The sequence below is a fragment of the Lysobacter sp. yr284 genome (assembly GCF_900107375.1).
Classification (GTDB): domain Bacteria; phylum Pseudomonadota; class Gammaproteobacteria; order Xanthomonadales; family Xanthomonadaceae; genus Lysobacter.
This window is the reverse complement of the sequence record NZ_FNPT01000002.1, coordinates 349297-406303: the sequence shown is the minus strand read 5'-3', so window position 1 is coordinate 406303 and position 57007 is coordinate 349297. Positions and strand designations below refer to the sequence as shown.

Annotated in this window: 50 protein-coding genes (2 of these 50 running past the window's edge); 11 read left to right on the top strand and 39 right to left on the bottom strand. The window is 71.2% G+C overall.

Annotated elements, in window-relative coordinates:
- From BLV01_RS06905 to ispG, 3 genes are all read right to left on the bottom strand, one after another.
- Positions 1 to 1337, bottom strand: the 5' portion of a protein-coding gene (locus BLV01_RS06905; RefSeq protein WP_091795790.1) for a S8 family serine peptidase. 1195 nt of this gene lie to the left of the window's left edge; the window shows 1337 of its 2532 coding nt (coding positions 1-1337); its start codon is at positions 1335 to 1337; the stop codon falls past the left edge of the window.
- 374 nt (positions 1338 to 1711) lie between these two features.
- Positions 1712 to 2473 carry a phosphatase PAP2 family protein gene (locus BLV01_RS06900; protein WP_091795787.1) on the bottom strand — a complete coding sequence of 254 codons (762 nt, stop codon included), beginning with the start codon at positions 2471 to 2473 and terminating at the stop codon, positions 1712 to 1714.
- On the bottom strand, positions 2470 to 3747 hold the full coding sequence (gene ispG, locus BLV01_RS06895) for a flavodoxin-dependent (E)-4-hydroxy-3-methylbut-2-enyl-diphosphate synthase (RefSeq protein WP_091795784.1): 1278 nt from the start codon (positions 3745 to 3747) through the stop codon (positions 2470 to 2472). Before ispG ends, BLV01_RS06900 begins: the two co-directional genes overlap by 4 nt.
- Positions 3748 to 4135: 388 nt before the next feature.
- Between ispG and xseA the strand changes: the two genes are divergently transcribed.
- The 4 genes from xseA (at position 4136) to BLV01_RS06875 (ending at position 10948) form a co-directional block, all read left to right on the top strand.
- A complete protein-coding gene (gene xseA, locus BLV01_RS06890; protein ID WP_091795781.1) occupies positions 4136 to 5479 on the top strand; it encodes an exodeoxyribonuclease VII large subunit in 1344 nt (447 codons plus the stop codon).
- Between the two features lie 234 nt (positions 5480 to 5713).
- Entirely contained in the window at positions 5714 to 7360 is a 1647-nt protein-coding gene (locus BLV01_RS06885; RefSeq protein ID WP_091795779.1) for an acetolactate synthase large subunit, read from the top strand.
- Between the two features lie 27 nt (positions 7361 to 7387).
- Entirely contained in the window at positions 7388 to 8866 is a 1479-nt protein-coding gene (locus BLV01_RS06880; RefSeq protein WP_091795776.1) for an aldehyde dehydrogenase family protein, read from the top strand.
- Between the two features lie 231 nt (positions 8867 to 9097).
- Entirely contained in the window at positions 9098 to 10948 is a 1851-nt protein-coding gene (locus BLV01_RS06875) for a vWA domain-containing protein (RefSeq protein WP_254782533.1), read from the top strand.
- A gap of 204 nt (positions 10949 to 11152) precedes the next feature.
- Here BLV01_RS06875 and BLV01_RS06870 read toward each other — a convergent pair whose 3' ends face one another.
- Positions 11153 to 14062, bottom strand: coding sequence for an EAL domain-containing protein (locus BLV01_RS06870; protein WP_091795773.1), 2910 nt, complete (start codon positions 14060 to 14062; stop codon positions 11153 to 11155).
- A gap of 230 nt (positions 14063 to 14292) precedes the next feature.
- Here BLV01_RS06870 and BLV01_RS06865 point away from each other — a divergent pair, with 230 nt between their 5' ends.
- From BLV01_RS06865 to BLV01_RS06845, 5 genes are all read left to right on the top strand, one after another.
- Positions 14293 to 14847: an RNA polymerase sigma factor gene (locus BLV01_RS06865; protein WP_091795771.1), complete on the top strand. Its 555-nt coding sequence runs from the start codon at positions 14293 to 14295 to the stop codon at positions 14845 to 14847.
- On the top strand, positions 14844 to 16232 hold the full coding sequence (locus BLV01_RS06860) for a hypothetical protein (RefSeq protein WP_091795768.1): 1389 nt from the start codon (positions 14844 to 14846) through the stop codon (positions 16230 to 16232). The genes BLV01_RS06865 and BLV01_RS06860 overlap by 4 nt, the downstream gene beginning before the upstream one ends.
- A gap of 46 nt (positions 16233 to 16278) precedes the next feature.
- Positions 16279 to 16887: an IMPACT family protein gene (locus tag BLV01_RS06855; RefSeq protein ID WP_091795765.1), complete on the top strand. Its 609-nt coding sequence runs from the start codon at positions 16279 to 16281 to the stop codon at positions 16885 to 16887.
- 7 nt (positions 16888 to 16894) lie between these two features.
- On the top strand, positions 16895 to 18691 hold the full coding sequence (locus BLV01_RS06850; RefSeq protein WP_091795763.1) for an ABC transporter transmembrane domain-containing protein: 1797 nt from the start codon (positions 16895 to 16897) through the stop codon (positions 18689 to 18691).
- Between the two features lie 62 nt (positions 18692 to 18753).
- A complete protein-coding gene (locus BLV01_RS06845; protein ID WP_091795760.1) occupies positions 18754 to 19329 on the top strand; it encodes a hypothetical protein in 576 nt (191 codons plus the stop codon).
- A gap of 128 nt (positions 19330 to 19457) precedes the next feature.
- Here BLV01_RS06845 and BLV01_RS06840 read toward each other — a convergent pair whose 3' ends face one another.
- From BLV01_RS06840 to BLV01_RS06775, 15 genes are all read right to left on the bottom strand, one after another.
- Positions 19458 to 20651: a S1 family peptidase gene (locus BLV01_RS06840; protein ID WP_091795758.1), complete on the bottom strand. Its 1194-nt coding sequence runs from the start codon at positions 20649 to 20651 to the stop codon at positions 19458 to 19460.
- Positions 20652 to 21251: 600 nt separating this feature from the next.
- Complete coding sequence (locus BLV01_RS26170; protein WP_175485803.1) at positions 21252 to 21428, bottom strand: hypothetical protein; 177 nt, start codon at positions 21426 to 21428, stop codon at positions 21252 to 21254.
- A gap of 248 nt (positions 21429 to 21676) precedes the next feature.
- Positions 21677 to 22048 carry a hypothetical protein gene (locus BLV01_RS06835; RefSeq protein WP_091795755.1) on the bottom strand — a complete coding sequence of 124 codons (372 nt, stop codon included), beginning with the start codon at positions 22046 to 22048 and terminating at the stop codon, positions 21677 to 21679.
- A gap of 7 nt (positions 22049 to 22055) precedes the next feature.
- Positions 22056 to 22538, bottom strand: a complete 483-nt coding sequence (locus BLV01_RS06830; protein ID WP_256375583.1) for a YfbM family protein — start codon at positions 22536 to 22538, stop codon at positions 22056 to 22058.
- A 130-nt stretch (positions 22539 to 22668) separates the two neighbouring features.
- On the bottom strand, positions 22669 to 23208 hold the full coding sequence (locus tag BLV01_RS06825) for a L,D-transpeptidase family protein (RefSeq protein ID WP_254782532.1): 540 nt from the start codon (positions 23206 to 23208) through the stop codon (positions 22669 to 22671).
- Positions 23205 to 24851: an acyl-CoA dehydrogenase family protein gene (locus BLV01_RS06820; RefSeq protein ID WP_091795749.1), complete on the bottom strand. Its 1647-nt coding sequence runs from the start codon at positions 24849 to 24851 to the stop codon at positions 23205 to 23207. The genes BLV01_RS06825 and BLV01_RS06820 overlap by 4 nt, the downstream gene beginning before the upstream one ends.
- A 257-nt stretch (positions 24852 to 25108) precedes the next feature.
- Complete coding sequence (locus BLV01_RS06815; protein WP_057947005.1) at positions 25109 to 25315, bottom strand: cold-shock protein; 207 nt, start codon at positions 25313 to 25315, stop codon at positions 25109 to 25111.
- A 187-nt stretch (positions 25316 to 25502) separates the two neighbouring features.
- Positions 25503 to 26261 (bottom strand): S-methyl-5'-thioinosine phosphorylase, encoded by a 759-nt coding sequence (locus BLV01_RS06810; RefSeq protein WP_091795746.1) that lies wholly within the window; start codon positions 26259 to 26261, stop codon positions 25503 to 25505.
- Between the two features lie 89 nt (positions 26262 to 26350).
- Positions 26351 to 26902 carry a hypoxanthine-guanine phosphoribosyltransferase gene (locus BLV01_RS06805; RefSeq protein ID WP_091795743.1) on the bottom strand — a complete coding sequence of 184 codons (552 nt, stop codon included), beginning with the start codon at positions 26900 to 26902 and terminating at the stop codon, positions 26351 to 26353.
- Entirely contained in the window at positions 26902 to 27897 is a 996-nt protein-coding gene (gene nagZ / locus BLV01_RS06800; protein WP_091795740.1) for a beta-N-acetylhexosaminidase, read from the bottom strand. The genes BLV01_RS06805 and nagZ overlap by 1 nt, the downstream gene beginning before the upstream one ends.
- Before the next feature lie 307 nt (positions 27898 to 28204).
- Entirely contained in the window at positions 28205 to 28717 is a 513-nt protein-coding gene (locus BLV01_RS06795) for a CYTH domain-containing protein (RefSeq protein WP_091795736.1), read from the bottom strand.
- A gap of 94 nt (positions 28718 to 28811) precedes the next feature.
- On the bottom strand, positions 28812 to 29108 hold the full coding sequence (locus BLV01_RS06790; protein ID WP_091795733.1) for a hypothetical protein: 297 nt from the start codon (positions 29106 to 29108) through the stop codon (positions 28812 to 28814).
- Between the two features lie 12 nt (positions 29109 to 29120).
- Positions 29121 to 30500, bottom strand: coding sequence for a 23S rRNA (uracil(1939)-C(5))-methyltransferase RlmD (gene rlmD, locus BLV01_RS06785; protein WP_091795729.1), 1380 nt, complete (start codon positions 30498 to 30500; stop codon positions 29121 to 29123).
- A gap of 137 nt (positions 30501 to 30637) precedes the next feature.
- Complete coding sequence (locus BLV01_RS06780) at positions 30638 to 31273, bottom strand: DUF1318 domain-containing protein (protein ID WP_091795924.1); 636 nt, start codon at positions 31271 to 31273, stop codon at positions 30638 to 30640.
- Between the two features lie 155 nt (positions 31274 to 31428).
- The gene (locus BLV01_RS06775; protein WP_139178535.1) at positions 31429 to 33477 is read right to left on the bottom strand and encodes a translocation/assembly module TamB domain-containing protein; all 2049 of its coding nucleotides are present in this window, start codon (positions 33475 to 33477) and stop codon (positions 31429 to 31431) included.
- A gap of 45 nt (positions 33478 to 33522) precedes the next feature.
- Between BLV01_RS06775 and BLV01_RS06770 the strand changes: the two genes are divergently transcribed.
- Positions 33523 to 34248 carry an Hpt domain-containing response regulator gene (locus BLV01_RS06770; RefSeq protein ID WP_254782531.1) on the top strand — a complete coding sequence of 242 codons (726 nt, stop codon included), beginning with the start codon at positions 33523 to 33525 and terminating at the stop codon, positions 34246 to 34248.
- A gap of 112 nt (positions 34249 to 34360) precedes the next feature.
- On the opposite strand, the gene recO is transcribed toward BLV01_RS06770, so the two are convergent.
- From recO to rpoE, 9 genes are all read right to left on the bottom strand, one after another.
- A complete protein-coding gene (gene recO, locus BLV01_RS06765; protein ID WP_091795720.1) occupies positions 34361 to 35110 on the bottom strand; it encodes a DNA repair protein RecO in 750 nt (249 codons plus the stop codon).
- Between the two features lie 146 nt (positions 35111 to 35256).
- Entirely contained in the window at positions 35257 to 36150 is an 894-nt protein-coding gene (gene era, locus BLV01_RS06760) for a GTPase Era (RefSeq protein ID WP_091795716.1), read from the bottom strand.
- A 334-nt stretch (positions 36151 to 36484) separates the two neighbouring features.
- Complete coding sequence (rnc, locus tag BLV01_RS06755) at positions 36485 to 37147, bottom strand: ribonuclease III (RefSeq protein ID WP_091795713.1); 663 nt, start codon at positions 37145 to 37147, stop codon at positions 36485 to 36487.
- Positions 37140 to 37517 carry a DUF4845 domain-containing protein gene (locus tag BLV01_RS06750; protein ID WP_091795710.1) on the bottom strand — a complete coding sequence of 126 codons (378 nt, stop codon included), beginning with the start codon at positions 37515 to 37517 and terminating at the stop codon, positions 37140 to 37142. The genes rnc and BLV01_RS06750 overlap by 8 nt, the downstream gene beginning before the upstream one ends.
- Before the next feature lie 113 nt (positions 37518 to 37630).
- On the bottom strand, positions 37631 to 38416 hold the full coding sequence (gene lepB, locus BLV01_RS06745) for a signal peptidase I (RefSeq protein WP_091795708.1): 786 nt from the start codon (positions 38414 to 38416) through the stop codon (positions 37631 to 37633).
- 175 nt (positions 38417 to 38591) lie between these two features.
- Positions 38592 to 40385 carry a translation elongation factor 4 gene (gene lepA, locus BLV01_RS06740; protein WP_091795705.1) on the bottom strand — a complete coding sequence of 598 codons (1794 nt, stop codon included), beginning with the start codon at positions 40383 to 40385 and terminating at the stop codon, positions 38592 to 38594.
- A gap of 280 nt (positions 40386 to 40665) precedes the next feature.
- Positions 40666 to 42237, bottom strand: coding sequence for a Do family serine endopeptidase (locus tag BLV01_RS06735; protein ID WP_091795921.1), 1572 nt, complete (start codon positions 42235 to 42237; stop codon positions 40666 to 40668).
- 199 nt (positions 42238 to 42436) lie between these two features.
- Complete coding sequence (locus BLV01_RS06730; RefSeq protein WP_091795702.1) at positions 42437 to 43423, bottom strand: sigma-E factor negative regulatory protein; 987 nt, start codon at positions 43421 to 43423, stop codon at positions 42437 to 42439.
- The gene (gene rpoE, locus BLV01_RS06725; RefSeq protein WP_091795699.1) at positions 43423 to 44043 is read right to left on the bottom strand and encodes an RNA polymerase sigma factor RpoE; all 621 of its coding nucleotides are present in this window, start codon (positions 44041 to 44043) and stop codon (positions 43423 to 43425) included. The genes BLV01_RS06730 and rpoE overlap by 1 nt, the downstream gene beginning before the upstream one ends.
- A 268-nt stretch (positions 44044 to 44311) precedes the next feature.
- On the opposite strand from rpoE, the gene BLV01_RS06720 reads away from it, so the two are divergent.
- Positions 44312 to 46381 carry a 3-hydroxyacyl-CoA dehydrogenase NAD-binding domain-containing protein gene (locus BLV01_RS06720; RefSeq protein WP_091795696.1) on the top strand — a complete coding sequence of 690 codons (2070 nt, stop codon included), beginning with the start codon at positions 44312 to 44314 and terminating at the stop codon, positions 46379 to 46381.
- Between the two features lie 657 nt (positions 46382 to 47038).
- Here BLV01_RS06720 and BLV01_RS06715 read toward each other — a convergent pair.
- The 11 genes from BLV01_RS06715 to BLV01_RS06665 form a co-directional block, all read right to left on the bottom strand.
- Positions 47039 to 47398 carry a PilZ domain-containing protein gene (locus tag BLV01_RS06715; protein ID WP_091795692.1) on the bottom strand — a complete coding sequence of 120 codons (360 nt, stop codon included), beginning with the start codon at positions 47396 to 47398 and terminating at the stop codon, positions 47039 to 47041.
- A complete protein-coding gene (locus tag BLV01_RS06710) occupies positions 47395 to 48366 on the bottom strand; it encodes a DNA polymerase III subunit delta' (protein ID WP_091795689.1) in 972 nt (323 codons plus the stop codon). Before BLV01_RS06710 ends, BLV01_RS06715 begins: the two co-directional genes overlap by 4 nt.
- On the bottom strand, positions 48363 to 49013 hold the full coding sequence (tmk, locus tag BLV01_RS06705; RefSeq protein WP_091795686.1) for a dTMP kinase: 651 nt from the start codon (positions 49011 to 49013) through the stop codon (positions 48363 to 48365). Before tmk ends, BLV01_RS06710 begins: the two co-directional genes overlap by 4 nt.
- Complete coding sequence (mltG, locus tag BLV01_RS06700) at positions 49010 to 50161, bottom strand: endolytic transglycosylase MltG (protein WP_254782530.1); 1152 nt, start codon at positions 50159 to 50161, stop codon at positions 49010 to 49012. Before mltG ends, tmk begins: the two co-directional genes overlap by 4 nt.
- A gap of 66 nt (positions 50162 to 50227) precedes the next feature.
- Positions 50228 to 51061, bottom strand: coding sequence for an aminodeoxychorismate lyase (gene pabC, locus BLV01_RS06695; protein ID WP_091795683.1), 834 nt, complete (start codon positions 51059 to 51061; stop codon positions 50228 to 50230).
- 119 nt (positions 51062 to 51180) lie between these two features.
- Entirely contained in the window at positions 51181 to 52434 is a 1254-nt protein-coding gene (fabF, locus tag BLV01_RS06690) for a beta-ketoacyl-ACP synthase II (protein WP_091795680.1), read from the bottom strand.
- A gap of 317 nt (positions 52435 to 52751) precedes the next feature.
- Entirely contained in the window at positions 52752 to 52991 is a 240-nt protein-coding gene (gene acpP / locus BLV01_RS06685) for an acyl carrier protein (protein WP_031373652.1), read from the bottom strand.
- Between the two features lie 130 nt (positions 52992 to 53121).
- Entirely contained in the window at positions 53122 to 53868 is a 747-nt protein-coding gene (gene fabG / locus BLV01_RS06680) for a 3-oxoacyl-ACP reductase FabG (protein WP_091795677.1), read from the bottom strand.
- A gap of 160 nt (positions 53869 to 54028) precedes the next feature.
- A complete protein-coding gene (fabD, locus tag BLV01_RS06675; RefSeq protein ID WP_091795674.1) occupies positions 54029 to 54970 on the bottom strand; it encodes an ACP S-malonyltransferase in 942 nt (313 codons plus the stop codon).
- Positions 54971 to 55320: 350 nt separating this feature from the next.
- On the bottom strand, positions 55321 to 56124 hold the full coding sequence (locus BLV01_RS06670) for a BUD32 family EKC/KEOPS complex subunit (RefSeq protein WP_091795670.1): 804 nt from the start codon (positions 56122 to 56124) through the stop codon (positions 55321 to 55323).
- A 90-nt stretch (positions 56125 to 56214) separates the two neighbouring features.
- Positions 56215 to 57007: the 3' portion of a beta-ketoacyl-ACP synthase III gene (locus tag BLV01_RS06665; protein WP_091795667.1), read on the bottom strand. It continues 188 nt past the right edge of the window; only the last 793 of its 981 coding nucleotides appear in the window; the start codon falls outside the window, past its right edge; it ends in the stop codon at positions 56215 to 56217.

Sequence of the window (57007 nt, the reverse complement as noted above, 5' to 3'; positions counted from 1 at the left end):
TGCACCGCCTGCAGGTCCGGCGGCACCGCGCCGGGGCCGGTGATCTGCATCAGCGTGGCGAAGGTGCCGCGCCCGTGCGTGCTCGCCGCGGTGGTCGAGACCCACGGCTGCAGATGGCCGCTGCTGCTCGGGTCCGGGCCGCTGTTGCCGGCCGAGGCGGCGATGAAGATGCCGGCGTCGGAAGCGTTGAGGAAGGCCAGCGATACCGCCTCGCCCCAGGGATTGTCGCCGCCGCCGATGGAGTAGTTGATCACGTCCACGCCGTCGACGATGGCCTGGTCGATCGCCGCCAGCGCGGCGGAATCCGGGCACCAGCCCTGGCCGGCGGCGTCGGTGTAGCAGATGTCGTAGGCGACGATGTTGGCGTGCGGGGCGACGCCGGAGATGCGGATGTCGCGGCCCTTGTAGTTGGCGGTCCAGGCGTTGCCGGCCGAGGTCGAGGCGGTGTGGCTGCCGTGGCCGTTGGTGTCGCCGAAGCCGGGTTCCTCGCGGATGCCGGGCTGGCCGCACATGTTGGCCGGCTCGCCGCAGACGAAGTCCCAGCCGCCGATCAGCTTGTCGTTGCAGCGGCCTTCGTCGACGCCGCCGGCCGCGCAGGTGCCCAGGTAATGGCCGGCGCCGTTCGGATTGACGTGGCGGTAGCCGCTGTCGTCGACCGCGGCGAACGCCGGGCTGCCGAAGTTGATGCCGGTGTCGAGGATGCCGACCACCACGCCTTCGCCGCGCCACTTGGTCGGCTTGGCGTTCCACAGCGCCGGCGCGCCGATCAGCTGCGGGCCGACGTCGGTGTCGAGCGGATGGTCGCGGCTGGCCTGCACCAGCGCCACGCCGGGCAGCTTGGCCACGCGCGCGGCCTCGCTCGCGCTCATCTGCACGACCGCGCCGTTGACCGCATGGCGCAGGCGCCGTTCGACCTTGAGCGTGCGTCCGAGCGCGGCGGCGATGCTGCGTTCGTGGTTGCGCTGGGCGTTGTCGAGATAGCCCAGGTACTTGCCGGCCTGGGCGCCGCGCAGGTCGATGCGCGCGCTGCCGCCGCCGGCGATGCGCGCGGCGGCGCTGTTGGCGTTCTGCGCGCCGGCCACGCGCTGCGGCGCCGCCAGCCCGGCGACTTCGCCGTTGTAGGTGCTCAGCGGCGCTTCCTGGTACAGCACGACATAGCGCTGGCCGGCGGGATCGGCCGCGGCCGCGCGTTGCGGCGCGGGCGCGCCGCCGACCGAAGCGTCGGCGCGCGCGGCGGGCCGGTTCAGGCCGCCGACGGCGGCGGCCGCGGCGAGCGCGGTCAGCCCGCTCAGTCCGAGGGCGATGGCGATGGTCAGCCGGTTCTTTGCGTTGGGCATCGGGTGGTCCTCCACGTATCGTTCGCGAAGAAGCCGCAGCCCGCCTGTCCCCTGTCAACAGGCAGGTCGCGGTTCCGGGGGCGGGTCGGGAGGGATCGCCGTGATCGAGCGTCGTCCGTGAACCGGCGCGTCGTGCGGACGCACCGGCCGATCGCTCCTGCCACCGTGCCGCGCGCGGCGTCGCCGCGCGGAACCGAGCCTTCCTACCCACGCCCAACACTGCGCGAGCCGGCAGAATTTGGGCGTGACCCCGCGCACAAAACGCATTCGGTTACATGTTCGCCGCCGGCGTGTTGCGGCGCTGCAACTTCACTTGGCTAAACCAGTCGTCGCGTCGCGGATGCGGGCGCCCGCGCGCGGGCGAACCGCCGCGCTCAGCCTTCGCGCGCTTGCCACGGCCGCCGCAGGCCGCCGCGATAGACCAGCAGGTACACCGCCACGGTCCAGGCCGTGGCCACCGCCCAGCCGGCGAGGATGTCGGAGGGGAAATGCACGCCCAGGTACAGGCGCGAGAAGCCGACCAGGACGGTGAACGGCACCATCAAGCCGATCGCCGCCCAACGCCAGCGCGTGGGCCAGCACAACAGGATCAGCACCGCCGCCAGCGTCATCGAGCCCATCGCGTGGCCGCTGGGAAAACTGTAGTTGTGCTCCGGCGCGATCGACTCCCACAGCGACGGCCGCTCGCGCGCGAAGAACTGCTTGGCGGCGATGTTGAGCAGGCCCGAGCCGCCGAGCGCGATCGCCGCATAGCTGGCCTCGCGGAAACGCCGCAGCGCGGTCAGCGCGATCACCAGCACGATGTCGAACGGCACCACGCCCCACTGGTAGCCGAGCTTGGCGATCACGCTGAAGAACAGGTCCAGGCTCTGCCGCGACAGCCCGTGCGCGTACTCCAGCACCGGCACGTCGAAGACGATGGCTTCCTGGCGGTGGATCTCCTCGGCCAGTTCGGCGAAGGCCCACAGCGGCAGCAGCAGGCCGGCGAACACCAGCAGCAGGGTCCAGCCGTGGCGGCGCAGCAGCGCGGCGCCGAAGCGGGCCTCCTGCTCGAGCGCGCTGTCGCCGGGGCCGCGGCGGCGCGCGGCGCGCTGCTCGTCGGAGCGCGGCGGCGCGACGCGCGGGTCCTCGCTCACGCCGCTCCGCCGGCCGCCGGCGCGCCGTAGCGGCGCTCGACATAGCCGTCGATCAGGGCGACGAATTCGCGGGCGATGTTCTCCCCGCGCAGGGTCACGGTCTTCTCGCCGTCCTCGAACACCGGCGCCGACGGCGCCTCGCCGGTGCCCGGCAGCGAGATGCCGATGTTGGCGTGGCGCGATTCGCCGGGGCCGTTGACCACGCAGCCCATCACCGCCAGGGTCAGGTTCTCGGCGCCGGGATGGGTGATCTTCCACTCCGGCATCTTGGCGCGCACGTGTTCCTGCACGGTCTGCGCCAGTTCCTGGAAGAAGGTGCTGGTGGTGCGGCCGCAGCCCGGGCACGCGGTGACCATCGGGGTGAACGCGCGCAGGCCCATGGTCTGCAGCAGTTCCTGGGCGACGATGACTTCGTTGTTGCGCGACTGGCCCGGCTCCGGCGTCAGCGAGATGCGGATGGTGTCGCCGATGCCTTCCTGCAGCAGCACGCCGAGCGCGGCGCTGGAGGCGACGATGCCCTTGCTGCCGATGCCGGCCTCGGTCAGGCCCAGGTGCAGCGCGTAGTCGCCGCGCGTGGCCAGTTCGCGATACACCGCGATCAGTTCCTGCACGCCGCTGACCTTGGCGCTGAGCACGATGCGCTCGGCCGGCAGGCCCAGCTCGACCGCGCGCGCGGCCGAGTCCAGGGCCGAACGGATCAGCGCCTCGCGCAACACCCGGCCGGCGTCCCAGGGATCGGCGCGGGTGGCGTTCTCGTCCATCAGCCGCGCGGCCAGGGCCTGGTCGAGCGAGCCCCAGTTGGCGCCGATGCGCACCGGCTTGGCGTACTTGATCGCGAACTCGATCAAGGTCGCGAACTGGCTGTCCTTCTTCTTGCCGAAGCCGACGTTGCCGGGGTTGATGCGGTACTTGCCCAGGGCTTCGGCGCAGGCCGGCTCGGCGGCGAGCAGTTGATGGCCGTTGTAGTGGAAGTCGCCGATGATCGGCACGTCGATGCCCATCATCGCCAGCTTGTCGACGATCCGCGGCACCGCCGCGGCGGCCTCGACGGTGTTGACGGTGACGCGCACCAGTTCGGAACCGGCGCGCCACAGTTCGGCGACCTGCTTGGTGGTGGACGCGACGTCGGCGGTGTCGGTGTTGGTCATCGACTGCACCACCACCGGCGCGCCGCCGCCGACCTGGACGCCGCCGATCCTGACCTCGCGGGTCAGGCGGCGCGGCAGGGGACCGAAATCGGGGGTGGCGCAGGGCAGGACGGCATCGGAATTCATGGGGCGCATTGTAGCGCCGGGGCGGTGGGCGCAGGTGCGGCGGGGGTGAAGCGCGGCTGAGGCCGCAGCGCGGTCGGGCCACGCAGGCTCGGGCGGCGGGCAGTCGGGCCGGAAGCCCCGCCCGCAACAGCGCGCGCCCCTCCAGGACGTCATCCCCGCGAAGGCGGGGATCCAGGGCTTCACCCAGGCATGGCGCTGAAGTCTCTGGATCCCCGCCTTCGCGGGGATGACGGTCAGGCAGGAACGCAGGCGTTCTTATGGGCGGGCCTTCAGGCCCGACGCCTTCCGATCCGACTCGGCAAAGCCCGCCCCGGAAGCCTGCGACTGGACCGGTTAACATCGGTGCAACTGTTTCGCTCCGGGCGGCTGGCGCCGCTATCGTTCGCTCATGCCCCCCAGTTCCCCCGACGAAGTCCTCACCCCCAGCCAGCTCAACACCCTGGCCCGCAACCTGCTCGAGGACACCTTCCCGCTGATCTGGGTCGAGGGCGAGCTGGGCAACCTGTCGCGGCCGTCCTCGGGGCATCTGTACATGACCCTCAAGGACGCGCGCGCCCAGGTCCGCTGCGCGATGTTCAAGCCCAAGAGCAGCTGGCTGAAGTTCGTCCCGCGCGAGGGTCTGCGCGTGCTCGCGCGCGGCCGGCTGACCCTGTACGAAGCGCGCGGCGACTACCAGCTGGTGCTCGACCACATGGAAGAGGCCGGCGAAGGCGCGCTGCGCCGCGCGTTCGAGGAACTCAAGGCGCGGCTCGCCGCCGAAGGCCTGTTCGACCGCGAGCGCAAGCGCGAACTGCCGCGCTTCCCCGCGCGCATCGCGGTGATCACCTCGCCGAGCGGCGCGGCGGTGCGCGACGTGCTCAGCGTGCTCGGCCGGCGCTTCCCGCTGGCCCAGGCCGAGGTGTTGCCGGTGCCGGTGCAGGGCGACGGCGCAGCCGAGAAGATCGTGGCGATGCTGCAGCGCGCGCAGGCCGCGCAGCGCTACGATGTGATCGTGCTGGCGCGCGGCGGCGGTTCGCTGGAAGACCTGTGGGCGTTCAACGACGAACGCCTGGCGCGCGCGATCGCCGCGTCCGCGGTGCCGGTGGTTTCCGCCATCGGCCACGAAACCGACTTCACCCTGGCCGACTTCGCCGCCGACGTGCGCGCGCCCACGCCCTCGGTCGCGGCCGAACTGCTGGTGCCGCAGCGCGAGGACCTGCTGCACCGCCTGCGCGTGCTGGACGCGCGCCTGGGCAACCTGCACGGCCAGCGCCTGCGCCAGGCCATGCAGCGCACCGACCGCGCCGGCTTGCGCTTGAACGCGCTGCGTCCGCAAGCCCGGCTGGCCGCGCTGCGCGGCCGCCAGCAGGACGCGCTGCGCCGGCTCGAGCAGGCCTGGCGCCTGCGCCTGGAACGCGAGACCGCGCGCCTGCGCCATCACGACGCGGTGCTGCGCGCGCACCATCCGCAACGGCGCATCGCCCGCCTGCGCGAGCGCCTGGCCGCGCTGGCGCCGCGCCCGCGCGCGGCCGTGGCCCGGCGCCTGCACGGCGATGCGCTGCGCCTGCGCGGGCTGGCGCGTTCGCTGGAAGCGTGCAGCCCGCTGGCGACGGTGGCGCGCGGCTACGCCATCGTCCAGCACGACGACGGCCGGGTGGTGCGCAGCGTGCTCGACGCCGCGCCGGGCGACCGGCTGACCGCGCGGGTGCAGGACGGGCAGATCCGGGTCCGGGTCGAGCCGCGCGAGGATTGATCCCGCCGTGAGCGGCTGTTGTGGGAGGGCCTTCAGGCCCGACGCTTTTGTTTCAGTCCGCGGCGATTTGCAACAAAAGCGTCGGGCCTGAAGGCCCTCCCACAAGAGCGCGCCAGCGCTTTTCCGGATCGGGCCACAGCGCCCGCCGGCCCGCACCGTTCCACCACCGTCGCCCCTCGCTCACGCCGTTTGCGCGATCCTTGCGGTCCTGCGTTTCCGTCCCCGGAGTTCCGCATGACCAAGGCGTCCGACCTCTTCGTCGCCGCGCTAGAAGCCGAAGGCGTGCAGTACGTGTTCGGCATTCCCGGCGAAGAGAACCTCGACCTGCTCGAATCGCTGCGCACCTCGACGATCGAGCTCGTCCTGACCCGCCACGAACAAGCCGCCGGCTTCATGGCGGCCACGTACGGCCGCCTGACCGGCAAGGCCGGCGTCTGTCTTTCCACGCTCGGCCCCGGCGCGACCAACCTGATTACCGCCGCGGCCTATGCCCAGCTCGGCGCCATGCCGATGCTGATGATCACCGGGCAGAAGCCGATCAAGACCAGCAAGCAGGGTCATTTCCAGATCGTCGACGTGGTCGACACGATGCGCCCGCTGACCAAGTACACCCGCCAGATCGTCGCCGCCGACAGCATCCCGGCGCGCGTGCGCGAAGCCTTCCGCCGCGCCGAGGAAGAACGGCCCGGCGCGACCCACCTGGAGCTGCCGCAGGACATCGCCGGCGACCCGACCCAGGCGCGGCTGATCCCGGCCTCGTTCTCGCGCCGCCCGGTCGCCGAGGACAAGGCCATCGAGCGCGCCGCGCAGGCCATCGCCCAGGCCCGCCACCCGCTGCTGATGGTCGGCGCCGGCGCCAACCGCAAGACCACGTCCAAGACCCTGGAACAGTTCGTCGCCAAGCTCGGCATCCCCTACTTCACCACCCAGATGGGCAAGGGCGTGCTCGACGAGGAAGGGCCGCTGTGGCTGGGCAACGCGGCGCTGTCGGACCACGACTTCGTCCACCGCGCCATCGACGCGGCCGACTGCATCGTCAACATCGGCCACGACGTGATCGAGAAGCCGCCGTTCTTCATGCGCGAAGGCCGGCGCACGGTGATCCACGTCAACTACGCCGCGGCCGAGGTCGATGCGGTGTATTTCCCGCAGATCGAGGTCATCGGCGACATCGCCCATTCGGTGTGGCGCCTGAGCGAGGCGCTGCAGCCGCAGGCGCACTGGGACTTCGGTTACTTCGACCGGGTCCGCGCGGCGCTGCTGGAGCAACTGCGCGAGCGCACCGCCGACGACCGCTTCCCGATGGCGCCGCAGCGGCTGGTCGCCGACGTGCGCCGCGAGCTGACGCCTCGCGACGTGGTCTGCCTCGACAACGGCCTGTACAAGCTGTGGTTCGCGCGCAGCTACCGCTGCCGCGAGCCCAACACCCTGCTGCTCGACAACGCCCTGGCGACGATGGGCGCGGGCCTGCCCTCGGCCATCGGCGCGCGCATCGTCTGCCCGGACCGCAAGGTCGTCGCGGTATGCGGCGACGGCGGCTTCATGATGAATTCGCAGGAGCTCGAAACCGCGGTGCGGCTGGGCCTGGACCTGGTGGTGCTGGTGCTGCGCGACGACGCCTACGGCATGATCAAGTGGAAGCAGGCGCACGAGCGCTACCCGAGTTTCGGCATGGACCTGGGCAATCCCGATTTCGTCGAGTACGCGCGCAGCTACGGCGCGCGCGGCCATCGCCCGGCCAGCGCCGACGAGTTCGCGCCGCTGCTGCGGCGCGCGCTGGACGCGCCCGGCGTCGACCTGATCGAGGTGCCCATCGATTACAGCGACGACGACGTCATCCTCAACCAAGACATTCCCCAGCGCGCCGCCGCCGTGGTCTGAGCGCGGCGCACTCACCGGAGCATTCTCATGGCCAAGTCCGAAAAGAAAAGCAAAGCCGCCAGGCCCGCCAAGGGCCTCAAGAACAGCTACCCCTACTACCTCGCCGGCCGCGCGGTCGCCGCCAACACCGAACTGGAAGTGCTGGACAAGTACAGCGGCAAGCGCGCCACCCGCGTGGCGATGGCCGACGCGGCCGCGGTGCGCAAGGCCATCGTCGCCGCGCACAAGGCGCGCGAGGCGATGGCGCAGTTCGCCCCGGACCGTCGCCGCGACGTGCTCGAACACTGCGTGCGCCGCTTCGGCGAGCGCTTCGAGGAACTGGCGCTGGCGCTGTGCATCGAGGCCGGCAAGCCGATCCGCGACGCGCGCGGCGAAGTCACCCGCCTGATCGACACCTTCCGCATCGCCGCGACCGAGGCCACGCGCGATCCGGGCACTTTGCTGGAGTTGCAGATTTCCCAGCGCACCCGCGGCTACCGCGGCATGGTCAAGCGCGTGCCGATCGGGCCGTGCAGCTTCATCACCCCGTTCAATTTCCCGCTGAACCTGGTCGCGCACAAGGTCGCCCCGGCGATCGCCGCGGGCTGCCCGTTCGTGCTCAAGCCGGCGATCAAGACCCCGGTCGGCGCGCTGATCATCGCCGAGATCCTGGCCGAGACCGACCTGCCCGAAGGCGCGTTCTCGGTGCTGTGCTGTTCCAACGAAGACGCCTCGCTGCTGGTCGAGGACGAGCGGATCAAGCTGCTGAGCTTCACCGGCGGGCTGATCGGCTGGGACCTCAAGGCCCGCGCCGGCAAGAAGAAAGTGACCCTGGAACTGGGCGGCAACGCCGCCTGCATCGTCGACGCCGAGCCCGGCGCGAGCCTGGACCACGTGGTCGAACGGTTGGTGTTCGGCGCCTATTACCAGAGCGGCCAGAGCTGCATCAGCGTGCAGCGCATCTACGCCCACGCCGACATCTACGACAAGCTGCGCAAGAAGCTCAAGGCCGCGGTCGGCGCGCTGCGCATGGGCGATCCGCGCGACGAGGCCACCTTCATCGGCCCGGTCGTGGACGAACCCGCCGCGCAGCGCATCCAGGCCTGGATCGACGCCGCGCTCAAGGGCGGCGCCAAGCGCATCGCCGGCGGCGCGCGCCAGGGCACGATGATCCCGGCGACCTTGCTGGAGAACGTTCCGCGCGACGCCGAGCTGTACCGCAAGGAGGCGTTCGGGCCGGTCGCTTTCATCGAGCCCTTCGACGATTTCGACGCGGTGCTCGACCGAGTCAACGACAGCGACTTCGGCCTGCAGGCCGGCGTGTTCACCGGCCGCCTCGACCATGCCATGCGCGCCTGGGACCGGCTCGACGTCGGCGGCGTGATCGTCGGCGACGTGCCGAGCTTCCGCGTCGACAACATGCCCTACGGCGGGGTCAAGGATTCCGGCCAGGGCCGCGAGGGCGTGCGTTACGCGATCGAGGACATGAGCGAGCAGCGGTTGCTGGTGATACGCGATCCGGTTTGAGGCCGCGGCCTGCGTCCAGGCCTGACGCGACGCGCTCGCGGCGCGGCTTGCGCCGCAAGCGCGGCGGCGACGAAGCGACTGTAGGAGCGGCGCAAGCCGCGACCGCGCCACCCCGGCCGCGACGCAAACGCCCCGCCCCCCGCAAGACCTCGCCACCCGCGAAAATCGTTTAACCCCACCCGCCGACCCCGCCCGTTCGCCTTCCCAGGTCCACACACCAGGGAAGCCACCATGTCCACCGTCGCCCGTCCGCAGTCGCCGCGCCTCGCCCTCCATTGCCTCAGCGCGGCGCTGCTCGCCGCCCTCGCCCTCGCCGGTTGCCAGTCCACCGGCAGCCCGGCCGAAAAGCAGGCCGAGGGCGCGCCCGCCTCGGCGCCGGTCGACGCCGCCGCCAACGTCCAGTCGCCGGCGATGCCGGCGGCGGTCGCGCCGGCCCTCGCGGAGCAATACGCACCGCCGTCGGCGACGGCCAAGCCGATGGCCGACGCGCTGGAACGCGTCCAGGTCACCGGCTCGCGGGTCGCGCCGGCGCCGATGCGCCGCTCCGACGCGCGCGCCAAGCTCGCCGCCGTGCCGCAAGGCCTCGTCGCGCCCGCCCCCGCCCCGCCGCCGCCCCCTGCGTTCTACCAGCAGGCGGCCAATACCGAGAAATACGCCGCGCGCGAGGACAACCCGGTCCAGCGCGCCAGCGAGCAGCCGCTGTCCACCTTCTCCATCGACGTCGACACTGGCAGCTACGCCAATGTGCGGCGCATGCTCAACGACGGCATCCGCCCGCCGGCCGACGCGGTGCGCGCGGAGGAGTTCATCAACTACTTCGATTACGGCCACCCGGCGCCGACCTCGCGCGCGGTGCCGTTCAAGGTCTCCACCGAACTGGCGCCGGCGCCGTGGAACGCGCAGCGGCAACTGCTGATGATCGGCATCAAGGGCTATGAGGTGCCCAAGCAGAACCTGCCGCCGGCCAACCTGGTGTTCCTGATCGACACCTCCGGCTCGATGAATTCGCCCGACAAGCTGCCGCTGCTCAAGAGCGCGTTCTCGATGCTGGCCCGGCAGCTGCGGCCGCAAGACCGCATCTCCATCGTGGTCTACGCCGGCTCCGCCGGGCTGGTGCTGCCGCCGACCGCGGGCGACCGCCAGCAGGAGATCCTCGACGCGCTCGAACGCCTGCAGGCCGGCGGCAGCACCAACGGCGGCGACGGCATCCGCCTGGCCTACGCCACCGCGCGCCAGGGCTTCATCAAGGACGGCGTCAACCGGGTGATCCTGGCCACCGACGGCGACTTCAACGTCGGCACGGTCGGCACCGACGCGCTGGAAACCCTGGTCGCCGACCAGCGCAAGACCGGCATCGCCCTGACCACGCTGGGCTTCGGCGCCGGCAACTACAACGACGAGCTGTCGGAGAAGCTGGCCGACGTCGGCGACGGCAACCACGCCTACATCGACACCTTGCAGGAAGCGCGCAAGGTGCTGGTGCAGGAAATGGGCTCGACGCTGATGACCATCGCCCGCGACGTCAAGATCCAGATCGAGTTCAACCCGGCGCAGGTCGCCGAGTACCGCCTGATCGGCTACGAGAACCGCCTGCTCAAGCGCGAGGACTTCGCCAACGACAAGGTCGACGCCGGCGACATCGGCGCCGGGCATGAGGTCACCGCGCTGTACGAGATCACCCCGGTCGGCTCGAAGGCCAACCGGCTGCCGCCGCTGCGCTACGCCCAGGCGGCGCCGGCCACGGCCGGCAACGGCGGCGAGATCGCCAACCTCAAGCTGCGCTACAAGCGTCCCGGCGAAGACCGCAGCCAGTTGATCGAAACTGCGGTGCTGCGTTCGGGCGCGCGCGCCGCGGCCAGCGACTCGCTGCGCATGGCCGCCTCGGTGGCGGCCTTCGCCGACGCGCTGCGCGGCGGCAGCCAGTACGACGGCTGGGGCTGGGCGCAGATCCTCAGCGCCGCGCGCGCGGTGAAGTCGGCCGATCCCTCGGGCCAGCGCGCCGAGTTCGTGCGCCTGGTCGAGCGCGCCAAGACCCAGATCGGCGAGCTCAAGCCAACCGCGGACGTGGCGATCAGCCAGTAAAGCGTAGTGGGCGCCGCCGGTACCGTTCTGCGACGCAGTCAGGCCCGTCGCAGCCGGCTCCGGCGGCGTTTTTCTGTCCGAAGCTACCTGTAGGAGCGGCGCGAGCCGCGACTGCGACAACACAGCTACGACGAGAGTTTCGACGTAGCTGTGTTGTCGCAGTCGCGGCTTGCGCCGCTCCTACAGGGGGATACGAACCCGGCGCTACTCGCCTACCGCCGATTGCGCCTCGCGCAGGCGCTCCGCCGGCCGGCCGAACAGGTAGCCCTGGCCGAACACGCAGCCCAGTTCGCGCAGCACCGCGCGCTGCGCCGGCGTCTCCACGCCTTCGCCGATGGTGTGGATGCCCAGGGTGCCGGCCAGGGCCTGGATCGCGCGCACCACCGCCACGCTCTCCGGCCGCGATTCGCCGACCAACCCCGCGACGAAACTCTGGTCGATCTTCAGGCATTCGATCGGGAAGCGATGCAGATAGGACAACGCCGAAAACCCGGTGCCGAAGTCGTCCAGCTGCGCCAGCACCCCGTGGCTGCGCAAGGTCCGCAGCATCCGCAGCGCGCGCGGCACGTCGTCGAGCAGGGCCACTTCGGTGATCTCGATGCGCAGCCGGTGCGGGTCGGCGCCGGCGCGGTCGAGCATGCGCAGCAAGCGGTCGGCGAAGTCGCCGGCGCGGAAGTGCTTGGGCGAGACGTTGACCGAGATGTAGCCCTCGCCGCCGCGCGCAAGTTCCTGGATGACCCGGCCGTAGAGGATCCAGTCGGCCTCCTCGATCAGGCCGCTGTCCTCGCCCAGGCCGATGAACTCGCGCGGCAGCAGCAGCCCGCGTTTTTCGTGACGCCAGCGCAGCAGCGCCTCGTGGCCGATCGCGACGCCGTCGTCGAGGCGCACGATCGGCTGGTAGTAGGCGATGAAGGCGTCGGAGTTGATCGCCCGGCGCAGGTCGGCCTCCAGGTCGAGGATGCGCACCGCCTGCTCGCGCATTTCCTCGTCGAACACGGCGAAGCGGCCGCGCCCGGCGCCCTTGGCCCGGTACATCGCCGCATCGGCGTCGCGCAGCAGCTCGATGCCGTTGCGGTAGCGCGGATGCCACAGGGCGATGCCGACGCTGGCCGAGGGGAACACCTCGCGCCCAGCCACCCAGCACGGCTCGCCGAGCGCGCGCAGCACGCGCTGGGCCAGTTCCTCGGCCACGTTGAGGCCGTCGATGTGCTCGACCAGGATCGCGAATTCGTCGCCGCCCAGCCGCGCCACCATGTCCTCGCCGCGCACCGCGCCGACGATACGGCGGCTGCTTTCCACCAGCAGTTCGTCGCCGGCGGCGTGGCCGACGCTGTCGTTGACCAGCTTGAACCGGTCCAGGTCGAGGAACAGCACCGCGAACGCGCGCTGCTCGCGGCGCGCGCGGGCGATGGCGTGGTCGAGCCGTTCCAGCAGCTGGCTGCGGTTGGGCAGCTCGGTCAACGGATCGTGCAGGGCCAGGTGGGTGAGCTTGCGCTCGGCGCTCTCGCGCTCGCCGATCTGGGCGACCAGTTCGGCGTTGGTGTGGGCCAGTTCGCGGGTGCGGCTGGCCACGCGCTGTTCCAGTTCGCCGTGCGCGGTCAGCAGCCGGTCCTGGGCCTGCTTGCGCGCCAGGCCGATGCTGATGTGGTGGGCGACGAAGGTCAGCAGCTCCTGGTCGCGCGCGTTGAAGCTGATCGCGCGCGAATAGCTCTGGATCGCGATCACCCCGACCACGGCGTCGTCGCGGTACAGCGGCACGCCGAGCCAGCAATGCGCGGCCGAGCCGTGGCTGCGCACCTCGCCGCGGCTGTTGAGCTCGGCGATGCGGTGGCGGTCGGCCAGCAGCGGGCGGCCCTGGCGGATCACGAACTCGGTCAGGCCGCCGGCGAACTGGCGGGCCTCGCGGATCATGTCGCGTTCGTCGATCGAATACGGGAACTGCAGCCGCCCGCCGTCGTCGGACAGCAGCGCGATATAGAAATTGCGCGCGTACAGCAGTTCGCTGACCACGTCGTGGACCTGCGAGTAGAACCGCTCCAGGGTGTCGGAGGTGATGGTCAGCTCGGCGATGCGGAACAGCGCGCGCTGCAGCCGCTCGGCGCGCTGGCGCTCGATGATCTCGGCCTGCAGGTCGCGGTTGCTCAGCTGCAGCGCGTAGGTGCGCTCGGCCACCCGCCGCTCCAGCTCCTCGCGCGCGCGGTAGCGGTCCAGCGCGGTGAGGATGTGCTGGGCCACGAACGCCAGCAGCGCGCGGTCTTCCTCGCCGTAGCTGTCGGCGCTGTCGTAGTTCTGCACCACCACCGCGCCGCACACCCGTTCCTCGCGCCGCATCGGCACGCCGAGCCAGTCGGCGCTGTCGGGGCCGTGGCGCTCGTCGTGCGGCACGCTCAAGCGCTCGCGCAGCTGCGCCGAGCTGCCCTGCAGCGGCTCGCCATGGCGCAACAGGGCCAGGGTCAGGCTGGTCGGCATGTCCTCGCCGCGGATCACCTGCAGCGGGTTGGCCACGTACGGGTCGTTGCGGTCGGCGAAGTACAGGAAGCGCATCGTGTCGGCGATGTCGTCGTAGAGCACGATGTAGAAGTTCTCGGCGTACATCAGCCCGCACACCACGCCGTGGATGCGGCTGAGCAGGTCGCTCATCTCCAGCCCGGAGCCGGCCAGGTCGGCGATGCCGAACAGCGCCTGCTGCAGGCGCTCGGACTTCTCCAGCGCCTCGGCGCGGGCGTGCGCGCGCAGCGCCGCCAGTTCGGCCGCGACCACCTGCCGCGCCATCGCCAGCCAGCCGGCGCGCAGCCACGCCGGCAGCGCGCGCGGCATCTGCACCGCCAGGCTGGCGCGGCTGCGGTCTTGCAGCCACCAGGCCGCCTCGATCCGGTCGGCGTAGCGCTCGTCGGAGGCGCCGATGGCCGGCGGATCGCATTCCAGCCGGTCCAGCGCGCTCGCGCGCAGGGCGCCGTCGGCGCCGGGGGTGAAGGATTCAGCCACCTGCCCCTGGGCGGTGCGCCAGCTCACCGAGATCTGCGAGCCGGCCGGCAGCGCTTCCAGTAGCGCGGCCGCCAACGCCTGGCCGGGCCAGGCGCTCTCGGCCGCGTCGCTCACCGTTGCCGTTCGCATCGCATCATTCCGCACCCGATCGCCGTGCACCGGACCGCCTGTCCACTACCGCCCGTTTCGAGCCCCCGAAGGATAACGCGAGCTTTACACCGACGGCAGGCCGCAAACCCCGCCCGGCGTCGTGATCCGTTGTTCCCGTCATGATCCAGGCGCTCCAGCTCCCGCTATACGACCCGCCCGCCGCAAGCAAGCGCTTCCCGTCGGCGCCGTCTGCCCGTAACCTGCCGCCGATGAACACCGCTGCGGACACGAGCGACGACGTGCTGATGCTGGCCTGGGCGGCCGGCGACGCCGGCGCGTTCGAGGTCCTGTACTCGCGCCACCGCGGCCCGCTGTACCGCTTCCTGCTGCGCCAGCTGCGCGATTCGGCCCTGGCCGACGAGTTCTTCCAGGACGTATGGCAGCGGGTCATCGGCGCGCGCCAGGGCTGGAAGCCGGACGCCCAGTTCAATACCTGGCTGTTCCGGATCGCGCACAACCGGCTGAACGACTACTGGCGCGGGCTCAAGCACCGCCCGGCGACGCCGCAGGACGGCGACGAGCGCGCCGCGCGCGTGCCCGATCCGACCACGCCGGAGCGCGAACTGTCCGAATTCGAGCAGCGCCGCCGGCTGCAGCGCGCGATCGAGGAATTGCCCGAGGAGCAGCGCGAGGTGGTGCTGCTGCGCCTGGAACAAGAGTTGAGCCTGGAAGAAATCGGCGCCATTACGGGGGTGGGTCGGGAAACGGTGAAGTCCAGGCTGCGGTACGCGATGGACAAGCTGCGCGCGAGGTTGACCGAATGAACCGCCGTCCCGACGCTCCCGATCCCTTGTCGCCGGAAGAACGCGACCTGGCCGAGCGGCTGCTGCGGCTGGGTCCGCACGACGGCCCCTCGGCGGCGCTGGACGCGGCGATCCTGGCTGCGGCGCGCTCCGCCGTGGCGCCCGAACCGCTGCCGGAAGCCGCGGCCCAGGCGGCCGCAGCCCTGGCTGCGGCGCCGCTGGCGGCGACGCCTGAGCCCGCCGCGCCGCCGGCCGCTACGCCGCGCGCGGCCGCGCCGCAGGCCGGCGCGCCCCGCGTCCGGGCGAAGAAGACCCGCTGGCCGGCGTGGATCGGCGTGGCCGCCTCGCTGACCCTGGCCGTCGGCGTGGCCTGGCAGTTGCGCCCGGTCGACAAGGCGCCCTCGGCGCTCAGCGAAGAACAGGCCGCGCCTGCGGTGGCGGCGATGCCGCAGGCCGAGGTCGCCGCCGACGCGGCTGCCGACGCGTCCGTCGCGGCGCCGCAGATGCCGGCCGGCGCCGCCGCGCCGGCGCCCGCCCTGCCCGAAATGCCGGCGCAGGCGGACTCCGCGGCGACCGCCGATGCCGTCGCCGCGCCGCCACCGCCCGAGCCGCTGCCGATCGAAGACCGGCCGCCGGTGCCGGCGCCGGCCAAGCCGGCCCCGGCGCGGGTCGTGCAGCCGGCGTCCGCAAACCGCGCCGCCGAAGCCAAGGCGGTGGAAAGCCGCTCGGCCGAAAAGCGGGCGGCCGCCGATGCCGCGCCGCGCGAACTCGACGACCGCCGGGCCAAGAGCGAATCCGCGCGCGCCGCGCAGTCGCCGCCGAACCCGCCGATGCCCGCGCCGGCCGATGCCCCGGCGGCGGCGGCGGCGGCGGCGGCCCCGGTCCCGGCCCCAGTCCCGGCCCCGGCCCCGCCGCCGCCGGCCCCGCCACCGCTGTCCCCGGCCGCGACCATGGCGCCGCCCGCCGCCGCTCCGCAGGGCTACAGCGCCCCCGCCGCGGCGCCGGCCAACACCATGCGCGCACGCCGCCAGCCGGCCGCCGGCGGCGATGGCGAACGCGCCTCCGGTCTGGTCGACGGGCTGAGCCGGCGCGAGGGTCAGCGCCCGGTCGCTGCGCCGCCGGCCGAGGCCGCGGCCAATGCCCCGATCTCCGCTCAGGCCCAGCGCCCCGCGCCGCCGCAGCAGAACGCGGCCGAGGCCACCGTGCTGGAACGCGTCCAGATCACCGGCTCGCGCGTGGGCGCGTCGCAGCACGCCAACGCGCTGGCGCCGGAACAATGGCTGGAACGGATCCGCCAGTACCGCGACGACGGCGAGCTCGACCTGGCCCGCCAGGATCTGCGCGAGTTCCGCCGCGCCCACCCGCGCGCCCGCATTCCCAAGGATCTGCGGCCGCTGCTCGAATGAGCGCGCCGAAGGGCTCATCCCCCGCGCGCCGCCGCGGAACGCCGCGATGAGCGCCACCACCCTGGCCGAGCGCGCGCGCCACGCGATCGAGGTCAAGCACAGCCGCTTCCTCGCCTTGGCCGCGCCGGTCGCCACGCCCGAGGCGGCGCTGGCGTTCCTGGCCGAGGTCGCCGACCCGGACGCGACCCACAACTGCTGGGCCTACCGGATCGGCGCGCAATACCGCTTCAACGACGACGGCGAGCCCTCCGGCACCGCCGGCCGGCCGATCCTGGCGGCGATCGACGGCCAGGGCTGCGACCAGGCCGTGGTCGTGGTGACCCGCTGGTACGGCGGCATCAAGCTCGGCGCCGGCGGCCTGGTCCGCGCCTACGGCGGCGCCGCGGCCGAGTGCCTGCGACGCGCGCCGCGTCGCGAGTTGGTGACCTACGCCGAACTGGAACTGGCGTATCCGTTCGCGGACACCGGCGCGGTCCATGCGACACTCAACGCCTTCGGCGCGGACAAGGCCGACGAGCGCTTCGACGCCGCCGGCGCGCGGGTGCGCGTGCGCCTGCCGGCCGCGCAGCTGGACGCCTTGAAAGCGCAGTTGCGCGACGCCACCCGTAATCGCGTGCGCCTGGCCGAACCGGGCGCGCCACCCTCTCCTGCCTGAAATCCCGATGACCGATGCCAGCGCCGGCCCGAAGGCCGACCCATCCCGCGACACCGCTCCGATCGGCAGCCTGCGCATCCTGTGGCCGTTCGTGCGCAAGTACCGGATCCTGTTCATCGCCTGGCTGTTCGCCCTGGCCGCCTCCAGCGCCGTCACCCTGACCCTGCCGGTGGCGTTCAAGACCATGATCGACCAGGGCTTCGCCCAGAGCGCGGCCGGCGGCGGCAGCGGCGCGATCGACCGCGCCTTCCTGCTGCTGTTCGCGGTCGCCATCGCCCTGGCCCTGGCCACCGCGGCGCGCTTCTACTTCGTCTCGGTGCTCGGCGAAAAGGTGGTCGCCGACCTGCGCGAGCAGCTCTACCGCCACCTGATCGCGCTCGACGCCGGCTTCCACGACCGCAACCGCAGCGGCGAGCTGGTCTCGCGCCTCACCGCCGACGCCGAACTGCTGCGCAGCGTGGTCGGTTCGAGCATGTCGGTGGCGCTGCGCAGCCTGGTCACCTTCGTCGGCAGCCTGGGCATGCTGTTCGTCACCAGCCCGCGCCTGGCCGCCTACGCCCTGGTCGGCATCCCGCTGGCGGTGCTGCCGATCGTCGCCGGCGGGCGCCGCCTGCAGCGCATCTCGCGCTCCAGCCAGGACCGCATCGCCGACGCCAACACCCTGGCCAGCGAGACCCTCGGCGCGGTGCGCACGGTCCAGGCGCACGCGCGCGAGTCCTACGAACAAGGCCGCTTCAGCGAATCGCTGAAGGCCGCGATCAAGACCGCGCGCAAGCGCATCCGCGCCCAGGCCTGGGTCACCGCCATCGCCATCACCCTGGTGTTCGGCGCGATCACCCTGGTGCTGTGGTCGGGCGCGCACGATGTCGTCGCCGGCCGCCTCACCGGCGGCACCCTGGCCCAGTTCGTGCTCTACGCCCTGATCGGCGGCGGCTCGGTCGGCGCGCTGGCCGAGGTCTGGAACGACCTGCAGCGCGCCGCCGGCGGCATGGGCCGGATCGGCGAACTGCTGTCCGAACGCAGCGCAGTGGTCGTGCCGGCGCAGCCGCGGCCGCTGCCGCAGCCGGTGCGCGGCGAGCTGGTGTTCGACCAGGTCGGCTTCCATTACCCGCAGCGCCCCGACCTGCCGGCGCTGCAGGACTTCTCGCTGCGGGTGAATCCCGGCGAGACCGTGGCATTGGTCGGCCCGTCCGGCGCCGGCAAGAGCACGGTGTTCTCGATCCTGCTGCGCTTCCACGACCCGCAGCACGGCGCGGTGCGCGTGGACGGCGTGGACGTGCGCGAGGCCGACCTGGGCCAGCTGCGCGGCGCGATCGCGCTGGTGCCGCAGCAGGCGACCATCTTCGCCACCACCGCGCGCGAGAACATCCGCTACGGCCGCCTCGACGCCAGCGACGCCGAACTCGACGAAGCGGTGCGCGCGGCCCACGCCACCGACTTCATCCACGACTTGCCGCAGGGTCTTTCGACCGAACTGGGCGAGCGCGGCGCGCGCCTGTCCGGCGGCCAGCAGCAGCGCATCGCCATCGCCCGCGCCCTGCTCAAGGACGCGCCGATCCTGCTGCTGGACGAGGCCACCAGTGCGCTCGACGCGCAGAGCGAGCGCGCCGTGCAGCAGGCGCTGGAAGCGCTGATGCAGGGCCGCACCACCTTGGTCATCGCCCACCGCCTGGCGACCGTGCTCAAGGCCGACCGGATCGTGGTCATGGACCGCGGCCGCATCGTTGCCGAAGGCACCCACGAAGCGCTGCTGGCCCAGGGCGGCCTGTACGCGGAGTTGGCCAAGCTGCAGTTCCTGGATTGAACCCAGCCGATCGAACCCAGCGGCCGGGGCGGCCGCACTTGTCGCCTGTCATGGAGCGGTATATGCATCGGATCGCGAACTTCGCGCTTTCTTTCACGCTGGTGTTGGCCGCAGCGCCGTCGCTGGCCGCGAACGCGCCGGCGGCCGCGGCGCGCAGCGCGGTGGAAACCGTCGGCGTCTACAGCAACGTGCGCGTCAGCGGCGGCGAAGACCCGCACGCCGAAGGCTACGACGTCGAGCTCTACCGCGAGAACGGCGTCGTGTTCGGCCTGTTCTATTCCTCCCAGGGCATGGTCGGCGACACTCCGCGCGGGCGCCTGCAGGAGGTGCGCTACGACGCCGCCACCGGCCGGCTGTCGTTCCGCGCCAAGCTCACGATCGGCCAGGAATTCAGCAAGGACTCCGGCCCCGACGGCCGTCCCAGCCGCGACCTGTTCGAATTCGACGGCACCCTGGGCGCGAAGACGCTCAGCGGCGCCCTGCTCCATCGCAGCGGCTACGCCCCCGGCGAGGCCGGCGAGCGGCAGATGGTGACGCTCAAGCGCGATGCGCAGCGCAGCCGCGACGCGGGCGAGCTGGCTCCGGCCAGCCGCGCGCAATGGCTGGCCGAACCGGTGCCGAACGGGCCGCAGTGGTGAGCCGCCGCGCACGCCCGATGCGCTGAAGGATCGCCCCTCGCCGCAAACGCGAACGCCCCGCAGCGGGCGGGGCGTTCGCATCGACGGCACCGCGCTGCAGGCACAGCGCCGTCGATCGGTCGCCGCGATCAGCCGGTAACCAGGCTCAAGCCGTACTGGCTCAGGATCGGCTGCAGGCGCTCGAACAGGCTGCTGCGCTGCGAGGCCGGGATGCCGCAGTTGTTGCCGTTGGCCTGGACGTTGCCGCCCGACATCACGCCCTGCGCCTGGCCGGCGCTGGTGATCCACGAACCGCCCGAATCGCCGCGGCCCATGCAGGCGTTGCCCTGGGTCAGGCCGCGCACCGCGCCTTCGGCGTAGTTGGCGGTGACGTTCTTGGCGGTGATGGTGCCGCACTGGTAGCCGGTGGTGCGCCCCGAACGGCACACCGCCGCGCCGACCGCGGCTTCGGCGCTGCCGCGCACGGTCACGTAGCTGCTGCCGTTGGCCACGCGCGGCAGCAGGGTCTGCGCGCTGGTCAGGCTGACCCAGGCGCGGTCGTTGCCGGGGAACACGCGGCCGGCGAAGGTGCCGACCACCGCGCCGCCGATACGCGCGGTCGCATTGACCGTGCCGCAGTGGCCCGCGGTGACGAAGCCCTTGGTCGCGCCGCGGGTCACCGAGAAGCCGACCGAGCACAGCGAGGCGTTGTTGATCGAGTACTCGATGCCGCCGACGATGTTGGCCGTGGTCTGCAGCTTGCCCGGCGAGGATTCGACCCGCACCTGGGCGCTGTCGGCGCCGCTGAGCGCGACGAAATCGACGCCGGCCTCGGTCGCGCCTTCATCGACCTTGACCACGATGGCGTTGTTGCGCGCATCGACGTACCAGCTCTGCACGCCGTCGAGCGGCTTGCTGATGCCCTTGACCCGCGCGTTGGCGCCGGCGTCGAGCAGGTCCATCGAGGCCTGCAGCTGCTTGAGGCTGTAGCGCACGTTGCGCACTTCCACCCCGCCCAGCGTGGTCGACTTGCGCGCGCCCGAGGTCGCGGCGACGAGTTGGAAGCTGCCGTCGGCCTTGCGCTCGATCCAGCTGCCGGCGAACTGCGCGCCGAACTCGCGCTCGATCGCCGCACCTTGGGTGCGGGCGAGTTTCTCGGTCTGCAGGTATTGCGGCAGTTGCGCCGGGAAGATGCCCAGGTCGCGCTGCATGGCGAATTTCAGCTCGGGGCTGGCCTGGTCGGACGCCAGGGCGGCGCCGGAGGACATCGCAGCCAGCGCGGCGGCGACGCAGAAGACGGAAGCGCGCGCGATCCGGCGCGAACGGTGGTTCGATACGTACATGCGAAGAACTCCTGAACGGATCTGACATGGGATCGAAGATGAAGCCTGGCGGCTTCGCGACGCCGTTGCGCAAACGGCGGCCCGTGATCGGCGAAGGCGCGCGCCATCCCTTGGCGTTCGATTCGCGAGGCTGTGCCAGCTAAAAAGAACTGCGCCGCGCGTGCAAGATGCGCGCGCAAGGCCGGGTCACACCCACAGTTCGAGGCGTGTCACAAGATCGCGCATTCGGTAGCGCATTGCGGAAGATGAGCGTGTCTTTGATCGACCCGCATCGACTCGCATCGCGTCGAGTCGAGTCGCATCGATGTGCTCGTATCGGGCGCGAACTACGTGCATGTATGTGCTGCGATGCAGCGCACCGATGCAAGTGTGTTTGTTCGTGCATATGCGCTATCGACCACGAAAGCGCTTTTTTTCGTAAGCGAATCGTACGAAGCGCGTCGTCGGCACAGTCGCGCCGGATCGATGGCGCGTCCGGTGTCGCAGCGTGCGCAAACCAAAGCGTCGGCGCTGAAGCCTCTCGCACAAAAGCATCGCCGAAGTCGGGCGCGCTGTTATGGAAGGGCTTCAGCCCCGACGCTTGCCGATCGGGTCACGCCGCTACGACGAACGCCGCGCCTGCGCCCACATCCACGCCGCCAACGCGCACAACGCGAACACGCCGACGCCGCGGCCGAGCCAGAACAGAGCCAGGGAAAAGTCCGAACCGTGCGCCGGCGGCGGCAGCGCCGCCAGCGCCAGCAGGGCCAGGGCCTGGGATTTACGTGAACCACGCATGGCGCACCTCCCGCGACGGCACGATGCCGTCTCGCCCGACCTTACACCCAATCGCGCGAGGCCGAAGGCCGCTCGCCACGCCGCGCGACCGGCGGTATCGCGCTTGCGCGAGAACGCACGCCGACAGGCGCATTCAGGCGAATCGGCAGCGCCACGAAACCTGATGGGAACCTGAGCGGCCGCTGCGGCACGCCCTATTGATCGCGGTGCCGGCACACGCCGCCGCGCGGCATGCGGCGCGCAAGCGCTCAGTACAACGCGCCGATCGCGCCGGCCAGCAGCAACAGCAACCAGAACGCAGCGCCGACCGCGGCGACCTCCAACGTGCGCGCGATCGATCGCGGCTGCGGCAGGCGGCGCCAGGCGCGCCAACCGCACAGCATCGCCGCCAGCGACAACACCGCGGCGAGCAGGACGCTGGACAGCATCGCCGCCAGGTACGGCAGGCCGCAGACGTAGCCGTTGTGCGTGTGCATCGCCGCGTCCAGGCCGCGCGTCTGCGACAGGTACGACCCGACCGGCAGCGCCAGCGCCGCCGCACCGGCCAGCCATGAGGCGATGCGCCATCGGCGTCCGGCTGCGTCCGGCTTGAACGCCGCGTCCTGCGCGTGCGCCTGCATTTCCGGCTCAGCCGATGGTCGCGAACACATCGTCGCCGCGCGCCGCGGCCGCGGCGTAGAAGCCGCTGAGCTGCGCGTAGTAATCCAGCACGTACTGCTTGGCTTCATCGCCGTCGCGCAGCCAGATCGTGTCGGGATAGATCTGCGCATCGGCCAGCGCCTGCGCGTCGAAGCGCCGCGCGAACTCGGCCGGCGGCAGCGCGGCCAGCGCCTGTGCGACTTCGCGCACCTGCTCGGCCGGCAAGTGGCGCCAACTGGCGTCGTCGTCCTCGTTCAGCGGCGTGCCGCCGAGGATCGCCCAGGCCCACGGCGCTTCGCCGGTCCAGGCCGAGCCGGTCAGGACGAAATGGATCGCGTGCCAGGCCTTGTCGAGATAGGCGTCCTGCGCGGCCGCGTCGTCGCGTTCGTACAACGCCGCCTCGATCTGCTGCGATTGCTCCAGCAGCGCGGCGGCGCGCGCAGGATCCATGGCGGTGGCGCTCCAGGTCATGCCCATACCCAACGGCTCCAGTGTCGAACGATCGCGCCAGTGTGCACCGCGCGCATCCCGATCGTCGATACGAATCACGGCGCGCGCTCGACGCGCCGGCCCGGACCTTAGTCCGGACTTGCGCCGCGGCTCACGGATCGATGCGGATCGGCGTGCCGGTCGGGACCCGGCTCCAGATATCCTCGATCTCGCGGTCGCTCACCGCGATGCAGCCGTCGGTCCAGTCGCGCCGGTAACCCGGCGGCGTGCCGCCGTGGATCATGATGTCGCCGCCCGGATCGACCCCGCGCGCCTGCGCCTGCTTGCGGTCGGCCGCATTCGGATACGACACCCGCAGCGACAGATGGAAGCGGCTGTTCTGGTTGCGCCCGCTGATGCGGTACTCGCCCTCGGGCGTGCGCTCGTCGCCCTGCTGGCGCTTGTGTCCGGTGGGCGCGTCGCCGAGCAGGATCGAATAGCTCTTGAGCACCTTGCCGCCGCGCAGCAACTGCATGCGCCGCGCCGATTTGTCGACCACGATGAAGTCGGCCTGCTCGGCCTTGGCCGCCATCGCCGGCGGCGTGCGCGCCGATGCCGGCATGGTGCAGGCGAGCGCGGCGGCCAACAGCGCGGCCGCCGCCATCGCAGGCAGCGCGCGCAACGCGCGGGTCGAACCGATGGGCGCGCTCATGCCGGCAACGCCCGTTGGGCGATGGCGACGAAATCCAGTTCGTCGGGCAAGGTCCCGAAGCCCAGGCCGTGGCCGCCGCCGAGCCGGCTGCGGCAGAACGCGGCCGCGACCGGGCTGCCCGCGCGCAGCAGCAGCGCGCCCTGCAGCGCCAGCGCCAGCCGTTCGACCCAGCTGCGCATCTGCGCTTCCGGCAGCGGCGTGCGGCCCGACAGCGCGGCGGCGAGCGGATCGAGCTGCGCGTCGAGCCAGTCGTCGCGGCCGTGCGCGGCCTCCAGTTCGGCCAGCAGCGCCTGCCCGGCCTCGGGCTCGCGCGCCAGCGCGCGCAGCACGTCCAGGCATTGGATGTTGCCGCTGCCTTCCCAGATCGAATTCAGCGGCGCCTGCCGGTAGATGCGCGGCAGCAGCGATTCCTCGACGTAGCCCGCGCCGCCGAGGCATTCCTGCGCCTCGTTGACGAACGCCGGCGCGCGCTTGCAGATCCAGTACTTGCCGATCGCGGTGGCGATGCGCGCCAGCGCGGCCTCGCCCGGATCGCGCGGCGCGCGGTCGATCGCGCCGGCCACGCGGATCGCCAGCGCGGTGGCGGCTTCGGATTCCAGCGCCAGGTCGGCCAGCACGTTGCGCATCAGCGCGTGCTCGGCCAGCGGCTTGCCGAACGCGCGGCGGTGGCGGGTGTGGTGCAGGGCCTGGCTCAGCGCCATGCGCATCTCGCCGGCCGAGCCGAGCATGCAGTCCAGCCGGGTCAGCATCACCATCTCGATGATGGTCGCCACGCCGCGGCCTTCCTCGCCCACGCGCTGCGCCCAGGCGTTGTGGAACTCGACCTCGGACGAGGCGTTGGACCAGTCGCCGAGCTTGTCCTTGAGCCGCATCAGCCGCAGCGCGTTCTTGCCGCCGTGCGGGTGCCAGCGCGGCAGCAGGAAGCAGGTCAGGCCGCCGGGCGCCTGGCCCAGGACCAGGAAGCCGTCGGACATCGGCGCGGAAAAGAACCACTTGTGGCCGACCAGTTCGTACTCGTCGCCGCCGATCGGCGTGGCGACGGTCTGGTTCGCGCGCACGTCCGAGCCGCCCTGCTTCTCGGTCATGCCCATGCCCAGGGTCAGCCCGGGCTTGTCGGCGGCGGCGACGTCGCGGCCGTCGTAGTGCGGCGCGGCGGCCTTGCGCATCCATTCGCCCAGCGCCGGCGCATGCCGCAGCACCGGCGCGCTGGCGTGGGTCATGGTCAGCGGGCAGCTGGTGCCGGGTTCGGATTGATGGTGCAGGTAGCTCAGCGCCGCGCGCGCGACGTGCGCGCCGGGCACCGGCTCGTGCCAGGACAGGCCGGCGACGCCGTGCGCGATCGCCGCGCCCATGATGGCGTGGTAGTTGGGGTGGAACTCGACCTTGTCGATGCGGTGGCCGAAGGCGTCGTGGCTGCGCAGGCGCGGCTTGTCGCGGTGCGCGTCCAGGCTCAGCGCCAGCAGCTCGTCGCCGGCGAAGGCGCCGTAGCGCTGCAGGCGCGCGGCGAAGGCCTCGCCGCCTTCGCGCGCGACCGCTTCGCGCAGGGCCGCGTCGTCGGCCCACAGGTCGCGCGGCGCGAACGGCGGCGGCTGGTTGGCGACCGCGTGGGTGGCGAACGGCGGCAACTCGGCGGGGGTGTCCATGGGGTGCGGTGCTCCTGCGGGTTCTTCGCGATTCTAGACCCGGCCGATTAGAGCGGCGCTTCCATACCGCCTTAACAGCGATCCGGCAGGAAGCGCCGGGCCTGCAGGCCCGCCCGCGCGCGGGCGGCCGCGCAAAAGAAAAGGCCCCGCCGAAGCGAGGCCTTGGAAACTGTCCGACGAACCTGTCCGAAACGAACCTGTCCATGTGGAACGGTAAGGCGATACGCCGAAGCCCGCGCTGCGGGCAATGCGATCGATCAAGCCTGCGGGGTGACTTCCGAAGCCTGCGCGCCCTTCGGGCCCTGGGTCAGCTGGTAGCTGACGCGCTGGCCTTCCTGCAGGCTGCGGAAGCCCTTGGCGTTGATCGCGGAGAAATGCACGAATACATCCGCGCTGCCATCTTCGGGAGAAATGAAACCGAAGCCCTTGGCGTCGTTGAACCACTTCACGGTGCCGTACTGCATATCCTTATTGACCTCATGCTGGATGCGTTGACGTGCGTCGCCGCCGCGTGGCGTATGACGCACGGGCGAGTATGCAAACTGTGCCATTGGATGACAACGGCTCAGCGTGACGGCATCGAACACGTGAAATGAGGAAATTTCCGGTCACCTCGCGCGCACGCGATCGCATTTATGCGACCGCGATCACTCAGGGCGCGTCCAGCAGCGACTGCAGCAGCGCCGGCAGGCCCGAAGACGCCGCGGCGACGTTGTCGAGCACGTCCTGCAAGGTGATCACTTCGTCCGGATCGGGACCGGCGCCGGCCGCCCAGTTGGCGACGATCGCCAGGCAGGCGTAGTCCAGGCCCAGTTCGCGCGCCAGGCCGGCTTCGGGCATGCCGGTCATGCCGACCAGGTCGCAGCCGTCGCGGCGCATGCGCGCGATCTCGGCGCGGGTTTCCAGGCGCGGGCCTTGGGTCGCGCCGTAGCAACCGCGGTCGACCAGGGCCACGCCGGCGCGCTGCGCCGCCGCCAGCACCGCGGCGCGCAAGGCGCGCGTGTAGGGCTCGCCGAAATCCACGTGCAGCACTTCGGTGCCGGGCTCTTCGCACAGGGTCGAGATGCGGCCCCAGGTGTAGTCGATCAGCTGATCCGGGCAGCCCAACACGCGCGGGCCGAACCGTTCGGTGATGCCGCCGACGGTATTGAGCGCGAGCACGCGCGTGGCGCCCAACGCCTGCAACGCGGCGAGGTTGGCGCGGTAGTTGATCTGGTGCGGCGGCAGCGAGTGGCCTTCGCCGTGGCGCGCCAGGAATGCGACGCGGCGGCCGCCGAGTTCGCCGATGCGGATCGGGCCCGACGGCGCGCCGTAGCGGGTCACCGGCTGGTGCGATTCGACATCCTGCAGTTCGGCGATGCGGTACAGGCCGGTGCCGCCGATCACGGCGAGGTCGATGGGTTGGGTCATGGGATGCGGGTCCGGATCGGTGCGGAGAGGGCCGCGCGCGCCAGGCGCGCGCGCCGTGTGACGGGCTGCCGCGAACGCGGCTGAAGCGTTCAGCGCAGCGCGTAGATCGCCGGCAGGTTGCGGCCCTGCTCGTGGAAGTCCATGCCGTAGCCGAACACGTAGCGGTCGGGCACTTCCACGCCGACGTAGTCCGCGCACAGGCCCTCGACGCAGCGGTCGTGCGCCTTCACCGCCAGCGCGGCGATGCGCACCTCGGCCGCGCCCTGCTCCAGGCACCAGGCGCGGATCGCGTGCAGGGTGTGGCCTTCGTCGACGATGTCGTCGGCCAGCAGCACCCGGCGCCCGCGCAGCGGCGTGGCCGGGCGGTGCTTCCACACCAGGTCGGCGCCGGTGGTGGCGCCGCGGTAGCGGGTCGCATGCAGGTAGTCGAACTCCAGATCCAGGCCGCGCTGGCCCAGTTCCATCGCCAGTTGCGCGGCGAACGGCAGCCCGCCGTGCATGACGGTCAGGTAGACCGGACGCGCGCCGGCGTAGTCGTTGCGGATGCGCACGGCCATGCGCGCGATCTCGCGCTCGAGCCGGCGGCGGTCGAAGATCAGGTCGGCGTTTTCCAACGCAGCGGCCAGGTCGTGGTTGCTCATCAAGCCAGTCCTTCCAAACGGGTACGGGTGTCGGCGTAGCGGGCGTCGGCGATCAGCCCGTCCCAGCCCATCGCGCCGCGGCCGATCAGGCCCAGCAGCGCGGCGGTGTTGAGCGGGCGGCCGGCGACCGCCTGCAACGACTCTTCTACCAACTGCGGATGACAGACCAGCACGACGTCGCAGCCGGCGTCGAGGTGGGCGTCGATGCGCGCGCGCACGCCGCCGACCGAGAACGCCGCGGCCATGCCGATGTCGTCGCTGAAGACCACGCCGCGGAAGCCCATCTCCCGGCGCAGCACGTCCTCGATCCACAGCCGCGAATAGCCGGCCGGCTCCGGCGCCACCGCCGGATACGACACGTGCGCCATCATCACCGCGTCGGCCTTGGCTTCGATGCCGGCGACGAACGGAATCAGGTCGGTGCGGCGCAGCTCGTCGAGGCTGCGCGGATCGGCGGCCTGGTCGAAGTGGGTGTCGGCCAGCACCGAGCCGTGGCCGGGGAAATGCTTGAGCGTGGCGGCCATGCCGCGCGCGTGCATGCCGCGGATGTAGGCGCGGGTGAACTCGGCCACCACCTGCGGATCGGCGTCGAAGGCGCGGTTGCCGATGGCGAGGTTGCCGCGGCCCAGGTCGACCACCGGCGCGAAGCTCAGGTCGACGCCGCTGGCCTGCACTTCGCTGGCCATCAGCTGGGCGTGTTCCTCGGCCAGCTTGAGCGCGGCCTCGCGGTCCTGGGCGTAGAGCTTGCCGAGCAGTTGCAGCGGCGGCAGCGCGCTGTAGCCCTCGCGGAAGCGCTGCACGCGGCCGCCTTCCTGGTCCACGCAGATCAGCTGCGGGCGCGGCGCGGCCTCGCGGATCGCCTGCGACAGCTCGGCGACCTGGGCCCTGGAGGCGAAATTGCGGGCGAACAGGATCACGCCGGCGCAGGCGTCGTGCTGCAGCCAGTCGCGCTCTTGTTCGTTGAGTTCGGTACCGGCGACGCCGATCACGAGCATGCGGGAACTCCTGTGAGGAGGATTGCGGCGCGGTCGGCGCCGTGGGCATTGTCGCGCAGATGCGGCGGCGGGGCATCCCGGCGGTTCAGGCGCCGCGGCCGGAGGTTGTGGCTGACCTTTGTGGCTAACCTTTATGGCTGGCTTTTGTGGCTGGCTTTTGTGGGAGGGACTTCAGTCCCGACGCTTTCGGCTCAGATCGCCTCGATCTGGAACAAGAGCGTCGGGACTGAAGTCCCTCCCACAAAAGCCGGACCGCATCGGGACCGAGGCCGCTTCCGCAAAAGCCCGCTCGCCGGGCTTTGCCGGATCAGCCCTCGCCGTCGCGCTCGGCCGCGCTCCACTGCGCGAACGGCCGGGTCGCCAGCGCCAGGTTGTAGTAGCGCGCCGACTCGGTCACTTCGCGCCCGGCCCAGGCCGGCTTGTCGAACGCCGCGTCGGCGCTCGGCAGCTCGACCTCGGCCACCACCAGCCCGGCGTTGTCGCCGAGGAATTCGTCGACTTCCCACAGGAACCCGGCGTGCTGGACGTAATGGCGGCGCTTCTCGACCAGCCCGCCGACGCACAGCGCCAGCAGCTCGCGCGCGTCGCCGGCCGGGATCGGGTAGTCGAATTCCTGGCGGGTGTGGCCGAGCTCGCGCGACTTGAGGTTGAGGAAGGCTTGCTCGCCGGCGATGCGCACGCGCACCGAAGCCTTCATCGCGCCGGTGTCCATCGCCGCCAGGTCGTTGAGATAGCCCTGCGCCATCGGCACGACCTTGTGCGCGGCGGCGCGCCAGGCGTCGGAGACGACCAGGAACTTGCGTTCGATTTCGATACCCACAGCAGTCTCCCATCGGACTAGAGCGGCGGCGAAGCGTTCGCCGCCGCGAATTCGGCAACCGCCGGGCGCGCGGCCATCGCCGCTCGCGCGCCCGTCAGCTCCAGCATATTTCCCGGGCGTGGAACACCAGGTGGTCGGCCGCGACGTAGATCGTCCGGCGCGCGGCCTCGTCGTAGGTATCCGCGCAACTGGTCAACGCGCCCCACAGGTCCAGGAACACGTCGGCCAGCCGCTTGGGAATCTGCCCCTGGCCTGCCAGCTCGGACTCGATCCGGCCGAGCAGCTCGATCAGCTGCGCGTGCAGGGCTTCGTCGAGGCCCTGCTTCTCGCGAACCTTAAGGCTCAGATCCAGCCACTTTTCGATGAACTCGTCGATCAGCCGCTCGGCCACGACCGTCGCCGCTCAGCGCTCGAACATCGCGATCGATTCCACGTGGCCGGTATGCGGGAACATGTCCATCACCCCCGCCGCGCGCAGCTTCCAGCCCTTCTCGCGCACCAGGTAGCCGGCGTCGCGCGCCAGCGAGGCCGGATGGCAGCTCACGTAGACGATGCGCTTGAATTGCTTCAGCGGCAGCTGGGTCAGCACGAAGTCGGCGCCAGAGCGCGGCGGGTCCAGCAGCAGGCGGTCGAAGCCCTCACGCATCCAGCGCTCGCCGCTGAGGTCCTTGCCCAGGTCGGCGGCGTAGAACTGCGCGTTGGCCAGGCCATTGAACTCGGCGTTCTCGCGAGCGCGCTTGACCAGCCCGGCCTCGCCTTCCACGCCGACCACCTCGCGCACGCGCCGCGCCATCGGCAGGGTGAAATTGCCCAGGCCGGCGAACAGGTCGAGCACGCGGTCCTGCGGCTGCGGGTCGAGCAGGTCCAGCGCGTGCTCGATCATGCGCCCGTTGAGCGAGGCGTTGACCTGGATGAAATCCAGCGGCCGGAACTTCAGCCGCAAATCCCATTGCGGCAGCGAGAACTGCAGCTGCGGATCGGCCGGCCACAGCGGATGCACCGTGTCCAGGCCGCCGGGCTGCAGGAAGATCGCGAATTCGTGCGCGCGGCCGAACGCGACGAGCTTGTCGCGGTCGACGTCCGACAGCGGCGCCAGGTGGCGGAAGGTCAGCGCGATGCCGCTGTGGTCGCTCATGCGGTCGCCGCCGATGAACTCGATCTGCGGAATCTCGCGGCGCCCGTCCATGCCGTCGACCAGCGCGGCCAGCGCGGCGATCTTGTCGCCGATGGCCGGAATCACGGTCTCGCAACGCGCGATGTCGGCGACGAAGCGCGGATCGTTCTCGCGGAAGCCGACCAGGGTCTTGTCCTTCTTCTCGACCCGGCGCACCGAGAACCGGCCCTTGCGCCGATAGCCCCAGGCCGAATCGGCCAGCGCCGGCAACACCCGTTCGGGCATGACGTGGCCGATGCGCTCGAAGTTCTCCATCAGCACGCGCTGCTTGGCCAGAATCTGCTTGTCCTCGGCCAGGTGCTGCAATGCGCAGCCGCCGCAGGTGCCGAAGTGCGCGCAGCGCGGATCGACGCGGTCGGGCGAGGCCTCCAGCACCTGCACGGCGATGGCCTCGTCGAAACTGCGCGAGCGCGCGGTCTGCTTGGCCATGACCCGCTCGCCGGGCAGCGCGCCGGCGACGAACACCGCCTTGCCGGGGCTGTCGGGCGCTTTGGGATCGGGGCGGCGGCCGACGCCGCGGCCATCGTGGGTGAAATCGGAAATGACGATTTCGAAAGGAGTTTGATCGATGCGGGCCACAGCGGCTGGCGGGGTTCTACGGCCGGCCATTGTCGCAGATTCGCGGCCGCAGGCCGGGGTTCGGGTCCGGCGCGGCGAAAAACCCGCGCCGGCAACGCAAAAGCCCGCCGGGCGGCGGGCTTGGTTGCGACGGGTCCCGGGGCGTTCGCCCCGGGCCCGCGTCTGCGTCACTTCTGCTTCCAGGCCCCGCCCGCGTCCTGGTACCACCAACCGCCCTTGGCGCTCTCGATCCACTGTTTCGAGAACACCTGGCGGATCTGGCCTTCCCACTCGGGATGGTTGTTGGCCACGGCGATTTCCTTGTAGACCGCATTGGAATCGCGGTTCTGGTCGGCCACCGCCTGATTGACGCCGACCCGGTCCGACAACGGGATCTTGGCCGCGTCGCGCACGCTCACGGTGCCGTTGCCGGCGAAGCCGAGCGCGCCGGAGTCGAACTGCGCGCGCAGCTGCGAATCGAAGCGCTGGGCCATGCGCGACTGGATCGCCTGGATCGCCGGGGTCTTGATCGAGATGTCCGGCGACTGCGCGCGGGCGCTGCCGATGCCGGCCACCGACCACCAGTCGATGCGGCTGGCCAGTTCGCCCCAGCGCAGCGACGGGCGATCCAGCGCGGCGCTGCCGCCGGGCTTGCCGCCTTCGCTCGGCTGGGCCTGCGGTTGCGCGGCGGGCGTGTCGCCGATGACCTTCTCGACGAATTCCTTGGCGGCTTCCTTGGCCTCGGCGGCCGGGAAGTAGACGTTGATGGTCACGCAGGCCGTCAACATCACGGCGGCGACCGGTACTCCCATCCAACGGCGCATGAGCGGGTCCTTCTGGTTGTGCGCGTCCGGCGCGGCGGGCCGCGGGTCCGTCCGCGGCAGTGAACGAATGGGCGCCATTGAACCACGACGGCGTTGAACGGCAAGGCTACGCCGGCGCCGGGCCGGCACGCCGCGCCCGGCCGCGCGCCCCGGCCCTACTGCACCACCGGCTTGAGCTCGCCCTTGCCGACCGCCTCCATGCGCTCGAGCAAGGTCGGCCAGTCGACCCGGTGGTTGTAGCCGACCACGTCCAGGTGCGGCACGCCGGCGCCGCGGACGATGGTGAAGCCGGGCTTGCCGTCGGGGCCGGCCTTGGCCGCGCCGAGCCCGCCCATCTGGCAGACCTCGTCGGCGAGCTTGCAGGAGATGCCCAGGCGGGCGTAGCCGAAGTCGTCGAAGAAGCCGAGCAACTTGTCCTGCAGGCTGCCGACGAAGGACGAATCGCCGACGCTGGACAGGTCCTGGACCGCGCGCTGGCTGATGCGCTGGCGCACGCCGCGGGTTTTTTCGGTGTGCAGTTCGGCGTCGAACGCGGTCGGCTGCCAGTCGACCAGGCGCAGCTGGTCGATGCGGCCGTACAGCCGCCCGGTGATGCTGCCGAAGCCGAACACGCCGGTCAGCGATTCCAGGTCGATGTTGCGCAGCGCCAGGTCCGAACTCAGCGTGGGCGCGACCCCGAACGGCCGCTCCATGGCCAGCGAGGACACCTCGACGGTGCCGCCGAACAACTGCATCGCCAGGCCGCCGTCGAGTTCCAGCCGCTCGTCGGCGTAGTGCGCCTCGGGGATGCGGCCGCTGAGCTCGCCGGTGAAGGCCGGCCACTCCAGCGCCTTGGCCAGTTGCGCGACATCGAGCTTGTCCAGGTTCAGGCCGAAGCGCAGGTCCAGGCCCTTGCCGCCGGCCGGCGGGCGCAGGCGCAGGTTGTCGGCGCCGACCCGGCCGCCGAGCATCGGGAACGAGATCGCGCGCTGCAGCCGGAATTCGCCGTGGTCGCTGGAGAACGGCAGCCGCGTGGGGCCGAACTCCAGGCCGTACAACGCGCCGCTGCGCCAGCTCAGTTCGCTCTCGCGCGGTGCGGCGTCGGAATAGGCCAGGCTGCCGTCGAGGCCGTCGAAGCGGAAGCGCCCTTGCCCGTCGCGCAGGCGCACCTCGCGCAACTGCGCGCGCGCCTGCGACAGGTCGCCGCCGCGCAGGCTCAGCTGGGCGTCGAGGCCGCCGGACAGTTCCAGCTGGGACAGCCCGGCCAGGCCGAGGAACCCGGACAGGTAGCGCTCGCGCAGCGGCGCCAGGTCGGGGCTGGCCAGTTGCAGGTCGAGCGCGTCGAGGCTGGCGTCGCCGCGCAGCGCGGCGCTGCCTTCCACCGTCAGCGCGCCGGGGTCGCGCCAGGCGATGCGCGGCAGCCGCCAGCCGCCGCCGGGCCCGCTTTCGGCCTGCAGGTCCAGTTCCACCGGCTTGCCGTGCAGGGCGATGTAGGCGTTGCCGAACAGCATCTCGCCGTCGCGCAGGCGCCCGCCCAGGCGCAAGCGGGTGGTCGCCCCGAGTTCGCTGTCCACGCGCAGGCGCGCGGCCAGTTTTTCGCCGGCGATCAGGCCGTCGGGCGTATCGAACCCGGCGCCGTCCACGTCCAACTCGCCGGCGATGCGCAGCGGCGCGCGCGCCGGCGCGATCAGGTCGAGGCGGCCGTCGACGCTGCCGGACTTGATCCGGCCCTCGCTCCAGGCTTTCGCCGCCAGCGCCTGGGCCCAGGCCAGCGGCACCCGGGTCAGGTCGATGCGGGTGGCATCGGGCGTGGCGGCGGCGCGCTGCAGCGAGATCGCGCTGGCGCCGCGGCTCAGGCGCGCGTCGGTGCTGGCCACGCCCAACTCCAGCGCCAGCCGCATCGGCGCCCCGCCCTGCCCGCGCAACTCGCCCTCGCACTGCCAGCCGCCGCGGCCGTCGCGGCGCAACGGACAGCGCCAGACGACATCGTCGAAGCGGTAGCCCAGATCCGGCGCATCGATGCGGCCGGCGCGCAGTTCCAGTTCGCCTTGCGCGGCACCTTCGGGCCACGCCAGGCGCACCTGCACCCGCTCCAACCGGGCCACGCCGGTGGCGACCCGCGCGATCCTGGCGTTCAGCGTGCGCGCCTCAGCATCGGCCGGCAGCGCCCACAGGCAGACCGCCCCGAGCAGGGGCAGCGACAACCCCATCAGTAGGCGTAACATGGACCGCAGCATGGAAGCAGGATAGCGGGCGGAAGCGAACCGGCAATGAAGAATTCCCAGGTCCCACGCGTGTTGCTGGTCGAGGACGACCCCACCAGCCGAGCCTTTCTGACCGCGGCCGTGGAAGCCGTGCCGGCGCAGGTCGACGGCGCCGACAGCCTGGCCGCCGCGATGGCGCTGGGCGCATCGACCGATTACCAACTGTGGCTGTTCGATGCGCACCTGCCCGACGGCAGCGGCAGCGAACTGCTCGAACGCCTGCGCCGCTCGCACCCGGCCACGCCGGCGCTGGCGCACACCGCCACCGGCGAGAGCGAAGTGCGCGACCGCCTGATCGCCTCGGGCTTCTCCGAGGTGCTGGTCAAGCCGTTGCCGGCGGCCGCGGTGCGCGGCGCGATCCGGCGCCTGCTGGGCCTGCCCGAATCCGATGCGCCGGCCGCCGCATGCGCGGCCGACGCCGACGCCGCGCCGGTCTGGGACGACGAGTCCGCCGCGCGCGCGCTCAACGGCAACCGCGCCCACATCCTCACCCTGCGCGGACTGTTCGTGCAGGAACTGCCGAACGCGCGGCGCTCGATCCTGGCCGCGGCCCAGCTGGGCAACCTGGAGGCCCTGCGCGGCGAACTGCACAAGCTGCGCGCCAGCTGCGGCTTCGTCGGCGCGGCGCGGCTGGGGCAGACAGTGCAGGCGCTGCAGGCGCAGCTGGATTCGGCCGAAGGGCTGGCGCGGTTCGACCAGGTCGCGCGCGAGACGATCGAACTGGCGGGTTGAGCTCGGGGCCTGTCCGGCGGCGATTTGAGCGGAAAGCGTCGGGCCTGAAGGCCCTCCCACAAAGGCGGTGTTAGCCGGCGTGCGGTGCGACGCTGCACACGGCGCCGATTGCTCAGGGATTGTCGTCGCGCGCCGCGGCGGGGCGCGATACGCGCGCCAGGTCGGCCATCATTTCCCAGGATTTCAGGCCGCGCGGGCCGAGGTGGTGGACCAGCACCGAGCGCAAGGCGTGGCGCAGGCCCGGCAGGTCGCTGGCGTCGGGCAGGCGGTCCTCGGCCAGGGCCAGCAGCGCGCGCCCGGTCGCCGCGGCGCTGCGTTCGCCGTGGCCGCGGTCGCTGAGCAGGCGGCGCGCGCCCTGCTCCGGGTCGAGGCGGTAGCGCGCGGCCGGGTCGATCGGCGCGCCGTCGGCGTCCGCGCTCCAGTCCAGGCCCGAGCCGAGCGCGTCGAGCAGGTCGCGCTCGAAGCGGCGCAGGGTCCAGGCCAGGTGCGGGCCGTCCAGGCGCGCGCGGGTGCGGCCGTAGAGTTCGTACAGCTCCGCGAACGGGTCGCCGCGCGGCACCAGCCGCAGCAGAAGTTCGTTGACGTAGAACCCGGCCAGCGCGGCGTCGCCGTGCAGGCGCGGCGCGGCGTCGATCGCTTCGGCCGTCGCCAGCCGCGCCAGTTCGCCGCGCAGCAGCGCCTCCAGGCGCACGTGCTGGAATGGCTGCAACGCCGCGCGCAGCACCTGTTTCTTCGGCCCCTGCACTCCGCGCGCGACCAGTCCGATGCGGCCGTGCTGCTCGCTCAACGCTTCCACCAGCACGCTGGTCTCGCGCCAGGGGCGCACGTGGAGGATGTAGGCGGGTTCTGCGGTGAGGCGCATGGCGCTCGAGGGCGGGGAATGAGGAATGGGCAACGATGAGGACGCGGCGACGGGGCGGGCGTGCGGCGGGTGGGCAGGGCCTTGCGCAAACCCGGCAGCTACGCCACCGCCCTTCCCCTCTTTGCGTTACCGCCCCGCTCCCGGCCTCACTCGTATCCCAGCTGGCGCAGCGCGGCCTCGTCGTCCGACCAGCCCTCGCGCACCCGCACCCAGGTTTCCAGGAACACCTTGGCGCCGAACAGGCGCTCCATCTGCACGCGCGCCTTGGCGCCGATCTCGCGCAGGCGGGTGCCGGCCTTGCCGATGACGATGGCCTTCTGGCCGTCGCGCTCGACCCAGATCACCGCGCCGATGCGCAGCATCGCGCCGTCGACTTCGAAGCGCTCGATCTCGACCGTGGTCGCGTACGGCAGTTCCTCGCCGAGCTGGCGCATGAGCTGTTCGCGCACCATCTCGCCGGCGAGGAAGCGCTGGCTCTTGTCGGTGATCTCGTCCTCGCCGTACAGCGGGCCCTGCTCGGGCAGCAGCGCCAGCACGGTCTTGACCAGCGCTTCCAGGCCGCTGCGCTTGAGCGCGGAGATCGGGTGCACGCCGGCGAATTCGCGGCCTTCGGTGATCTGGGCCAGGTACGGCAGCAGCTTGGTCTTGTCGGCGATGCGGTCGACCTGGTTGACCACCAGCACCACCGGCAGGCCGGCGCCGCGCAGGGCGTCATAGGCGAGCGTGTCCTCGTCGTCCCACTGGCCGGCGCGCACGACCAGCACGGCGGCGTCGACGCCCTCCAGCGAGCCGCGCGCGGCCCGGTTCATCATCCGGTTCATCGCCCGCTTCTGTTCGCGGTGGATGCCGGGGGTGTCGACCAGCAGCACCTGGCCTTCGGGGAAGGTGGCGATGCCGAGCAGGCGGTGGCGCGTGGTCTGCGGACGCGGCGAGACGATGCTGACCTTGGCGCCGACGAGGGCGTTGGTCAGGGTGGATTTGCCGACGTTGGGTCGGCCGATGACGGCGACGTAGCCGGCGCGGTGCGGAGTGGAAGTCATGGGGGAATTGTCCGCTTGAGCGGCGGGGACGGCAAATCCGGGGATTGGGGATTGGGGATTGGGGATTGGGATTGCGGGTCGGGCATCGGGCAGTGCCGGACCCGCCGCGCTCCCGCCTGCCGTCATCTCCGCGAAGGCGGGGATCCAGGGCTCCACCCAGGCATGGCGCTGAAGTCTCTGCATCCCCGCCTTCGCGCGGATGACGGCAAGCGGGGGACGCCTCGCCCGGGCAGGCCCGACGGCGCGGGCAGCCCGCAGCCATCCACCCGGCCGCGCAAACGACGAGGCCCGCCAAAAGCGGGCCTCCAGCATCGAACACTTCCGAGTTCCCGCCTCAATCGTCGGCCTTGAGCAAGCGCAGGACCTCTTCGGCGGCGAGCTGCTCGGCGGCGCGGCGCGACCCGGCCTCGCCTTCGGCGCTCAGCGGCGGCTGGCCGACGGTGCAGCTGACCCGGAAGGTCTTGGCGTGGTCTTCGCCGCTTTCCGACAGCAGCGCATACAGCGGCAGCGGTTTCTGCCGGCCCTGCAGCCATTCCTGCAGCCGGGTCTTGGCGTCCTTGCCGACCTTGTGCGCCGGCGGCAGGGCTTCCATCGCCGGCACGAACCACGGCAGCACCGTAGTGCGGCAGGCCTCGAAGCCGGCGTCGAGGTAGATCGCCCCGACCACCGCTTCCAGCGCATCGGCGAGGATCGAGTCGCGGCGGTGGCCGCCGGATTTCATTTCGCCCGGGCCCAGGGTCAGCCGCGCGCCCAGTTCCAGCGCGCGCGCGATCGGCGCCAACGCCGATTCGCGCACCAGTTCGGCCCGGGCGCGGGTCAGCGCGCCCTCGTCGGCCTGCGGCCAGCGCTGGTACAGCGCCTCGGCCACCATCAGGTTCACCAACGCGTCGCCGAGGAACTCCAGGCGCTCGTTGTGCGGCGCCCCGGCGCTGCGGTGGGTCAGCGCTTGCTCCAGCAGGGCCGGGTTGGCGAAGCGATGGGAGATCGGATCAGTCACCTTCTTTACTGGTCAGCGCTTGCTTGGCTTCGAAGTGGCCGACGACGTCGAGATTGGCGATCAGCGGCCGGCGCACCTCGTAGGCGACGGTGATTTCCAGGCCGCGGTCGTTGCGCTGGACCTTGAAATGCTCCTGCTTGACGCTGTCCACGTAGCTCATGTCCATGCGCCGGAAGAACAGGTCGCGGGCCTTGGCCGCGTCCATCTGGCCGGCGCCGGGCTCCTTGGCCAGGTCGGCGAGGGATCGCTTGACCGAGTAGTAGTCGGTGTACATCGGCACCAGCTTCATGCCGACGTAGGCGAAGACGCCCACCACCCCCAGCGTGATGATGAAACCGAGCAGTGTGATGCCGCGCTGATTACGCTTCATGAGCCTGTATCCCCATTGGATCCCGATTGCCGATCGTGCTTGCCATCCAGGGCACGCCGCTCCGTACCGCCCAGCCCCGCCGTCGCGAACCCCCGCCGCGACGGCCCCGGCCGTCAAGGAATGCTATTACCGATCCGGGAAAAATCCACGCCTTCGTCGAAGTTCATCCAGATCAGGAACGCCCGGCCGCGCAGGTTCTGCTCCGGCAGGAAGCCCCAGTATCGGCTGTCCTCGCTGTTGTCGCGATTGTCGCCCATCACAAAATATTCGCCCTTCGGCACGACCCAGTCGCCTTCGCCCTGGTCCAGCAGCGGCGACTCGGTGCGCAGCAGGATGCGGTGCACGTGGTTGCCGATCTGCTCGCTCAACTCCTGCGCGCCGGTCATTTCGGTGCCGTTGCCGCGGCCCTGGTAGGTGCCGACCGGGGTGTAGGGCACCGGCTCGCCGTTCACGGTCAGGCGGCCGTCGCGATAGCTGATCTTGTCGCCTGGCAGGCCGATGATGCGCTTGATCCAGTCCTGCTCGGGATGGTGCGGCGGACGGAACACGACCACGTCGCCGCGCGACGGCTCGCCCATCGGCAGCACCTTCTGGTTGCTGATCGGCAGACGCAGGCCGTAGGTGAACTTGTTGACCAGGATGAAGTCGCCGGTCAGCAGGGTCGGCATCATCGAGTTCGACGGAATCCGGAACGGCTCGGCGACGAAGCTGCGCAGGATCAGCACCACGAACAGCACCGGGAAGAACGCCTTGGAATAATCGACGACCACCGGCTCCTTGCCGTCGTCGAGCAGCCCCTCGCGCGCGGCGCGGCGCTTGGCCAGCACCAGCTTGTCGAGCAGCCACACCACGCCGGTGAACAGGGTCAGCGAGACCAGGGCGATTTCGAACCAACGCATGCTTGTTCCTTTGGTGGGAGCCGGGAATGGGGAACCGGGAATCGGCCGGAGCCGCCCCCGCTTTCCTCACGCCCTTACCGCTTCCCGCTAGTGGTTGAAGACGAAAACCTCGGAAAACCCGGATCATCCGAACCTCGCGACGATTCCCGATTCCCTTTCCCTATTCCCGTCCGAATTACTTGCTGTCGGTCGAAAGCACCGCGAGGAAGGCTTCCTGCGGGATCTCGACCCGGCCGACCTGCTTCATCCGCTTCTTGCCCTCTTTTTGCTTCTCGAGGAGCTTCTTCTTGCGGCTGATGTCGCCACCATAGCACTTGGCCAAAACGTTCTTGCGCATCGCCTTGACCGTGCTGCGGGCGATGATTTGCGAGCCGATCGCGGCCTGGATGGCGACGTCGAACATCTGCCGCGGGATCAGGTCCTTCATCTTCTCGCACAGCTCGCGGCCGCGCCGGTCGGCGTGGCTGCGGTGGACGATGATCGACAGCGCATCGACCTTGTCGCCGTTGATCAGCGTGTCCACGCGCACGAACGGGCCCTCCTGGAAACGCAGGAAGTGGTAGTCCAGCGAGGCGTAGCCGCGGCTGACCGACTTGAGCTTGTCGAAGAAGTCCAGCACCACCTCGGCCATCGGCAGCTCGTAGCTGATCTGCACCTGGCTGGCCATGTAGGTGATGCCGATCTGCAGGCCGCGCTTTTCCTCGCACAGCTTGATCACGTTGCCGATGTAGTCCGGCGGGGTGAGGATGTTGGCGCGGATCACCGGCTCGCGGATTTCCTCGACCATGTTCACCGGCGGCAGCTTGGCCGGGTTGTCCATCGGGATCACGGTGCCGTCGGTCTTGAGCACTTCGTAGATCACCGTCGGCGCGGTGGAAATCAGGTTGAGGTCGTACTCGCGCTCCAGCCGCTCCTGCACGATCTCCATGTGCAGCATGCCGAGGAAGCCGCAGCGGAAGCCGAAGCCCATCGCCTCGGAGCTTTCCGGCTCGAAGCGCAGCGCGGCGTCGTTGAGGCGCAGTTTTTCGAGCGCTTCGCGCAGCGCCGGGTAGTCTTCGGCGTCGACCGGAAACAGGCCGGCGAACACGCGCGGCTGCATCTCCTGGAAGCCCGGCAGCGGACCCGGCGCCGGATCGCCGGCCAGGGTCAGGGTGTCGCCGACCGGCGCGCCGTGGACGTCCTTGATCGAAGCGGTGATCCAGCCCACTTCGCCGGCGCCCAGCTTGGGCAGTTCCTTGCGCTTGGGGGTGAACACGCCGACCTTGTCGACCTGGTGGGTGCGCCCGGTCGACATCACCAGGATCTTGCTGCCCGGCTTGATCTCGCCTTGCATGACCCGCACCAGCGAGACCACGCCGAGGTAGTTGTCGAACCACGAGTCGATGATCAGCGCCTGCAGCTTGTCGGTGCCGCGCGGCTTCGGCGGCGGGATGCGGTGGACGATCGCCTCCAGCACCAGTTCGACGTTGAGGCCGGTCTTGGCGCTGATCGCCACCGCGTCCTCGGCGTCGATGCCGATCACCGCTTCGATCTCGGCCTTGGCGCGATCCACGTCGGCGGTGGGCAGGTCGATCTTGTTGAGCACCGGCACCACTTCCAGGCCTTGCTCGACCGCGGTGTAGCAGTTGGCCACCGACTGCGCTTCCACGCCCTGGGCGGCGTCGACCACCAGCAGCGCGCCCTCGCAGGCGGCCAGCGAGCGGCTGACTTCGTAGCTGAAGTCGACGTGGCCGGGGGTGTCGATGAAGTTGAGCTGGTAGGTGTTGCCGTCCTTGGCCTTGTACGGCAAGGAGACGGACTGCGCCTTGATGGTGATGCCGCGTTCGCGCTCGATCGGATTGGAATCGAGCACCTGCGCTTCCATCTCGCGCGCTTCGAGGCCTCCGCACAGTTGGATGATGCGGTCGGCGAGCGTCGACTTGCCGTGGTCGACGTGGGCGATGATGGAGAAGTTTCTGATCAGGTGCATGCAGGGCGACGCGAAATTCGCCGGCTCCAGGTTGAGCGGACAGGAAAATTAACGGGACATTATCGCACAGCCTCCGGCGCGAGTTGGCGGCCCGGCGGCGATCCGCGTCCGGCGACGGGCGTCCGCGTTCACGGATCGCCGCGTCCGCCCGCCCGGGCAAACCCGGACGGCGGATGCGAAGACGCCCGCCGCGATGCGGCGGGCGTCGGACCGGCCCCGGCGCCGCCGGCCGCGCCGGACCCGCCGATGCGGGTCCGCGCGGCCGCGACGCCGGCGCGGCTCACTTCGTTTCGGCGGCCTGGACCGCGATGAACTGGGTCTGGGCGCCGCGCCGGACCAGCAGCATCACGGTCTGGCCCGGACGCACCCCGGCCAGCGCCCGGTTCAGCGCCGCCGCGTTGGCGACCGCGGTGCGGCCGACCGAGAGCACCACATCGCCCGGACGCACGCCGGCGTCGCCGGCATCGCCCGGATCGCGCACCAGCACGCCCTCGCCCGCCTTCAGGCCCAGGCGCTGGCGCGCGGCCTGGTCGACGTCCTGGACGACCAGGTTGAGCGGATTGCCCTTGACGCTCGGCGCCGAGGCATCGTCGCGGTCGGCCGGGCCCGCCCCGGCCGCGCCGCCGGCCATGCTCGCGTCGAGTTCGTTGACCGCCGCGTCGAGCTCGACCGTCTTGCCGTCGCGGAACACGCCCAGCCGCGCCTTGGAGCCCGGCGCCATGTTGCCGATCAACGGCGGCAGGTCGCTGGATTCGCGCACCTGGGTGCCGTTGACGGTGCGGATCACATCGCCGGCCTGCAGGCCGGCCTTCTCGGCCGGGCCGCCGGGGACCACCTGCGAGATCAGCGCGCCGTTGGCGTCGGGCAGGCCCAGGCTCCTGGCGCCGTCGATGGTCATCGCCTGCACCACCACGCCCAACTGGCCGCGGCTGACCTTGCCCTTGGCCCGCAGTTGCTCGGCCGAGTTCATCGCCACGTCGATCGGGATGGCGAAGCTCACGCCCATGTAGCCGCCGGAGTTGGAGAAGATCTGCGAATTGATGCCGACCACCTCGCCCGAGGTGTTGAGCAGCGGGCCGCCGGAGTTGCCCTGGTTGATCGCCACGTCGGTCTGGATGAAGGGCACGTAGCGCTGGTCGGCGTAGGGATTGGCGCGGCCGACCGCGCTGACGATGCCGGCGGTGACCGAATGGTCCAGGCCGAACGGCGAGCCGATCGCCACTACCCACTGGCCGGCCTTGGTCAGCCCGGCGTTGGCGCTGCGCAGGAACGGCAGGCCCTTGGCGTCGATCTTGAGCAGGGCGACGTCGGACTGCTCGTCGCTGCCGATCACCTTGGCCTTGAACTCGCGCCGGTCGGTCAGCTTGACGGTGACGTTGTCGGCGCCGTCGACCACGTGGTGGTTGGTCAGCACATAGCCGTCCTGCGAGATCAGGAAGCCGCTGCCGATCGAGCGCCCGCCGCCGCGCGGCTGGCGCGGGCCCTGGTTGCCCGGCCCCTGGCCGCCCGGGCCGGGGAAATCGGGGCCGAAGAAGCGGCGGAAGAATTCGGGAATCTGGTCCTCGTCGGGCATCTGGTTGCGCGAGCGCGCCTGGCGCTTGGGCGTGATCTCGGCGCTGATGTTGACCACCGCCGGCCCCACCCGCTGCACCAGCGCGGTGAAGTCCGGCAGGCCGGCGACGATCGGCGCGGACGGCGTCGCCGACGGCGGCGGCGCGATCGGCGTGGTCGGCGGTTGCGCGGTGCAGGCCACCGGCAGCGCGGCGAAGATCGCGCCGACCAAGGCGAGCGACTGGAGCGGCCGGCGGCGTGCGGAAGGAGTCGTGGTCGGAACGTGGATCGGCAGGGTCATGACGGCGGCCTCGGTACGGCTGGGGTTGTCCATGGTGAGGGGCGATTGGCGGCAAAACCGCGGCAAACCGACCCCGTTGCGCGGGCGGGCCGCGCAGGCGGGAGGGATTTCAGGGAGGGTCCGGCCATCGTCGTCGGCGCGGACCCGACCGGCGCGATGCGGGCGGGCCCGCATCGATCGGCCGGCGATATCGAACAGCCTACGGCTGCTGCGGCTGCGGTTCCTGGACCGGCGGCCGGGTTCGCGCGGCGGACGCGTCCTGCGCCGGCTCGAACGGGTAGAACGAAGGCGACACCAAGGCCGAACCGCCGTAGCTGGCGCTGTAGGCGCTGTTGCTCGGGTAGTTCGGCAACGCCGCGCGCGGCCAGGGCCGCGCCGCCGGGGTTTCGCTCTGCTGCGGCCGGAACGGGTTGGCGTGGCCGGCATCGGCGACGGCGGCCATCGGCGCGGCGCCGGCGGCGACCTGCAACGGCGCCTCCTGAACCTGGCGCTCGGACGCGCGCACCGCGGCGCGCTGGCTCTGCCCGCGCGAACGGCGTTCGTTGAGGCGGCGCGGAAGTTCGGCCACGGCCACCGCGGCACCGGCGGCGATGCCGGACGCGTCGGCCGAGGTCAGCCCGGTCTCGGCGGCCGCCGGCACCTGCGCGGCGAGCGCTTGCGGCGCCTGCGCCGGAACCGGTTGCGGCACGGCCGGGGCGACCGGCGCGGCCGCAGCGGCGCCCGGCGCGGCCTGCGCGGCGACCTGGGCCGGATCGGCCACGCCGCTGGCGGCGTCGTCGGAGAACGGCCGCGCCACGAACAGCGCCGCCACCGCGACCGACGCGGCCAGGGCCGCGCCGCCGATCCAGCCGCGGCGCGAGCCGGCGGCCTTGCGCGGCTTCAATTGGGTTTGCGCCGGCGGCGCGGCGGCGGCCTGGCTGGCCTGCAGCGCCGCATCGGCGGCGATAGCCGCGGCGACGCGCTCGGCGAAGCCGGACGCGGCGAAGCCCGGCGCCGGCTCGGCCGCGCCGTGGGCGCGGCGGCGCAGCACGTCGCCGCACAGCTGCCAGCGGCCGCAGGCCTCGCGCCATTGCGCGTCGTGGCCGAGCCGCTTGAAGGCGAAGCGCGCGGCATCGCCGTCGAGCTCGCCGTCGAACAGCGCGCTCAGCGCCTCGTTGTCGTCGCCTGGGTGAATGGTGGAAGTCATCAGTGAGCGCGCTCCCTGGTGCGGTGAGTACCCTGGTCTTGATTGTCCAGAAGGGGCCGAAGTTCCGTATCGATCGCCTCGCGGGCGCGGAATATGCGCGAACGCACGGTGCCGATCGGACAATTCATCTTCTGCGCGATCTCTTCGTAGCTCAGGCCGTCCACCTCGCGCAGGGTGATCGCCGATCTCAATTCCTCCGGCAGGGATTCGACCACGCGCATCACCGTGCGTTCGATCTCCTGCCGCAGCAGTTCGTGTTCGGGGGTGTCGGTATCGCGCAGGCGCACGCCGGTCTCGAACTGCTCGGCGTCGCCGGCGTCGATGTCGTCGGTCGGCGGGCGACGGTTCTGCGCGACGAGGTAGTTTTTGGCGGTATTCACGGCGATGCGGTGCAACCACGTATAGAACTGGGCGTCGCCGCGGAAATTCGCCATCGCGCGGTAGGCGCGGATGAAGGTTTCCTGGGCCACGTCCTGGCATTCGCTCCAGTCGGGGATGTAGCGCCCGATCAGCGCGGTGATCCGATGCTGGTACTTGCGCACCAACGCATCGAAGGCCGTGCTGTCGCCGCGCTGGACACGCCTGACCAGCTCCTGGTCCAACAACTCGTTATCGGCCATACCGCGCCGGCACTCCTGTCGGCTCGGCACATGGCCGAGCAATGGGACAACCCTGTCGGGGCAAAAGTTCAATCGTCGCAGTAATGGGGCCGCCGGCGACCGCTCGCAACCGCCAAGTGTCACACACCCGGCGCCCTGCCCGCCCGCACGCCGGCTGAAAGGCCCGCCGGACGGTCCCGGGCCGGGGCGCCGGCGCTACCGATTTGACGGCAGCCGAACCAGATCGGGATGATAGCGGCCTATTCCATACCTGAACGGATGGTGCGGCATGACTGCAGCCCTCGACGGCCTCCCCGCGTTTGACGGGCTCCGCGCCCGCCACTGGCATACCGAACTGCGCGAGGACGGGGTCCTGGTGCTGTCCTTCGATCGCGCGGGCTCGCCGGTCAACACCTTCGCCCAGGAGGTGCTGATCGAACTCGACAGCCTGCTCGAGCGCCTCGCCCTGGACCCGCCCAAGGGCCTGGTGCTGCGCTCGGCGAAGGCCACCGGCTTCATCGCCGGCGCCGACATCAAGGAATTCCAGACCTTCGACGAGAAGGGCACGGTCGGCGATGCGATCCGCCGCGGCCAGCAGGTGTTCCAGCGCCTGGCCGAACTGCCCTGCCCCACGGTCGCGGCGATCCATGGCTTCTGCATGGGCGGCGGCACCGAGATCTCGCTGGCCTGCCGCTACCGCGTCGCCAGCACCGACCCGTCGACCCGCATCGGCCTGCCGGAAGTGAAGCTGGGCATCTACCCCGGCTGGGGCGGCAGCGTGCGCCTGCCGCGCCTGGTCGGCGCGCCGGCCGCGTTCGACATGATGCTGACCGGCCGAAGCCTGTCGGGCTCGGCCGCGCGCGCGATCGGCCTGGTCGACAAGACCGCCGAGCCGGCGGTGCTGGTCGACACCGCCGCCGCGCTGGCCCTGCGCGGCGCGCAGCGTCCGTTCAAGCAGCGCTTCACCGCCTGGGCCAGCAACACCTGGCTCGCGCGCAAGATCCTCGCGCCGATGCTGGTCAAGCAGGTCGCGCGCAAGGCCAAGAAGGACCACTACCCCGCGCCGTACGCGCTGATCTCGACCTGGGAGCGCGCCAGCGGCGGCGTACAGGCGCTGCTCGCGGCCGAGCGCAAGTCGGTGGTCAAGCTGTCGGGCACGCCGACCGCGCGCAACCTGATCCGGGTGTTCTTCCTGCAGGAACGGCTCAAGGGCCAGGGCGGCAAGGACCACAAGATCAAGCACGTGCACGTGGTCGGCGCCGGCGTGATGGGCGGCGACATCGCCGCGTGGTCGGCCTACAAGGGCTTCGAGGTCACGCTCAGCGACCGCGAGCAGCGCTTCATCGACGGCGCGCTGGAGCGCGCGCAGGCGCTGTTCGCCAAGAAGGTCAAGGACGAGGCCAAGCGTCCGGCGGTGGCGGCGCGGCTCAAGGGCGACCTCGCCGGCGACGGGGTCAAGGACGCCGACCTGGTGATCGAGGCGATCATCGAAAAGCCCGAGGCCAAGCGCGAGCTGTACGACGCGGTCGAACCGCAGCTCAAGCCCGACGCACTGCTGACCACCAACACCTCGTCGATCCCGCTCGACGAACTGCGCGAACACATCCGCCGCCCGGCCCAGTTCGCCGGCCTGCACTACTTCAACCCGGTCGCGCTGATGCCGCTGGTGGAGATCATCCGCCACGACCGCATGGCGCCAGAGACCGAGCAGCGCCTGGCCGCGTTCTGCCGCGCGCTCGACAAGCTGCCGGTGCCGGTCGCCGGCACGCCCGGCTTCCTGGTCAACCGGGTGCTGTTCCCGTACATGCTCGAAGCCGGCACCGCGTTCGCCGAGGGCATCCCGGGCGCGGCGATCGACAAGGCGGCGGTGAAGTTCGGCATGCCGATGGGGCCGATCGAACTGATCGACACCGTCGGCCTGGACGTGGCCGCCGGCGTCGGCGCGGAACTGGCGCCGTTCCTCGGCCTGACCGTACCCGCGGCGCTGGCCGGCGTGGAGCCCGGCAAGCGCGGCAAGAAGGACGGGCAAGGCCTGTACAAGTGGGAGAACGGCCGCGCGCAGAAGCCCGAACTGGCGAAGGACTACAAGGCCCCGGCCGACCTGGAGGACCGCCTGATCCTGCCGATGGTCAACGAAGCGGTGGCCTGCCTGCACGACGGCGTGGTCGCCGACGGCGACCTGCTCGACGCCGGCGTGATCTTCGGCACCGGCTTCGCCCCGTTCCGCGGCGGCCCGATCCAGTACGTGCGCGAAACCGGCGTGGACAACGTGCTGACCCGGCTCAAGCAGCTGCAGGCGCGCTACGGCGAGCGCTTCGCCCCCCGCCCCGGCTGGGACTCGCCGGCGCTGCGCCCGTAAGCGCAACGAGCCCCACGAAAAAGCCGCGCCCCGCGCGGCTTTTTCTTTGCGCCGATTCCGACCAACGACGCGACCGCATCCCAACCGCCACCGTCATTCCGGCGAAAGCCGGAATCCGTTTAGCCGTTGCCGTTGCACTTTGCTCTTGGCCTGGACGCAACCTCGACCGAGGCCCACGCCCCGCAGCCCCGCAGGGCGTGCGCATGGATGCGCACGCGCGCCATGGGGCAGGATGCCCCTTATGGCGCGGCCCCGCGCCCGGTGCTGGACCTGGTGGCTCTTGATTCGAAACAGCAATGCCTTTTCTTTGGTTACTTTCTTTGTGGCTTTGGACAAAGAAAGTGACCCGGCCGCTTGCGGACGGACGCTTTGGATGTTCGCTTGTCGTCACGCGCCACCGCGACAAAGGTTGACCTTCCCGCGGCACGCCCCCTGTAGGAGCGGCGCAAGCCGCGACCGCGCCATCGCGGCGATTGCGAAAGTCTCGTCGTAGTTGCGTTGTCGCGGTCGCGGCTCGCGCCGCTCCTACAGTCGCAAGCGCAACCGTCCAAGGCCCCTGCGGCAGCGGCGCCCCCCGACTTCCACGCCGAGAATCCCGCAACAGAGAAAGCCCCGAAAACCCCAAGGGCCGATACCGCCGCACAGCGCGGCGAACGATCACATCGTGTGCGTCGGCCGCTCCGCGCTCAAGGTCCCCGCCAGCAACGCCTCGATCTTGCCCTTGACCGCATCGCCCTCCGCCGTCTCGGCGAACTGCACGCCGATGCCCGCGGTGCGGTGCCCCTGCGCGCCGGTCGGCGTCACCCAGACCACCTTGCCCGCCACCGGCATGCGCTCGCCCGATTCGGGCAGGGTCAACAGCAAGAACACCTCGTCGCCGAGGAAATAACGCTTGGGCGTGGCGACGAAGATGCCGCCGTATTTCAGGAACGGCATGTAGGCGCTGTACAGCGCCGCCTTGTCCTTGATCGTCAGCGACAAGATGCCCTGCCGCGCTGCGCCCGCTGGTGCGTTCATGCCCTTCCTCCCCCGGCGCGGCGCGCTTCGTCGCTGCGCCAGGCCATCAACAATTCGGTGACCGCCAGATCGGCGCGGACCGTGGTCCGCAGCAGATCGCGGGTTCGGTTGGCCCGGTCGAACCAGGACGCAAGACTGCGCGCGCGCGCCGGGTCGGTCAAGCCGGCGCTGGCTTCGGCGAGCGCGATGTCCGACGCATGTCGCAGACGCAATACCGCGTGCTCGTCGCCGACCCAACGCTGCGCGACTTCGGGCGCGGAAGTCTCGCCGCGGCCGAGCTTGGCCAGGTCGGCGGCGACTTCGCGGCGCAGCTTGAGGCCGTCGCCGGTCAGCCATTCGTGCGCCAATCCGGGATGGCCGCGCGCCGCATCGAAGGCCTCGCGCGCGGCCGCATCGGCGTGGCCCTGGGCCTTGAGCCAGGCCAGCGCCTCGTCCTGCGGCGGCAGGCGGAATTCCAGGCGCTGGCAGCGGCTGCGGATGGTCGCCGGCAGGCGCGCCGGATGCGAACTCACCAGCCACAGGTAGCGGCCCGGCACCGGCTCTTCCAGAGTCTTGAGCAAGGCGTTGCACGCGGCGGTGTTGATCGCGTCGGCCGGATCGATGATCGCGATCTGCGCGCCGCCGTACTGCGGCGTCAACGACAGCCGCTCGGACAGGTTGCGGATTTGTTCGATCACGATTTCGCTGCGCAGCTTGGTGCCTTCCTTGTTCGGCACGAAGCTGACGAGCTGGTAATCCGGATGGGTGCCCGCGGCCAACAGCAGGCAGCTGCGGCAGTGGCCGCACGGCCCGCCGTCGGCGACCGGTTCGCGGCACAGCAGGCCTTGCGCCAAGCGCTGCGCGACCGCGCGCTTGCCCAGTTCGGCCGGGCCGCAGAACAGCAGCCCGTGGCCGAGCCGGCCGGCGGCGATGGAGGCCTGGGCCTGGTCGTAGATGCGCCGTTGCCACGGCGCGAAGGCGGCGCTCATGCGGCGTCCTCGGCGGTGGCGGCGATCAGCGCGCGCAGCCGCGCCACCGCCTGCGCGGCGACCGCGTCGGCGGGCTGGGCGGCGTCGATCACTTCGAAACGCGCCGGCTCGGCCGCGGCGCGGTCGCGATAGCCCTGGCGCACGCGTTCGAAGAACTCGTTGCGCTCGCTTTCGATGCGGTCGGCGGCGCCGCGCCCGCGCATGCGCGCCAGGCCGACGTCGACCGGCACGTCCAGCAGCAGCGTCAAGGCCGGGCGGATGCCGACCACGCGCCGCTCCAGTTCGGCGATGAAGTCCGCATCGCCGCCGCGGCCGGCGCCCTGGTAGGCGTAGCTGGCGTCGGTGAAGCGGTCGCTGACCACCCAGGCGCCGCGCTGCAGCGCCGGCAGCACGGTCGCGCGCACGTGCTGGGCGCGCGCGGCGAAGGCCAGCAGCAGTTCGGTCTCGTCGGTGGCCGGCTCGTGCTGGGTGTCGAGCATGAGCCCGCGGATCTGCTCGGCCAACGGCGTGCCGCCGGGCTCGCGGGTGTAGACGGCCTGGATGCCGGCGGCTTCGAACGCGCCGCGCAGCGCCGCCAGCACGGTCGACTTGCCGGCGCCTTCGCCGCCTTCCAGGGTGACCAGCCGCGGCCAGGTGCGCAGGCTCATCGGCTCGCTCCCGGCGGCGCGGGCGGCGCGGACGCGGGCGGGGCTTCGGCCGCTTCCTCCAGCAGCGCCTTGCCCTCTTCCGGCTGCCCGCGGCCCTGGTTCTGGCGATAGCGCTGCAGGTACAGGCGCACGTTGGCCTGGTGCTGGGCGTAGGTCGCGGCGAACAGGCTGCGGCCGCTGCCGTCGCCGGCGGCGACGAAGAACAGCGCATCGCCGGGCGCCGGATTGGCCGCGGCCTTGAGCGCGGCCAGCCCCGGCATCGCGATCGGCGTCGGCGGCAGGCCGGCGCGGGTGTAGGTGTTGTACGGCGTGTCGGTCTGCAGGTCGCGCTTGCGGATGTTGCCGTCGTACGCCGAGCCGATGCCGTAGATCACGGTCGGGTCGGTCTCCAGGCGCATGCCCAGCTTGAGCCGGCGTTCGAACAGCCCGGCGATCTGCGCGCGCTCGGCCGGCACGCCGGTTTCCTTCTCCACGATCGAGGCCATCGTCAGCAGCTCGTACGGGGTCTTGAGCACGCTGTCCTTGTCGCGCCCGGACCACGACGCCGCCAGCGCCTTGTCCATCGCCGCGGCCGCGCGCTTGAGCACGTCCAGGTCGCTGTCGCCGCCGGTGTAGAAATAGGTTTCCGGCAGGAAGCGGCCTTCCGGGTGCTGCCCGCCCTTGCCCAGCGCCTTCATCAGCGCCGCGTCGTCGAGCTGCGCGGCCTGCTGCTTGAGCTTGTCGGCGCGCGCCAGCGCCGTGCGCAGGTCGCGCACGTTCCAGCCGTCGACGATGACGAAGCGGTGGCTGACGACCTTGCCGTCGCGCATCGCCATCAGCAGCGCGCGCGGGCTGGTGCCCGGCGCCAGCGCGTACTCGCCGACCTGCAGCCGCCCGGCCGCGCCGAGCTGCTTGGCCAGCAAGCGCCATTCCAGTTCCTCGCCGACCGTCACCCCGGACGCGCGCAGCTTGCGCACCACCGTCGGCAGCGAGTCGCCGCGCTCGACCAGCAGGCTCTGGTCCGGCTGCAGCCCGCGCAGCGGCGCGTCGGCGAAGCCGAGGTAGCGCTGCCACGCCCACCCGCCGCCCGCGGCCAGCGCCGCCAGCAACAAGACGATCACGATCAGGCAACCGCAGCCGCGCTTGCCCTTCTTTTCCTTTGCCGCCACGCAACCTCCACTGAACGATCCGGGCCCGCCGCGCCGCCGCGGACCGGCCGCCGCGGATGCGGCGGCTCAGTCGTCGCCGGGGACGAAGGCGGGATGCGCGTCGCCGAGCCGGCGCCGCAGCCCGGCCACGGCCGGATGCGGCGCCCACTGCCGCTCGCCGAGCCGCGCCACCGGCAGGATACCGCGCACGGCGTTGCACAGGAAAATGGCATCGGCGCGTTGCAGTTCGTCGGCCGCCACCGCCGCGACCCGCGCTTCGCCCAGTTCGATCAGGCGCTGCCGGCACACGCCGGCCACGCCGCAGCGGTCCACCGGCGGGGTGGTCCACTGCCGCCCGTGCAGGACGAATACGTTGGCGGCGGTGGCGCAGACCGCCTCGCCCGCGGCGTTGCGCAGCAGGCCCTCGTCGATATCCGGATCGTCCCATTCCGCCCGCGCCAGCACCTGCTCCAGCCGATTGCAGTGCTTGAGCCCGGCCAGCGCCGGCTGCTCGGCCAGGCGCAGTTCGCACCAGCGCAGGCGCAGGCCGCCGGGGCGCGGCGACGGCGGCAGCGGGTGGCGCGAGAGGGTCCACACCGGCGCCGCCTGCGCCGGCGGCGCGTAGCCGCGGCCGCCGGCGCCGCGGCTGAGGATCAGCTTGAGCACCGCGTCGGCGCCGTCGAGCAGCTCGACCGCCTCGGCGCGCATCTGCCGCGGATCGGGCAGCGCCAGGCCCAGGCGCCGCGCGCCGCCGCTCAGGCGCGCCCAGTGCGCGTCCCACCACGGCAGTTCGCCGCCGTGCGCGCGCAGGGTCTCGAACAGGGCGTCGCCGTAGGCCTGGCCGCGGTCGAACGGCGGCAGCGCCGGGAGGCGTCGGTCGCCGTGGAAATAACGGGCTTCGGGAAGCGGGTCGGGAGCCATGCCGGCATCGTACGCGGGCGCGCCGGACGCCGCGCGGCCCCGCCGTCGCCTGCGCGACGCAAAAACAAAAAACCCGCGGAGCCGCAGCCCCGCGGGTTCGTTGCGACCCACAAAACCGGTCAGACCCGCTTGAACACCAGCGTCCCGTTGGTCCCGCCGAAGCCGAACCCGTTCGACACGGCCACGTCGATCTTCTTCTCGCGCGCCACGTTCGGCACGTAGTCCAGATCGCAGCCCTCGCCCGGTTGGTCGAGGTTGATGGTCGGCGGGATGATGCCGTGGTGCAGCGCCAGCACCGAGAAGATCGCCTCGGCGCCGCCGGCCGCGCCGAGCAGGTGCCCGGTCATCGACTTGGTCGAGCTGACCATCATCTTGTAGGCGTGGTCGCCCAGCGCGCGCTTCATCGCCAGGGTCTCGGCGAGGTCGCCGAGCGGGGTCGAGGTGCCGTGCGCGTTGAGGTACTCGACCTGGTCGGGATTGATCCCGGCGTCCTTGAACGCGGCGACCATGCAGCGCGCCGGGCCCTCGCCGTTCTCGCTCGGCGCGGTCATGTGGAACGCGTCGGAGCTGGCGCCGAAGCCGGCCAGCTCGCAATAGATGCGCGCGCCGCGCGCCTTGGCGCGTTCGTACTCTTCCAGGATCAGGATGCCGGCGCCGTCGCCGAGGACGAAGCCGTCGCGGTCCTTGTCCCACGGCCGCGAGGCGCGGGCCGGGTCGTCGTTGCGGGTCGACATCGCCTTCATCGAGCAGAAGCCGCCGACCGAGGTCGGCGAGGAGCCGCGCTCGGCGCCGCCGGCGACCATCACGTCGGCGTCGCCGTACTGGATCATGCGCATCGCCACGCCGATGGAATGGTTGGAGGTGGCGCAGGCCGAGACCGCGGAGAAATTCGGGCCCTTGGCGCCGGTGATCAGCGAGATCTGCCCCGGCAGCATATTGATGATGGTGCTGGGCACGTAGAACGGCGAGATCTTGCGCGGGCCGCCCTCGTGGTACTTGATGGTCTGCTCCTCGATGCCGAGCAGGCCGCCGATGCCCGAGCCGACCAGCGCGCCGATGCGCTCGGCGTTGGAGTCGTCGACGACGATGCCCGCGTCCTGCAGCGCCATCAGCGAGGCGGCGACGCCGTAGTGGATGAACTCGTCCATCTTCTTCGCGTCCTTCGTGCTCACCCCGTAGCGGGTGATGTCGAAGTCGCGCACTTCGCCGGCGATGCGGGTGGTGAACGCGGCGGGATCGAAATGGGTGATCGGACCGATGCCGCAGCGGCCGTTGACGATGCCGTCCCAGCTGCTGGCGACGTCGTTGCCGAGCGGAGAAACGAGGCCGAGGCCGGTGACGACCACGCGGCGGTTGAAGGAACGGTTGGACATTCAGCCTTACCTCTTGGGAGCAATCTTGTTTGAAACAGATCGGTCTTGTTCGAAGCGGATCGGTCTTGCTCGTGGCGGGTAGGACGCGATCGGACCGGATCGGTCCGTCGCGACCCGGCCGCGGGCGCCGCGCGCCGCGGCGACCGTACGCCGCCCAACGCTACGCCGGCGTATCGACCGGCCGGAAAAGCACGGGGCCGCATTGCGGCCCCGGTGGGTTGCTCATCGATCCATTGCGATGGTCGTGCGATGGTCGCCGCAACGCATGCCGTCGGACGCCGCGCGCGAACGCTCGTGCGCGGGCCCGTCGCGGCGGATTACGACTTGACGTGCGCCTTGACGTAATCGATCGCCTGCTGCACCGAGGTGATCTTCTCGGCCTCTTCGTCCGGGATCTCGCACTCGAACTCTTCCTCGAGCGCCATCACCAGCTCGACCGTGTCGAGCGAATCCGCGCCGAGGTCGTCGACGAACGAAGCGTTGTTGGTGACCTCTTCTTCCTTGACGCCCAGCTGTTCGACCACGATCTTCTTGACGCGTTCTTCGATGCTGCTCATGGATGCTGCTCCTCCCGTGAGGGGTTTTTCGATGGGATAGTCTAATGGAATCGGGATGTTTCGCGAGACCGGCGCCCGGCGTCGGCGAAACCCCTTTGGGTTCAATCGCTTACTAGCCTACGTCAAGGCCTTACGGCATGTACATGCCGCCGTTGACGTGCAGCGTTTCGCCGGTGATGTAGCCGGCCCCGGGGCCGGCCAGGAACGCCACCGCGCGGGCGATGTCGGCCGGTTCGCCGAAGCGGCCCAGCGCGATCTGGTCGAACATGGCCGTCTTCGCGTCCTGCGGCAGGTCGCGGGTCATGTCGGTGTCGATGAATCCGGGCGCGACCACGTTCACGGTCACCCCGCGGCTGCCGATCTCGCGCGCCAGCGATTTGCTGAAGGCGATCACGCCGGCCTTGGCGGCGGCGTAGTTGGCCTGGCCCGGGTTGCCGGTCACGCCGACCACCGAGGCGATGTTGATGATGCGGCCGCGGCGCGCCTTCATCATCGAGCGCATCACCGCCTTGCTGGTGCGGTAGACGCTGGTGAGGTTGGTGTCGAGGATGGCCTGCCAGTCCTCGTCCTTCATCCGCATGAGCAGGTTGTCGCGGGTGATGCCGGCGTTGTTGACCAGGATCGAGATCGCGCCGATCTCCTTGGCCGCCGCGTCGAGCAGGGACTCGACCGAGGCCGGGTCGGCCACGTTCAGCACCCGGCCGTGGCCGCCGTGCGCGGCCAGGCGCTCGCCGATGGCGGCCGCGCCGGATTCGGTGGTGGCGGTGCCGATCACGGTCGCGCCCTGCGCGGCCAGTTCGTCGGCGATCGCCGCGCCGATGCCGCGGCTGGCGCCGGTGACCAGCGCGATTTCGCCCGAAAGCGGGGTCGTGCTCATATGTCTCACTCCGTAGTGCTGGCTCGTGGTTGCGCCGCTGCTGATAACCGCCGCGTCCTGCGATCCCGCCCGCCGGGCACGCGGCCCGGGCGCGGCCAGCCTACAGGCTGGCGTGGCGGTTGAGTAGCGCGCGCGGCGCGAAAGGTGCGGCCGTGCGGGCTCAGCGCCACTCGGCCAGGGCGGTCTCGAACTCCGCCGGGGTACCGATGGCGCGGCCGTCGATGGACTTGTCGATGCGCTTGACCAGGCCGGTCAAGACCTTGCCCGGCCCGCACTCGGCGGCGCGCTGAACGCCGGCGGCGGCCAGCGCCTGGACGCAGCCGGTCCACTGCACCGGCAGGTACAGCTGGCGGACCAGGGCGTCGCGGATCGCCTCGACGTTGGCATGGACCTGGGCGTCGACGTTCTGCACCACCGGCAGGCTCGGCAGGCGCCATTCCAGCCCGGTCATGGCCTCGGCCAGGCGGTTGGCGGCTTCGCGCATCAGCGGGGTGTGCGAGGGCACGCTGACGGCCAGCTTGACCGCCTTGCGTACGCCGGCCTCGGCCAGCCGGGTCAGGGCCTTGTCGACCGCGCCGGCGTGGCCGCCGATCACGATCTGGCCCGGCGAGTTGTAGTTGGCCGGGACCACCACCTCGCTGCCGGACACGGCCTGGCAGATTTCTTCGACCAGGGCGTCCTCGGCGCCGAGCACGGCGGCCATGGCGCCGACCCCGGCCGGTGCGGCCTCCTGCATCAGTTGGCCGCGCAGGCGCACCAGGTGCGCGCCGTCGCGCAGCGACAGCGCGCCGGCGGCGACCAGCGCGGTGTATTCGCCGAGGCTGTGCCCGGCCAGCAGCGCCGGTTGCGCGCCGCCGCGGGCCTGCCACAGCCGCCACACCGCCACCCCGGCCGCGAGCAGCGCCGGCTGGGTGTATTCGGTGCGGTTGAGCATTTCTTCCGGGCCGCCCTGGCTCAGCGCCCACAGGTCGACGCCGGCGCCGTCGCTGGCCTCGACGAAGGATTCGCGGATGCTCGCGTGCAGTTCCGACAGCTCGGCCAGCATGCCCAGCGATTGCGAGCCCTGGCCCGGAAACACGAAAGAAAGTCGCTGGTCGCTCACGCGTACTGCCGTATCGATAGGGAGCGCGCATGATACGGGCGAACCGCGGCGAACGTCTGTACCCGAAGGTACGGCGTCACAGCGCGTCGCAAAGTGACGCGAGCGGCTGTGCGGGGATCGGCGGTTTCGACGCGGCCGACGGGCGGTCATTCAAACGCTCGCATGAAAAAGCGCTGGTTGCGGAAGCTACGCGGTCGCGACTGCGCAACATCGCTTGCGTCGTATGGGGCGTTTCGCGGTCGCAGCCCGCGCAACGCCTGCAGGGACAATCGCCGGCATCGCGATGAGCGCGGATGCGCGAACGGCCGCGGTCGCCCGCGGCCGTTCGTGTCGATGCGCGCATCGCGCGCTCAGTCGATGAACTCGGCCACCTGCCGGATCGAATCGAAATCGCGGTCGGGGGCGAAGTCCACGCCCAGGCCGATCAACACCGCGCACAGCGCCCACACCCAGGCCGCGCGACGCAAGGCCTGCACCGCGCCGCCGAGGCCGCGCGCGCGCCGGCCCAGCCAGCGGCTCAGCGATTGCACGAAACCGAGCCGGTCGGCGGCGTCGCCGAGGCCGCGGCGCACTTCCTCGGCGCCGCCGCGCAGCGACTCGGCGATGATCGCGCTGAGCTCGCGGTCGGGATCGCGGAAATAGCGCGAGGTGCCGGCGGCGAAGATCAGCCAGTCGCGGATCTGCGCCTGCTGCACGGTCATGACCTCGGCCGGGTCTTCCTCGAAATCGATGAAGCCGATGCGGCCGTGTTCGTCGACGGTGAGGTTGCGCGCCAGCGGCTGGCCGATGTAGCCGCCGCGCGCGTGCACCTGGGCCAGCGTGCGCGCGGCTTCGGTGACGAGGCGATAAGCCTCTTGCGGCGCAGCGCGGCGCAGGCGCGCCGACAGCGTCTCGCCGATGTCGCTCAGCAACAGGTAGGTATCGCCTTCGCCGAGGATGCTCGGCACGCGCACGTCGACCGCGGCCAGTTCCTGCAGGCGGCGCTGCTCGGTCTGGCGCGCGTCGGCGCCGACCCGGTGCGGCGGCGGCCGCAGCGACGGCACGCCGAGCCGGCGCGCGGTCAGCTCGAGCGCGCGCAGGCGCAGGCGGCGGCTGCCGCCGCCATAGGATTTGAGCCAGGCCGTGCGGCCTTGCAGGTTCAGACGGGTCACCATGACGCAGGTCCTTGTGCATGGCGCCGCATTGGCTTCCAGCCGATACGCAAGACGCCGCTCCACGCAGGAGCGGACGCCCCTGTCAACGCATTAGTAACGCAGCAGCGCCGAACCCCAGGTGAAACCGCCGCCGAAGGCCTCGAGCAGCAAAAGCTGGCCGCGCTGGACCTTGCCCGAGCGCACCGCTTCGTCCAGCGCCAGCGGCACCGAGCCCGAAGAGGTGTTGCCGTGCTTGTCGACGGTGACGATCACCCGCTCCATCGGCATGTCCAGGCGCTTGGCCGTGGCTTCGATGATGCGCAGGTTGGCCTGGTGCGGGATCAGCCAATCGATCTCGTGGCGGTCCAGGCCGTTGGCTTCCAGGGTCTCCTCGACCACCGAATCCAGCGCCTTGACCGCGTGCTTGAACACTTCGTTGCCGGTCATCAGCACGCGCACGCCGGCGTTGTGCTCTTCCGGCTTGAACCCGGCCGAGACGCCGACCGGATTCCACAGCAGTTCCTTCTTGCCGCCGTCGGCGTGCAGGTGGGTGCTGAGGATGCCGGTCTCGCTGTCGGCCTTGAGCACTACCGCGCCGGCGCCGTCGCCGAACAGCACGCAGGTCGAGCGGTCGCTCCAGTCAAGCATGCGGGTCAGGGTTTCCGCGCCGACCACGAGCACCGTTTTGGCCGCGCCGGACTGGATGAACTTGTCGGCCACGGTCAGCGCGTAGACGAAGCCCGAGCAGGCCGCGTTGACGTCGAAGGCCGGGCAGCCGTTGGCGCCCAGGCGGTGCTGCAGCAGGCAGGCGCTGGACGGGAAGATCAGGTCCGGGGTGGTGGTGCCCAGGACGATCAGGTCGATCTCCTCGGGCTGCACGCCGGCGGCTTCGAGCGCGCGCAGC

Coding starts and splice junctions, on each gene's coding strand:
- rlmD (WP_091795729.1), bottom strand. CDS start 30,500: ATGGCCGGCCGTAGAACCCCGCCAGCCGCTGTGGCCCGCATCGATCAA.
- BLV01_RS06670 (WP_091795670.1), bottom strand. CDS start 56,124: ATGGTGACCCGTCTGAACCTGCAAGGCCGCACGGCCTGGCTCAAATCC.
- BLV01_RS06825 (WP_254782532.1), bottom strand. CDS start 23,208: ATGAGCGCGCCCATCGGTTCGACCCGCGCGTTGCGCGCGCTGCCTGCG.
- recO (WP_091795720.1), bottom strand. CDS start 35,110: ATGCGCCTCACCGCAGAACCCGCCTACATCCTCCACGTGCGCCCCTGG.
- BLV01_RS06735 (WP_091795921.1), bottom strand. CDS start 42,237: ATGACCCTGCCGATCCACGTTCCGACCACGACTCCTTCCGCACGCCGC.
- BLV01_RS06880 (WP_091795776.1), top strand. CDS start 7,388: ATGGCCAAGTCCGAAAAGAAAAGCAAAGCCGCCAGGCCCGCCAAGGGC.
- BLV01_RS06840 (WP_091795758.1), bottom strand. CDS start 20,651: ATGTACGTATCGAACCACCGTTCGCGCCGGATCGCGCGCGCTTCCGTC.
- BLV01_RS06780 (WP_091795924.1), bottom strand. CDS start 31,273: ATGCGCCGTTGGATGGGAGTACCGGTCGCCGCCGTGATGTTGACGGCC.
- BLV01_RS06835 (WP_091795755.1), bottom strand. CDS start 22,048: ATGCAGGCGCACGCGCAGGACGCGGCGTTCAAGCCGGACGCAGCCGGA.
- lepA (WP_091795705.1), bottom strand. CDS start 40,385: ATGCACCTGATCAGAAACTTCTCCATCATCGCCCACGTCGACCACGGC.
- BLV01_RS06875 (WP_254782533.1), top strand. CDS start 9,098: ATGTCCACCGTCGCCCGTCCGCAGTCGCCGCGCCTCGCCCTCCATTGC.
- tmk (WP_091795686.1), bottom strand. CDS start 49,013: ATGAGCCTGCGCACCTGGCCGCGGCTGGTCACCCTGGAAGGCGGCGAA.
- BLV01_RS06715 (WP_091795692.1), bottom strand. CDS start 47,398: ATGAACGCACCAGCGGGCGCAGCGCGGCAGGGCATCTTGTCGCTGACG.
- pabC (WP_091795683.1), bottom strand. CDS start 51,061: ATGGCTCCCGACCCGCTTCCCGAAGCCCGTTATTTCCACGGCGACCGA.
- BLV01_RS06860 (WP_091795768.1), top strand. CDS start 14,844: ATGAACCGCCGTCCCGACGCTCCCGATCCCTTGTCGCCGGAAGAACGC.
- fabF (WP_091795680.1), bottom strand. CDS start 52,434: ATGTCCAACCGTTCCTTCAACCGCCGCGTGGTCGTCACCGGCCTCGGC.
- nagZ (WP_091795740.1), bottom strand. CDS start 27,897: ATGCTCGTGATCGGCGTCGCCGGTACCGAACTCAACGAACAAGAGCGC.
- BLV01_RS06845 (WP_091795760.1), top strand. CDS start 18,754: ATGCATCGGATCGCGAACTTCGCGCTTTCTTTCACGCTGGTGTTGGCC.
- BLV01_RS06820 (WP_091795749.1), bottom strand. CDS start 24,851: ATGGACACCCCCGCCGAGTTGCCGCCGTTCGCCACCCACGCGGTCGCC.
- BLV01_RS06805 (WP_091795743.1), bottom strand. CDS start 26,902: ATGAGCAACCACGACCTGGCCGCTGCGTTGGAAAACGCCGACCTGATC.
- BLV01_RS06850 (WP_091795763.1), top strand. CDS start 16,895: ATGACCGATGCCAGCGCCGGCCCGAAGGCCGACCCATCCCGCGACACC.
- xseA (WP_091795781.1), top strand. CDS start 4,136: ATGCCCCCCAGTTCCCCCGACGAAGTCCTCACCCCCAGCCAGCTCAAC.
- BLV01_RS06710 (WP_091795689.1), bottom strand. CDS start 48,366: ATGAGCGCCGCCTTCGCGCCGTGGCAACGGCGCATCTACGACCAGGCC.
- lepB (WP_091795708.1), bottom strand. CDS start 38,416: ATGCGTTGGTTCGAAATCGCCCTGGTCTCGCTGACCCTGTTCACCGGC.
- ispG (WP_091795784.1), bottom strand. CDS start 3,747: ATGAATTCCGATGCCGTCCTGCCCTGCGCCACCCCCGATTTCGGTCCC.
- BLV01_RS06885 (WP_091795779.1), top strand. CDS start 5,714: ATGACCAAGGCGTCCGACCTCTTCGTCGCCGCGCTAGAAGCCGAAGGC.
- rpoE (WP_091795699.1), bottom strand. CDS start 44,043: ATGGCCGATAACGAGTTGTTGGACCAGGAGCTGGTCAGGCGTGTCCAG.
- BLV01_RS06815 (WP_057947005.1), bottom strand. CDS start 25,315: ATGCAGTACGGCACCGTGAAGTGGTTCAACGACGCCAAGGGCTTCGGT.
- BLV01_RS06870 (WP_091795773.1), bottom strand. CDS start 14,062: ATGCGAACGGCAACGGTGAGCGACGCGGCCGAGAGCGCCTGGCCCGGC.
- BLV01_RS06720 (WP_091795696.1), top strand. CDS start 44,312: ATGACTGCAGCCCTCGACGGCCTCCCCGCGTTTGACGGGCTCCGCGCC.
- BLV01_RS06775 (WP_139178535.1), bottom strand. CDS start 33,477: ATGTTACGCCTACTGATGGGGTTGTCGCTGCCCCTGCTCGGGGCGGTC.
- BLV01_RS06770 (WP_254782531.1), top strand. CDS start 33,523: ATGAAGAATTCCCAGGTCCCACGCGTGTTGCTGGTCGAGGACGACCCC.
- BLV01_RS06750 (WP_091795710.1), bottom strand. CDS start 37,517: ATGAAGCGTAATCAGCGCGGCATCACACTGCTCGGTTTCATCATCACG.
- era (WP_091795716.1), bottom strand. CDS start 36,150: ATGACTTCCACTCCGCACCGCGCCGGCTACGTCGCCGTCATCGGCCGA.
- fabG (WP_091795677.1), bottom strand. CDS start 53,868: ATGAGCACGACCCCGCTTTCGGGCGAAATCGCGCTGGTCACCGGCGCC.
- BLV01_RS06855 (WP_091795765.1), top strand. CDS start 16,279: ATGAGCGCCACCACCCTGGCCGAGCGCGCGCGCCACGCGATCGAGGTC.
- BLV01_RS06730 (WP_091795702.1), bottom strand. CDS start 43,423: ATGACTTCCACCATTCACCCAGGCGACGACAACGAGGCGCTGAGCGCG.
- BLV01_RS06810 (WP_091795746.1), bottom strand. CDS start 26,261: ATGACCCAACCCATCGACCTCGCCGTGATCGGCGGCACCGGCCTGTAC.
- BLV01_RS26170 (WP_175485803.1), bottom strand. CDS start 21,428: ATGCGTGGTTCACGTAAATCCCAGGCCCTGGCCCTGCTGGCGCTGGCG.
- acpP (WP_031373652.1), bottom strand. CDS start 52,991: ATGAGCAGCATCGAAGAACGCGTCAAGAAGATCGTGGTCGAACAGCTG.
- BLV01_RS06830 (WP_256375583.1), bottom strand. CDS start 22,538: ATGACCTGGAGCGCCACCGCCATGGATCCTGCGCGCGCCGCCGCGCTG.
- BLV01_RS06865 (WP_091795771.1), top strand. CDS start 14,293: ATGAACACCGCTGCGGACACGAGCGACGACGTGCTGATGCTGGCCTGG.